44 protein-coding genes (1 of these 44 cut by a window edge) are annotated in these 57,671 nt (G+C 69.7%); 13 read left to right on the top strand and 31 right to left on the bottom strand.

The window, feature by feature from the left end:
* The 5 genes from ACT541_RS10185 to ACT541_RS10165 form a co-directional block, all read left to right on the top strand.
* Positions 1-367, top strand: the 3' portion of a protein-coding gene (locus ACT541_RS10185) for a BA14K family protein (RefSeq protein ID WP_476136485.1). The gene continues 74 nt to the left of window position 1, outside the view; only the last 367 of its 441 coding nucleotides appear in the window; its start codon lies beyond the left edge, outside the window; it ends in the stop codon at positions 365-367.
* Between the two features lie 315 nt (positions 368-682).
* Entirely contained in the window at positions 683-2,206 is a 1,524-nt protein-coding gene (locus ACT541_RS10180; protein ID WP_476136484.1) for an OpgD/OpgG family glucan biosynthesis protein, read from the top strand.
* A gap of 28 nt (positions 2,207-2,234) precedes the next feature.
* Positions 2,235-4,520: a glucans biosynthesis glucosyltransferase MdoH gene (gene mdoH / locus ACT541_RS10175; protein WP_476136482.1), complete on the top strand. Its 2,286-nt coding sequence runs from the start codon at positions 2,235-2,237 to the stop codon at positions 4,518-4,520.
* A 96-nt stretch (positions 4,521-4,616) separates the two neighbouring features.
* Positions 4,617-5,084 (top strand): hypothetical protein, encoded by a 468-nt coding sequence (locus ACT541_RS10170; RefSeq protein ID WP_476136480.1) that lies wholly within the window; start codon positions 4,617-4,619, stop codon positions 5,082-5,084.
* A 290-nt stretch (positions 5,085-5,374) separates the two neighbouring features.
* Positions 5,375-5,965, top strand: a complete 591-nt coding sequence (locus tag ACT541_RS10165) for an acetate uptake transporter (protein WP_476136478.1) — start codon at positions 5,375-5,377, stop codon at positions 5,963-5,965.
* A gap of 95 nt (positions 5,966-6,060) precedes the next feature.
* Here the strand turns inward: ACT541_RS10165 and tgt are convergent, their stop codons facing one another.
* From tgt to ACT541_RS10130, 7 genes are all read right to left on the bottom strand, one after another.
* Positions 6,061-7,209 carry a tRNA guanosine(34) transglycosylase Tgt gene (gene tgt / locus ACT541_RS10160; RefSeq protein ID WP_476136476.1) on the bottom strand — a complete coding sequence of 383 codons (1,149 nt, stop codon included), beginning with the start codon at positions 7,207-7,209 and terminating at the stop codon, positions 6,061-6,063.
* A complete protein-coding gene (gene queA, locus ACT541_RS10155; protein ID WP_476136474.1) occupies positions 7,206-8,288 on the bottom strand; it encodes a tRNA preQ1(34) S-adenosylmethionine ribosyltransferase-isomerase QueA in 1,083 nt (360 codons plus the stop codon). The genes tgt and queA overlap by 4 nt, the downstream gene beginning before the upstream one ends.
* A gap of 41 nt (positions 8,289-8,329) precedes the next feature.
* A complete protein-coding gene (locus ACT541_RS10150) occupies positions 8,330-8,530 on the bottom strand; it encodes a BrnA antitoxin family protein (protein ID WP_476136472.1) in 201 nt (66 codons plus the stop codon).
* 22 nt (positions 8,531-8,552) lie between these two features.
* Positions 8,553-8,843, bottom strand: coding sequence for a BrnT family toxin (locus ACT541_RS10145; protein ID WP_476136471.1), 291 nt, complete (start codon positions 8,841-8,843; stop codon positions 8,553-8,555).
* A 169-nt stretch (positions 8,844-9,012) separates the two neighbouring features.
* Positions 9,013-9,489 carry a peptidylprolyl isomerase gene (locus ACT541_RS10140; RefSeq protein WP_476136469.1) on the bottom strand — a complete coding sequence of 159 codons (477 nt, stop codon included), beginning with the start codon at positions 9,487-9,489 and terminating at the stop codon, positions 9,013-9,015.
* Positions 9,490-9,603: 114 nt separating this feature from the next.
* Positions 9,604-9,966 carry a TfoX/Sxy family protein gene (locus ACT541_RS10135; RefSeq protein ID WP_476136467.1) on the bottom strand — a complete coding sequence of 121 codons (363 nt, stop codon included), beginning with the start codon at positions 9,964-9,966 and terminating at the stop codon, positions 9,604-9,606.
* A gap of 4 nt (positions 9,967-9,970) precedes the next feature.
* Positions 9,971-10,609 (bottom strand): LysE family translocator, encoded by a 639-nt coding sequence (locus tag ACT541_RS10130; RefSeq protein ID WP_476136465.1) that lies wholly within the window; start codon positions 10,607-10,609, stop codon positions 9,971-9,973.
* A 262-nt stretch (positions 10,610-10,871) separates the two neighbouring features.
* Here ACT541_RS10130 and ACT541_RS10125 point away from each other — a divergent pair, with 262 nt between their 5' ends.
* A complete protein-coding gene (locus tag ACT541_RS10125; RefSeq protein WP_476136464.1) occupies positions 10,872-12,959 on the top strand; it encodes a methyl-accepting chemotaxis protein in 2,088 nt (695 codons plus the stop codon).
* A gap of 256 nt (positions 12,960-13,215) precedes the next feature.
* Here ACT541_RS10125 and tenA read toward each other — a convergent pair whose 3' ends face one another.
* The 11 genes from tenA to ACT541_RS10070 form a co-directional block, all read right to left on the bottom strand.
* Complete coding sequence (tenA, locus tag ACT541_RS10120) at positions 13,216-13,878, bottom strand: thiaminase II (RefSeq protein ID WP_476136462.1); 663 nt, start codon at positions 13,876-13,878, stop codon at positions 13,216-13,218.
* Positions 13,878-14,240 (bottom strand): HesB/IscA family protein, encoded by a 363-nt coding sequence (locus tag ACT541_RS10115; protein WP_476136461.1) that lies wholly within the window; start codon positions 14,238-14,240, stop codon positions 13,878-13,880. The genes tenA and ACT541_RS10115 overlap by 1 nt, the downstream gene beginning before the upstream one ends.
* A 14-nt stretch (positions 14,241-14,254) precedes the next feature.
* Entirely contained in the window at positions 14,255-14,641 is a 387-nt protein-coding gene (locus ACT541_RS10110; protein WP_476136460.1) for an SUF system Fe-S cluster assembly protein, read from the bottom strand.
* 11 nt (positions 14,642-14,652) lie between these two features.
* Positions 14,653-15,888 carry a cysteine desulfurase gene (locus tag ACT541_RS10105; protein WP_476136458.1) on the bottom strand — a complete coding sequence of 412 codons (1,236 nt, stop codon included), beginning with the start codon at positions 15,886-15,888 and terminating at the stop codon, positions 14,653-14,655.
* Positions 15,885-17,222, bottom strand: coding sequence for a Fe-S cluster assembly protein SufD (gene sufD / locus ACT541_RS10100; protein ID WP_476136456.1), 1,338 nt, complete (start codon positions 17,220-17,222; stop codon positions 15,885-15,887). The genes ACT541_RS10105 and sufD overlap by 4 nt, the downstream gene beginning before the upstream one ends.
* A 10-nt stretch (positions 17,223-17,232) precedes the next feature.
* A complete protein-coding gene (gene sufC, locus ACT541_RS10095) occupies positions 17,233-17,988 on the bottom strand; it encodes a Fe-S cluster assembly ATPase SufC (protein WP_476136454.1) in 756 nt (251 codons plus the stop codon).
* A 65-nt stretch (positions 17,989-18,053) separates the two neighbouring features.
* Positions 18,054-19,523, bottom strand: a complete 1,470-nt coding sequence (gene sufB, locus ACT541_RS10090) for a Fe-S cluster assembly protein SufB (protein ID WP_476136453.1) — start codon at positions 19,521-19,523, stop codon at positions 18,054-18,056.
* 132 nt (positions 19,524-19,655) lie between these two features.
* On the bottom strand, positions 19,656-20,813 hold the full coding sequence (locus ACT541_RS10085; RefSeq protein WP_476136452.1) for a cysteine desulfurase family protein: 1,158 nt from the start codon (positions 20,811-20,813) through the stop codon (positions 19,656-19,658).
* Between the two features lie 93 nt (positions 20,814-20,906).
* Positions 20,907-21,164 carry a PilZ domain-containing protein gene (locus ACT541_RS10080; RefSeq protein WP_476136450.1) on the bottom strand — a complete coding sequence of 86 codons (258 nt, stop codon included), beginning with the start codon at positions 21,162-21,164 and terminating at the stop codon, positions 20,907-20,909.
* Between the two features lie 105 nt (positions 21,165-21,269).
* Positions 21,270-21,527, bottom strand: a complete 258-nt coding sequence (locus tag ACT541_RS10075) for a PilZ domain-containing protein (RefSeq protein ID WP_476136449.1) — start codon at positions 21,525-21,527, stop codon at positions 21,270-21,272.
* Between the two features lie 113 nt (positions 21,528-21,640).
* Positions 21,641-23,260, bottom strand: coding sequence for an FMN-binding glutamate synthase family protein (locus ACT541_RS10070; protein ID WP_476136447.1), 1,620 nt, complete (start codon positions 23,258-23,260; stop codon positions 21,641-21,643).
* Positions 23,261-23,445: 185 nt separating this feature from the next.
* Here ACT541_RS10070 and ACT541_RS10065 point away from each other — a divergent pair, with 185 nt between their 5' ends.
* Both ACT541_RS10065 and ACT541_RS10060 read left to right on the top strand, forming a co-directional pair.
* Entirely contained in the window at positions 23,446-24,684 is a 1,239-nt protein-coding gene (locus tag ACT541_RS10065) for an exonuclease SbcCD subunit D (protein ID WP_476136445.1), read from the top strand.
* Positions 24,685-24,687: 3 nt separating this feature from the next.
* A complete protein-coding gene (locus tag ACT541_RS10060) occupies positions 24,688-28,431 on the top strand; it encodes an AAA family ATPase (RefSeq protein ID WP_476136444.1) in 3,744 nt (1,247 codons plus the stop codon).
* A gap of 209 nt (positions 28,432-28,640) precedes the next feature.
* Here ACT541_RS10060 and bla read toward each other — a convergent pair whose 3' ends face one another.
* The 3 genes from bla to ACT541_RS10045 form a co-directional block, all read right to left on the bottom strand.
* The gene (bla, locus tag ACT541_RS10055) at positions 28,641-29,510 is read right to left on the bottom strand and encodes a class A beta-lactamase (protein WP_476136442.1); all 870 of its coding nucleotides are present in this window, start codon (positions 29,508-29,510) and stop codon (positions 28,641-28,643) included.
* Between the two features lie 71 nt (positions 29,511-29,581).
* Positions 29,582-32,056, bottom strand: coding sequence for a penicillin-binding protein 1A (locus ACT541_RS10050; RefSeq protein WP_476136440.1), 2,475 nt, complete (start codon positions 32,054-32,056; stop codon positions 29,582-29,584).
* A 296-nt stretch (positions 32,057-32,352) separates the two neighbouring features.
* Positions 32,353-33,330, bottom strand: coding sequence for an N-acetylmuramoyl-L-alanine amidase family protein (locus tag ACT541_RS10045; RefSeq protein WP_476136438.1), 978 nt, complete (start codon positions 33,328-33,330; stop codon positions 32,353-32,355).
* A gap of 832 nt (positions 33,331-34,162) precedes the next feature.
* Here ACT541_RS10045 and ACT541_RS10040 point away from each other — a divergent pair.
* From ACT541_RS10040 to dapB, 3 genes are all read left to right on the top strand, one after another.
* Positions 34,163-36,790, top strand: a complete 2,628-nt coding sequence (locus ACT541_RS10040; RefSeq protein ID WP_476136436.1) for an Rne/Rng family ribonuclease — start codon at positions 34,163-34,165, stop codon at positions 36,788-36,790.
* A 204-nt stretch (positions 36,791-36,994) separates the two neighbouring features.
* On the top strand, positions 36,995-37,651 hold the full coding sequence (locus ACT541_RS10035) for an alpha/beta hydrolase (RefSeq protein WP_476136435.1): 657 nt from the start codon (positions 36,995-36,997) through the stop codon (positions 37,649-37,651).
* Positions 37,652-37,758: 107 nt separating this feature from the next.
* Entirely contained in the window at positions 37,759-38,565 is an 807-nt protein-coding gene (gene dapB, locus ACT541_RS10030; RefSeq protein ID WP_476136434.1) for a 4-hydroxy-tetrahydrodipicolinate reductase, read from the top strand.
* A 199-nt stretch (positions 38,566-38,764) separates the two neighbouring features.
* Here dapB and ACT541_RS10025 read toward each other — a convergent pair whose 3' ends face one another.
* Positions 38,765-39,103, bottom strand: a complete 339-nt coding sequence (locus tag ACT541_RS10025) for a hypothetical protein (RefSeq protein ID WP_476136432.1) — start codon at positions 39,101-39,103, stop codon at positions 38,765-38,767.
* 5 nt (positions 39,104-39,108) lie between these two features.
* Positions 39,109-40,224, bottom strand: a complete 1,116-nt coding sequence (locus ACT541_RS10020) for an anhydro-N-acetylmuramic acid kinase (RefSeq protein ID WP_476136430.1) — start codon at positions 40,222-40,224, stop codon at positions 39,109-39,111.
* A gap of 111 nt (positions 40,225-40,335) precedes the next feature.
* Between ACT541_RS10020 and tyrS the strand changes: the two genes are divergently transcribed.
* On the top strand, positions 40,336-41,583 hold the full coding sequence (gene tyrS, locus ACT541_RS10015; RefSeq protein ID WP_476136428.1) for a tyrosine--tRNA ligase: 1,248 nt from the start codon (positions 40,336-40,338) through the stop codon (positions 41,581-41,583).
* 3 nt (positions 41,584-41,586) lie between these two features.
* Here the strand turns inward: tyrS and ACT541_RS10010 are convergent, their stop codons facing one another.
* A complete protein-coding gene (locus ACT541_RS10010; protein WP_476136426.1) occupies positions 41,587-42,405 on the bottom strand; it encodes a molybdate ABC transporter substrate-binding protein in 819 nt (272 codons plus the stop codon).
* A 359-nt stretch (positions 42,406-42,764) separates the two neighbouring features.
* On the opposite strand from ACT541_RS10010, the gene ACT541_RS10005 reads away from it, so the two are divergent.
* On the top strand, positions 42,765-43,334 hold the full coding sequence (locus tag ACT541_RS10005) for a DUF2087 domain-containing protein (RefSeq protein WP_476136424.1): 570 nt from the start codon (positions 42,765-42,767) through the stop codon (positions 43,332-43,334).
* Positions 43,335-43,377: 43 nt separating this feature from the next.
* Here ACT541_RS10005 and ACT541_RS10000 read toward each other — a convergent pair whose 3' ends face one another.
* From ACT541_RS10000 to ACT541_RS09970, 7 genes are all read right to left on the bottom strand, one after another.
* Positions 43,378-43,587: a TOBE domain-containing protein gene (locus tag ACT541_RS10000; protein ID WP_476136422.1), complete on the bottom strand. Its 210-nt coding sequence runs from the start codon at positions 43,585-43,587 to the stop codon at positions 43,378-43,380.
* 141 nt (positions 43,588-43,728) lie between these two features.
* On the bottom strand, positions 43,729-47,949 hold the full coding sequence (gene glgX, locus ACT541_RS09995) for a glycogen debranching protein GlgX (protein ID WP_476136421.1): 4,221 nt from the start codon (positions 47,947-47,949) through the stop codon (positions 43,729-43,731).
* 51 nt (positions 47,950-48,000) lie between these two features.
* A complete protein-coding gene (glgA, locus tag ACT541_RS09990; protein WP_476136419.1) occupies positions 48,001-49,464 on the bottom strand; it encodes a glycogen synthase GlgA in 1,464 nt (487 codons plus the stop codon).
* Between the two features lie 30 nt (positions 49,465-49,494).
* The gene (glgC, locus tag ACT541_RS09985) at positions 49,495-50,781 is read right to left on the bottom strand and encodes a glucose-1-phosphate adenylyltransferase (RefSeq protein WP_476136418.1); all 1,287 of its coding nucleotides are present in this window, start codon (positions 50,779-50,781) and stop codon (positions 49,495-49,497) included.
* A gap of 55 nt (positions 50,782-50,836) precedes the next feature.
* Entirely contained in the window at positions 50,837-53,050 is a 2,214-nt protein-coding gene (gene glgB / locus ACT541_RS09980) for a 1,4-alpha-glucan branching protein GlgB (protein WP_476136416.1), read from the bottom strand.
* Positions 53,051-53,174: 124 nt separating this feature from the next.
* Positions 53,175-55,652: a glycogen/starch/alpha-glucan phosphorylase gene (locus ACT541_RS09975; RefSeq protein WP_476136414.1), complete on the bottom strand. Its 2,478-nt coding sequence runs from the start codon at positions 55,650-55,652 to the stop codon at positions 53,175-53,177.
* A gap of 172 nt (positions 55,653-55,824) precedes the next feature.
* Positions 55,825-57,393, bottom strand: a complete 1,569-nt coding sequence (locus ACT541_RS09970) for an acetyl-CoA hydrolase/transferase family protein (RefSeq protein ID WP_476136412.1) — start codon at positions 57,391-57,393, stop codon at positions 55,825-55,827.
* Positions 57,394-57,671: the final 278 nt, after the last annotated feature.

Genomic DNA, 57,671 nt, shown 5'->3' with positions numbered 1-57,671 from the left:
GCAATCCCGCTTCCCGGCCACCCAGAGCACCGGCAACCTCGACTGGCGCCGGCAACAGGGCGGCCCCGGCCCGCAATACGGCAACCGCCACTACGGCGGCCCCCCGCGCCACTACAACGGTGGACCGCGCTACTACGGCGGCGGCCCCCGCTACTACGGCGGCGGCCCGCGCTACTATCACCATGACGACGACGGCGGTGCCGCGTTGGCGGCCGGCATCGTCGGTCTGGCGGCCGGCGCCATGATCGCCGGAGCCGCATCCGGCAACGGCCACGTCGCACGCTGCTCGCGCACCTACCGGTCGTACGATCCGCGTTCGGACACCTTCGTCGACCGCTACGGCAACACCCGCCGCTGCCGCCTGTGACACGGCGAAGCCGGCATCCTGCACGGTGTCGGCCCATGGACGGCGCGCCCTCCGGCGCGCCGTTCGCGCGTCCGGCGTCGATCGACCGCTCGGATGCGTCGCGGAGGCCTCGCCCGACTTCTCCGGCATCGTCGCCGCCCGGCGTCCGGAACCACCGAGAAGTCATTGACCCGTCGACATGATGAGCTATGGTCGACCGTCCCTCCGGAAGGTCGGGCGTGTTCGGCGACACCCTCGCCGCTCGCGCGCCGGGTCACGATCGCCGAAGGCCTCCCGCCGTAATTTCGACCGCTTTCGGGCCGACGGAACGCGTCCATGGATCGTCGTGATTTCTTGATCTCCTCGCTCGTCTCGGCTGCCGCCGTCGCGTTCGCCGCTCCCACCACGGCCGCCGACGGCGCGCCGGCGACGCCGGAGCCGCGTGCCTTCGACTGGGGCACGCTGAAGGACGAGGCGCGCGCGCTCGCCGCCAAGCCGCAGGTGGTCGCCAAGAGCCGCGTCCCCCAGCCCTTCGCCCAGCTCCCCTTCGAGCAGTATCGCGAGATCCGCTGGAAGCGCGATCTGCAGATCTGGCGCAACGAGAATCGCGGCTACGCCGTCGAGCCGCTGCCGGCCGGTTCGGTCTACGACCTCGGCGTCGACGTCTATCTGATCGACAACGGCCAGGCACTGCCGATCGCCTTCGACCGCGACAGCTTCGACTGGGGCCGCGTCGCCCCGCCGGACGAGGGCGTCACCCTGCCCTTCTCCGGCGTCAAGCTGCACCGCCCGGCCGACGGCGACCGCTGGCCCGAGTTCGCGGTCTTCCAGGGCGCGAGCTATTTCAAGGCGACGACGCTCGACCTGCGCTACGGCCTGACCGCGCGCGGTCTCGCCATCAACACCGCCTCGCCCGACGGCGAGGAGTTCCCCGCCTTCACCCGCTTCTGGGTCGAGAAGCCGGAGGAGAACGCCCAGTCGATCCGCATCTACGCGCTGCTCGAGAGCCGCTCGGTGACCGGAGCCTGGCGCGTCACGCTGCGTCGCGGTGCCGAGACCGCCTCCGACGTCGAAATGACGCTCTATCCGCGCGTCGATCTCGATCACGTCGGCCTCGGCGCGCTCAATTCGATGTTCCTCTACGGCTCGATCGGCCGCCCGCGTCAGGACGACATCCGTCCGGCGGTGCATCTCTCCGACGGCCTCGCGGTGCGCACCGGCGCCGGCGAACGCCTGTGGCGACCGCTGGCCAACCCGACCGTGCTGCAGATCTCGGCCTTCGGCGACGAGAACCCGCTCGGCTTCGGCCTCGCCCAGCGCGCCCGCGAGTTCTCCGACTACGAGGACCTCGAGCAGCGCTGGGAGATGCGTCCCTCCGCCTGGGTCGAGCCGATCGGCGACTGGGGCAAGGGCTCGGTCGTACTGGTCGAGATCCCGTCGGAGAGCCAGATCCACGAGAACATCGTCGCCTACTGGCGCCCCGCCGCCAAGCTGAAGGCCGGACAGGAGTTCTCCGCCGCCTATCGCCTGCACTGGCAGGCGAGCGGCCTCGAGCCCTCGGGCCTCGCCCATGTCTATTCCAGCCGCGAGGGTCGCGGCGCGGAGGGCACCCGTCGCCGCTTCGCGATCGACTTCGTCGGCCCGATGCCGCCGGCCGCCGCCATCAAGCCGATGGTCTCCGGCTCCGCAGGACGCATCGTCGCGCCGATGGCGATGCCGTTGCCCGGCGACGAAGGCACCCGCGTGACCTTCGAGCTCGATCCCGGCAACGCGCCGCTCGTCGAGCTGCGCGTCCTGCTGGTCGACGCCGCCAACAAACCCGTCACGGAAACCTGGCTTCATCGCTGGGTCGCCGCCTGATCACCCCCCGGACCGGAACAGCAACGCCGTGACCGTCGACTTCCAATCGCTCGCCCCTTCCGCCCTGCCGCCGCCGGTCCCGCCGGAAGCGCCCATGGCGATGCCGGTGCAGAAGCTCGGCCGCTGGGACGGACCCGACGCCACCCGCGTCGACGGCGCCATTCCGCCGCGGACGGTACTCGCCCGTCTCTTCGTCTTCGGCCTCGGCTTCGTCATCTCCGCCTACGGCGTCAACGAGATGGTGGGCGTCGTCTCGGCCGGCGGCATCGTCGGCCTGGAATGGCCGCTGATCGGCTTCTTCGCGCTGACCTTCTCGTGGATCGCGCTGTCGGCGGCCTCCGGCATCGCCGGCTTCTTCGCCGGCTTCTTCGAGCGCCGCCCGAAGGACCTCGACCGGCCGCTCTCGGTCGTCACCGCGCTCGTGATGCCGGTCTACAACGAGAGCCCGGCCAACACGATCGGCGCCCTCGAGGCGATGGCCGAGGAGATCATCGAACGCGGCGCGGGCGCCAATTTCGAGATCTTCGTCTGCTCCGACACCACCGACCAGACCGTATGGGTCGAGGAGGAACTGGCGATCGACCGCCTGCGCCGCCGTCTCGGGTCGCGCATGGCGGTGTGGTATCGCCGCCGCCACAAGAACGTCGCCCGCAAGGCCGGCAACATCCAGGACTTCGTCACCCGCTGGGGCGGCCGCTACGAGCACATGCTGGTGCTCGACGCCGACAGTCTGATGATGGGCGAGACCATCGTCACCCTCGCCCGGCTGATGGAGGACGATCCCAAGGCCGGCATCATCCAGACCCTGCCGGTGATCGTGAACCGCAACACGCTGTTCGCCCGTCTCCAGCAGTTCGCCGGTACGATCTACGGCCCCGTCATCGCCCGCGGCCTCGCCGTCTGGCACGGCCGCGACGGCAACTACTGGGGCCACAACGCGATCATCCGCACCAGGGCCTTCGCCGAGGCCTGCGGTCTGCCGGACCTGCCCGGCCGCAAGCCCTTCGGCGGCCACATCATGAGCCACGACTTCGTCGAGGCGGCCCTCATCCGCCGCGGCGGCTGGGGCGTCTACATGGTGCCGTGGCTGTCGGGTTCCTACGAAGAGAGCCCGCCGTCGCTGCTCGACGTCGCCATGCGCGACCGCCGCTGGGCGCAGGGCAACCTGCAGCACATGGCGCTGCTCGGCACCGTCGGCCTGCGCTGGCCCTCGCGCGTCCACTTCGCCACCGGCATCATGAGCTACCTCGCCTCGCCGATCTGGCTGATGCTGCTGATGGTCGGCCTCGCCCTCGCCCTCCAGGCGAAGTTCATCCGGCCGGAATATTTCTCCAAGGAATTCTCGCTCTATCCCGCCTGGCCGCGGTTCGACTCGGAACGCGCGCTCGATCTCTTCCTCGTCACCATGGGCGTGCTGCTGCTGCCCAAGGTGCTGGGCGTGATCGAGTCGATCTTCCGCTCGCGCATCCGCCGCCGTTCGGGCGGAGCGATCGCCATCGTCTTCGGCACCCTCCTCGAGACGCTGATCTCGGCGCTGGTCGCTCCGGTGATGATGCTGCTCCAGTCGCGCCATGTCGCCGAGATCCTGCTCGGCCGCGACTCGGGCTGGAAGACCCAGCGCCGCGACGACGGCGGCATTCCGCTCGCCGAGGTCATCCGCCATCACTGGCAGCACGCCATGATCGGCGTCTTCATGACGCTCGCCGCCTATGTCATCTCGCCCGCCATCCTCGCCTGGATGTCGCCGACGGTGATCGGCCTGATGCTCGCCGTGCCGCTGTCCTGGGCGTCCGGCTCGCTCGCCGCCGGCCTCGCGCTGAAGAAGATCCATCTCCTCCTCATCCCGGAAGAGACCGACCCGCCGGCCATCCTCGAACGCGCCCGCCTCGCCAAGGAACGCGCCGCCGCCGAGCTGCCCGAGGTCGAGGACGGCCTGACCACCGTGGTCGAGAACCCGCACGCCCGCGCCGTCCACGCCCACATGCATCTGCCGGTGCCGTTGCGTGCCCGTGGCAAGCCCGAGCTCGAGCCGGTGATGGCCGCCGCCAAGATCGCCGAGGCGACCCATTTCGCCGAGGTTCTCGCCTGGCTCGGGCCGAAGGAGCGCATGGCGGTGCTCTCCGAGCCGCATCTGATCAAGTCGATCGACCATCTGATCGTCGAGCCCGAGCCGGCCCCCGATCTCGTGGCGATCGAGGAACGGCGCATCGAGCCCTTTCCGTCCGAGGTCCCGCCCAACGCCCACGACGCCGTCCGTCCCGACGACCTCGCCGTCTTCGAGGCCGCCAACGACGGCGTGAAGCCCTCCGCCTGACGCACCCGACGGCGGGGGCCCCGCCCCCGTCGCCGCGGCACGGCTCTCGTGGCACACTGCCGGCCGACTCGGAACCGAACCGACAGGAGAACGCCCATGGGCCGCACCACCCGTCTCTGCCTCTCGGCGCTCGCGGGCCTCGTCGCCGGCGCGACCGCGGCGCTCGCCGCCGATGCCCCGCCGAAGTTCGACGTCGCGCTGAAACTGTCGCCGGCCGCGCTGAAGAAGCTCGCCGGCATGGGCGAACAGGTCACCGTCGCCGCCATGTACTCGGGCGAGCCGACCAGGGCCGGCGAGAAGAAGGCGATCGAGGGCGAGATCAACCTCGGCGAGGAGAACGTCACCCGCAAGCCGGCCGCCACCGTGACCTATTCCTTCGTCGGCAAGGGCTTCAAGACGGCCGACCTCAAGTGGGTCAAACCCGGCACCGCCCGGATGCTGATCAACGTCTATTCCGCCCGCATGGTCGCCGACGACAATCTGCTCGAATGCGAACTCTGGAACAGCACCCTGGACACCATTCCGAAGCCGCTCGACATCGCCTGCCGGCTGATCGACGAGTGAGCCGGCACGGTCGGCGCGCGGCCATCACCGCCGCCGCCGCGCCTTGCCATGCGCTTGCGACATATCGACACCATAGCGGTATGCAACTTTCGTATAACTCGATTAGATCGAGCGTTTTCAAAGACTTGAGCCGTGTTCGGAGCGAACTGGTCATCGCCCGGGCCTTCCCTTAGGAAGGGCCGACGGCTCGGCACGAGCGGACGGCGCGCCCATGTCCGTCCTTCGACCGCCCACCCGGAGGGGCGGTGCGCCCCCGAGCCGTCGCCGAGCAACGACCAATGGATCCGGACATGAGCGCCGCGCACGACAACGACACGACCGCCAATCCCGCCCCCCTCGGGCTGATGGGCTTCGGCATGACCACCATGCTGCTGAACTTCCACAATGCCGGGCTCTATCCGCTCGACACGATGATCCTGGCGATGGGCATCTTCTACGGCGGCTTCGCCCAGATCATCGCCGGCGTCATGGAATGGCGGAAGGGAAACACCTTCGCCGCCACCGCCTTCACCAGCTACGGCATGTTCTGGCTGTCGCTGGTCGGCCTGATCGTGCTGGAACACGCGCCGATCGGCATCGCCGGCCCGGCCAAGGCCACCGCCATGCCGGCCTTCCTCGGCATGTGGGGCGTCTTCACCGCCGTCCTCTTCGTCGGCACCCTGCGCCTCAACCGCGCCCTGCAGGTGGTGTTCGGCTCGCTGACCGTGCTCTTCGCCCTGCTCGCGCTCGCCGACGCGACCGGCAACGAGGCGCTGACGCACGTCGCCGGCTTCGAGGGCCTCTTCTGCGGCGCCGCGGCGATCTACACCGGCCTCGCCCAGGTGCTGAACGAGGTCTGGGGCCGCACCGTCTGCCCGCTCGGCACCGTCGCCCACGCCTGAGCGACGACGCCCGCCGAAACGACGCCCAACCACCAAAACGCAAAGGCCCCGGAGCGATCCGGGGCCTTTTCTCGTTCGACCGATGCTTCGCCCGATCATACCGGATCGATGTCGCCCGCTGCCCAGCCGGCGATGGTCTCGGCCTTCCAGTCGGCGAAGCGCCCGGCCTCGATGGCGTCGCGCGCGCCCTGCATCAGCGTCTGGTAATAGGCGAGGTTGATCCGGGTCAGCAGCATGGCGCCGAGCGCCTCGCCGGTCCTGACGAGATGATGCAGATAGGCCCGCGACCACTCGCGCGCCGCCGGCTCCGGGCTCTCCGCATCGATCGGCCGGGGATCGTCGGCATGGCGGGCGTTCTTGAGGTTCACCCGCCCCCGCGCGGTGAAGACCTGACCGTGACGGCCGGCCCGCGTCGGCATCACGCAGTCGAACATGTCGATGCCGCGCGCCACCGCCTCGACGATGTCGTGCGGCGTGCCGACGCCCATCAGATAGCGCGGCTTGTCGGCCGGCAAGAGCGGCGCCGTCGCCTCGATCACCCGCAGCATCACCTCCTGCGGCTCGCCGACCGCGAGGCCGCCGAGCGCATAGCCGTGGAAGTCGATCGCCGTCAGCCCGGCGGCGGAACGCGCGCGCAGCTCCAGATCGTCGCCACCCTGGACGATGCCGAAGATGCCGTGGCCGCGCTTGCCGAAGAACGCCGACTTGGACCGCTCGGCCCAACGCAGGCTGAGCTCCATGGCGCGTTCCATGTCCGGCCGCGTCGTCGGCAGCTTGACGCATTCGTCGAGCTGCATCTGGATGTTGGAGCCGAGCAGCCCCTGGATCTCGATCGAGCGCTCCGGCGTCAGCTCGTATTTCGCCCCGTCGATGTGGGAGGAGAAGGTCACGCCCTTCTCGGTGATCTTCCTGAGCTGGGCGAGCGACATGACCTGGAAGCCGCCGGAATCCGTCAGGATCGGATGCGGCCAGTTCATGAACTCGTGCAAGCCCCCGAGGCGGGCCACCCGTTCCGCCCCCGGGCGCAGCATCAGGTGATAGGTGTTGCCGAGGATGATGTCGGCGCCGAGCGCGCGCACCTGATCGGGATACATGCACTTGACCGTCGCCTGCGTGCCGACCGGCATGAAGGCGGGCGTGCGGATCTCGCCATGGGCGGTCGCGACCGTGCCGCGGCGCGCCATGCCGTCGGTCGTGTGCAGGGTGAAGCCGAAGGCCGGCGTCGTATCGGAGGTCTCGGTCATGGCCTGTCCGGGAAGAGCAGCGAGGCATCGCCGTAGGAATAGAAGCGATAGCGGCAAGCGATCGCATGCGCATAGGCCGCCTTCATCCGCTCGAGCCCGGAAAAGGCCGAGACCAGCATGAAGAGCGTCGAGCGCGGCAGGTGGAAGTTGGTCATCAGGGCGTCGATCGAGCGCACGACCCGCCCCGGCGTGATGAAGATGTCGGTGGCGCCGGAAAAAGCCGCGAGCCGGCCGGCCTCGTCGCAGGCGCTCTCGAGGATGCGCAGTGAGGTCGTCCCCACCGCCACGATCCGCCCGCCGCGGGCGCGCACGGCGTTGAGCCGATCCGCCGTCTCGGCCGAGAGCACGCCGCTCTCGAAATGCATGACGTGGTCGGCCGTGTCGTCGACCTTCACCGGCAGGAATGTCCCTGCCCCTACGTGAAGCGTGACGAAATGGCGTTCGACACCCATGGCATCGAGGCGATTCATCATCTCCGGCGTGAAGTGCAGTCCGGCGGTCGGCGCCGCGACGGCGCCGTCCTCGCGGGCGTAGATCGTCTGATAGTCGGTCGCATCGCGCGCGTCGGCCGCCCGCTTGGCGCCGATGTAGGGCGGCAGCGGCATGGAGCCGACGGCGTGAATGGCGATGTCGAGATCCGGGCCGGAGAGATCGAAGGCGAGATCGACGATGCCGTCGTCGCCCTTGGCGGTCACGCGCGCCCAGACCTCGCCGAGGAAACAGGCCCGCCCCGCCTCGCCGAAGAGGACGCGGTCGCCCGGCTTCAGCCGCTTGCCCGGCCGGGCGAAGGCACGCCAATGGGCGGCGCCCTTGCGCTCGATCAGATTGAAGGTGACGGCGGTGCGGGCTTCGTCGCGGACGCGAATGCCGTGGAGCTCGGCCGGGATCACCTTGGTGTCGTTGAAGACGAGGGCATCGCCGGGGCGGAGCCAGTCGGTGAGATCACCGACGGTCGCGTCGGTGAACTCGGGCGTCTCGCCCGGCCTGACCACGAGCAGCCGCGCGCTCTCGCGCGGCGACGCGGGACGCAGGGCGATGTTGTCGGCCGGGAGTTCGAAATCGAAGAGATCGACGCGCATGGGGGGCTTCTTAGCCCGAATGGCGGGGCGAACGCCAGCCTTCAGCCGATTTCCGGATGGCTCGCCAGCCATTCCTTCAACGCCGCATCGATCCGCGTCTGCCATCCCTTGCCGGTGGCCCGGAACCGCGCCACGACGTCGGGCGACAGACGGATGTTGATCGATGCCTTGGGATTGTCGGCCCTCGGCCTCCCGCGCCGCACGACGCGTTCGCCGACGAGCAGGTCGGCCGCGTCGAACATGTCTTCCGTCCACTCCGGCGCGTCATCGGGGTCGATCCACGCGGCGGAGGACGTCTTCGAACCGGGCACGTTCGCGGTCATTGGCATGCCTCATCGAGATGATGCGACGACCACCGTCGCGGGCGGTCCACACCAGCGAAACCATCCGTTCGCCGAGGAACCCGAAGGTCAACATCCGCTCTTCGCCGTAGTCGAAGCGGCGATCGGGCAGATCGAAGTGCAGCCCGGCGAAGACCGCCGCCGCGTCGGCGAAATCCAAACCGCGCTCGGCGATCGTCCGTTCGCGCTTGGCCGGATCCCACGTGAGTTCCATCGGACACGCCTCCGAGGAAAGCACCGTTTCGATTTTTTGTCACTACAAAAATCAATCCGCCCATTATGCAACCCGTAGCACGAACACACAACCCGTGAGAGAAACGAAACGGGCGGCCGGAGCACCCTGCTCCGACCGCCCGCGATCGACGTCGTCGATGTCGGACCACTCAGCCCGCGATGTCGGCCATCACCTTGACCGAGATCATCTTGTCGGGGTTCTTGACCGGCTCGCCGCGCTTGATCTTGTCGACGTTCTCCATGCCTTCCACGACCTTGCCCCACACCGTGTACTGACGGTCGAGGAAGCGGGCGTCGTCGAAGCAGATGAAGAACTGCGAATTGGCCGAGTTCGGGTTCATGGCGCGGGCCATCGAGGCGGTGCCGCGGACGTGGGGTTCGGCGTTGAACTCCTGCTTCAGGTCCGGGTACTTGGAGCCGCCGGTGCCGGTGCCGTGCGGGCAGCCGGTCTGGGCCATGAAGCCCTCGATGACGCGGTGGAAGACGATGCCGTCGTAGAAGCCCTCGCGCGCCAGCTTCTTGATGTGGTCGACGTGGCCCGGCGCCAGGTCCGGACGCATGGCGATCACGACCTTGCCCTGGGTGGTTTCGATGACGAGGGTGTTTTCCGGATCGAGCGCGCTCATGGGATCTCTTTCGTCTGTAGTGAACGGTTCGGGAGCCGCGTTCGTATCCCGAAGGTCTCCCGCCTTATCGACCGAAACGGCCGCCGAGGCAACGCGGGAATGAGGCGGGCGCGTTCACGCCTTCTTGGGCCGGCGCGCCTTCGGTGCCGGCTTGGCCGCCGCCGCCCGTCGCGCCGCAGCGATGGCGCCGCGCACCCAGTCGGCGAAGACGTCGGGGTCGTCGAACACCTCTTCGGGCGCCCGCGCATAGGACATCACCGTCGTGCGGCCCGTCTTGGTCGTGTAGGAGAAGCGCGGCAGGCCGCGTTCGTCGAAGGCCGGACCGTTCACGTCGTCGACCTTGAAGAACAGCTGTTCGTCGATCACCAGCGCGAAGGCGAGCCCCTCGTGCCAGAGGCACAACCCGCCGAACATCGCCTTCATGGTGACGCCGCCGAGCGGCCGGCAGAGATCGCGATAGAATTCGACGTCGCTCACGGCCTCACCCCCGCATCCAGCCGACGAAGTCGACGAAGGCCGGCCACAGCGACAGGACGAGCAGCATGCCCATCGTCCAGTTGAAGAGACGCAGCCGCCGCGGCTCGTGCAGGAACCGGGCGATGATCGTCCCGAAGGCCGCCCATGTCGAGGCCGAACCGATGCCGGTGACGAGGAACACGGCGGCCAGCACCAGCGCCCCCGCGGTCGGCGTCAGCCCCTCCGGCACGTAGACCGACACGCCCGACACCGCCATGATCCAGCCCTTGACGTTGACCCACTGGAACGCCGCCGCCTGGATGAATCCGAAGGGCTTCGCCGTCGAGGCGACGACGCCGATGCCGCGCTCGACCGGCTGGAAGGCGATCTTGGCCGAGAGCCACAGCAGATAGACCACGCCGACGATCTCGATCGCCACGTGCAGCCACGGCTGGGTCCTGAAGACGAAGCCGAGGCCGAGCGCCACCAGCGCCGTCATCACCGGAAAGCCGATCGCCACGCCGAGGATGTGCGGCATGGTGCGGCGGAAACCGAAGTTCACCCCCGAGGCGAGCAACATCACGTTGTTCGGCCCCGGCGTGAAGGCGCCGATGCAGGCGAAGACGAAGAGCGCGACGAGCTGGTCGAGAAACGGGATCGGCATGGGCCTCGGTTCGATTCGAGGGGGAGCCGCGATCCTACCCGCGACCGCGCCGCGGTTCACCCCCCGAGACGCACGCGCGGCAATCACAGATGACGTAACGCAACATGCCGCTCACTCCGGCAACTGTACCTAGCCGTCGAACTTTGCTCGAGAAATGCTTCATGCACCGCAGCATTCGGCTGCCGACATCTCGGTTCATAGAGATTCCTTAACCTTCCCCAGCTACCGCTGGTAGCGCTATCACGCCAACGGGGGCGCCGAGATGAACTTATCGATCCGCACGATGCTTCGCGTCTCGACCGGAATTCTGGTGCTGACCCTGCTCTTCCTGCTCGGCGACAACGCACGCGCGATGTGGCAGCGCTCGGCGGCGACGCAGCGCACCGTGGTCGCGGCGGAGGTGACGGAACACCTCTTCACCGCCCTGCACAATCTGCGCGTCGACCGGTCGAGCACCGCCCGCGACCTGCGCAAGGACCAGCCCTCCGCCGCCTCGACCCAGCAGGCCCTCGCCGCCCGTGCCGCCGAACTCGCCGCGCTCGGGCGCTCGGTCGCGACCCTGACGGCGATCGGCACCGACGAGACGACCGCCGCCGCGCGGGCGCTCGCCGCGGACGCCGAGCGCCTCGCCGCGCTCCATGCCGAGGCCGAGGCGGCGATCCGCCGGCCGAAGGCCGAGCGCCGCGCCGGTCTCCTCGACGAGTTCCTGAAGACCACCAATGGGCTGGTCGACCGGCTCGAGGCGACGTCGCGCTCGATCGGCATCGGTGTCAAACTCGCCGACCCGATGATCGACAAGCTGCTCGACGTCAAGCAACTGGTCTGGCAGACCCGCGCCGCGGTCGGCGAGGCCTCCGCCATGGTCTCCGGCGGCGTCGCCGGCCTCGCCCTCGCCCCCGACTTCCGCCAGGGCTTCGCCGGCCAGATGGCCCGCGCCGAGGCGTCGTGGTCGGCGGCGCGCGATCTGGTCGCCGGCCTCGACATGCCGCCGGTCTTCCATGCCGCCGTCGAACGCGCCGAGCGCGAGTATTTCGCCAAGGACGTGCTGACCCGCCAGGCCGAGACCGCCGAGGCGCTCGCCGCCGGCCGCAGGGTCGACTTCGACAGCGCCGGCTGGAGCAACTTCATGGTGCCGCGTCAGGCGGCGGTGCTCGGCGTCGCCGAGGCAGCGCTCGCCGTCGCCCGCACCCGCGCGACCGAAGAACACGCCCACGCCCGTCTCGCGCTGATCGTCGACGTCGCCCTGCTCGTCGGCGCCGCGATCGCCTCGCTCGCCTTCCTGGTGATGGTCGACCGCCGTGTCGTCGCGCCGCTGAAGACCATCGGTGATCGCATGATGACGATGGCCGACGGCGATCTGGCGGTCGAGGTGCCCTATGTCGAGCGCGGCGACGAGATCGGCGCGCTCGGCCGCACCCTCGCCGTCTTCAAGGACAAGCTCGGCGAGGCCGAGGCCCTGCGCCGCGCCGAGGCCGACCGCGACCGTCGGGCGACCGCTCAGCGCCGCGCCGACCGCAATGCCCTCGCCGATCGCTTCCAGACGACCGTCGGCAGCATCGTCGGCGGCGTCGCCAGCGCCGCGACCGAGCTGCGCGCCTCGGCCGAGACCATGACGAGCGCCACCGCGGCGACGGCCGAGCGCTCGACCACCGTCGCCAGCGCCGCCGAAGAGGCGACCGCCAACGTCTCCTCCGTCGCCTCCGCGACCGAGGAACTGTCGTCGTCGGTCGGCGAGATCTCGCGGCGGGTGGATCACTCCGCCGAGATCGCCACCCGCGCCGTCGCCGAGGCGGATGCCACCAACCGGCGCATCGTCGGTCTCGCCGATGCCGCCCAGCACATCGGCTCGGTGGTCGGCCTGATCGCCCAGATCGCCGGCCAGACCAACCTCCTCGCGCTCAACGCGACGATCGAGGCGGCGCGGGCCGGCGAGGCCGGCAAGGGCTTCGCCGTGGTCGCGGCGGAGGTGAAGCAGCTCGCCGACCAGACCGCCAAGGCGACCGCCGACATCTCGGCCCAGGTCGACGCCATCCGCGTCGCCACCGGCCAGACCGCCGACGCCATCGCCGGCATCGGCGACACCATCCGCACCATGAACGAGATCACCGCCGACATCGCCGGCGCCGTCGGCGGCCAGGGCGAGGCGGCGCGCGAGATCGCCCGCTCGGTGCAGGAGGCGGCACAGGGCACGGCGATGGTTTCGAGCAACATCGAGGACGTGAACGTCGCACTGGCCCAGTCCGACGAGGCCTCGCGCCAGGTGCTCGACGCCGCGGTCGAGCTCAGCCGTCAGTCGGAGGCGCTGCGCCGCGAGATCGACGACTTCGTCGCCGGCATCCGCGCCGCCTGATCGGGCCTTGCAGAAACGACGGGAGGGCGGTCCGCGAGGGCCGCCCTTCGCGCGTTGTGACGAACGCTCGAGGTCTGACCCTTAGCCCCTGTTCGGCTTCACCCTGAGGTGCCCGACACAGTCGGGCCTCGAAGGGCGAAGTCGTCGACGGGCGTTGCCTCTCGGCCCTTCGCCCTTCGAGGCTCGCTTCGCTCGCACCTCAGGGTGAAGAGCCTCTGCTCCAGACCGAAGGGATCGAAGCCTCATACGTCCGACGTCAGGCGCCCTCGAGCCCCATCGACCAGAAGTCGGCCTCGAGCAGCGAAGCCGTGGCGAAGATCTCGGCGAGATCGTCGAAGCGCGCGGGGGTGAGCGAACGCTCCGCCAGCCGGTCGAGATGGGCGCGCGCCGCCGCCGCGATCTCCAGATAGGCCCCGCCGGCATATTCGGCGATCCATTCGGCGTAGGGGTTGGCGGCATCGAGCGCCCCCGGCCGCATCGCGAGTGTCTTGGCGATCTCGGCGTAGCCGACGACGCAGGGGGCGAGCGCCACGTGCAGATCGAGGAGATCGCCGCGCAGCCCGGTGTCGATCACCCAGCGGGTATAGGCGACGGTGGCGCGATGCTCCGGCGTGGTGTCGAGCACCGAGAGCGGAATGCCGCGCGCCTCGCAGAGCCGCACGTGCAGCCCCATCTCGGTGTCGAGCAGCCCCTTCAGCCCCGCGAAGGAGGCGCGCATCTCGGCGAGATCGCGCCCCTTGAAGACGGCGAGCGCATAGGCGCGGGCGAACTGGATCAGGAACAGCCAGTCCTGCACCAGATAGGTGCGGAAGGCCGCCTCCGGCAGCTCGCCCGAGCCGAGCCCGTGGACGAAGGGATGGTCGACATAGGCGCGCCACGCCTCGGGACGGGCGGCGACGAGGCGGTCGAAGAGATCCATCAGGCCTTCGCCGGCTCGATCGAGACCGATTCGCCGCAGCCGCAGGCCGAGATCTGGTTCGGGTTCTCGAACACGAAGGTCGAGGCCATCTTGTCGGTCTTGAAGTCGACCGTGGTGCCGAGCAGATAGAGCGTCGCCGCCGGATCGACGAAGACGGTGACGCCGTCGACCTCGACCACGTCGTCCTTGGGATCGGCCGCCGCGACCATCTCGAACTTGTAGGTCATGCCGGCGCAGCCGCCCTTGTCGAGACCGAGGCGGAGGCCGGCGAGCGGCGTCGACGAATTGGCGATGATCGCGCGCACGCGGTCGACCGCGGCGGGCGTCAGCTTCACGACGGGCATGTCGCCGAAGAGACCCATGGGAGTGCTCCTTCTCAATACATGTCGAGCGCGATGCGCGCCTCGTCGGACATGCGTTCCTGCGTCCATGGCGGATCGAAGACCATGCTGACGCTGACTTCGTTGATGCCGGCGACGGAGCGGATGGCGTTCTGCACCCAGTCCGGCATCTCTCCCGCCACCGGACAGCCCGGCGCGGTCAGCGTCATGTCGACCTTGACGTTGCGATCGTCGTCGATGTCGACCTTGTAGATCAGGCCGAGCTCGTAGATGTCGGCCGGGATCTCGGGATCGTAGACCGTCTTCAGCGCGGAGATGATGTCCTGCGTCAGACGCTCCAGTTCCTCGGGCGGAATGGCCGAGCCCCCCGAGGTTGCGACCTGGGCGGGACCTTCGGAAAACGCCGGTGCCGTGGCTTCCATTGTCGAACTCCTCAGGCGAAGAAGGCTTGCGCCTTGACGATGCCCTCGACCAGCCGGTCGACCTCGTCGCGCGTGTTGTACATGGCGAAGGACGCCCGGCAGGTGGAGGTCACCCCGTAACGCTTCAGCAGCGGCTGGGCGCAGTGCGTGCCCGCGCGCACCGCGATGCCGTAGCGATCGAGGATCGTCGCCACGTCGTGGGCATGCGCCCCCGCCACCTCGAAGGCGACGATCGCCCCCTTGCCCGGCGCATTGCCGAAGATCCGCACCGAGTTGAGTTCGCCGAGCCGGGCATGGGCATAGGCGCCGATGTCGGCCTCGTGGGCGGCGATCGCCTCGCGGCCCACCTTCATCATGTAGGCGAGCGCGGCGCCGAGCCCGGCCGCCTCGACGATCGGCGGCGTACCCGCCTCGAAGCGATGCGGCGGCTCGCCGTAGGTGACGGTGTCTTCCGTCACCTCGCGGATCATCTCGCCGCCGCCGAGGAAGGGCGGCATGCGCGACAAGAGTTCGTGGCGGCCCCACAGCGCGCCGATGCCGGTCGGGCCGTAGAGCTTGTGGCCGGTGATGGCGTAGAAGTCGCAGCCGAGCGCCTTGACGTCGACCGGCATGTGGACCGCGCCCTGCGACCCGTCGACCACCACCCGGATGCCGCGCTCGTGGGCGATGCGGCTCACCTCGGCGATCGGCACCACCGTGCCGGTTACGTTCGACATGTGGGTGAGCGAGACGATCTTGGTGCGCGGCGTCAGCAGCTTCTCGAACTCGTCGAGGAGGAACGAGCCGTCCTCGGCGATCGGCGCCCACTTCAGCACGACGCCCTTGCGCTCGCGCAGGAAATGCCAGGGCACGATGTTGGCGTGATGCTCGAGGATCGAGATCACCACCTCGTCGCCGGCGACGAGGTCCTGCCCGAGCGACGAGGCGACGAGGTTCAGCGCCTCGGTCGACGACTTGGTGAAGACGATCTCGTCGAGCGACGGCGCGCCGAGGAAGTCGCGCACGATCTCGCGCGCCCCCTCGTAGGCTTCGGTCGCGGCATTGGCGAGGTGATGCAGGCCGCGATGCACGTTGGCATAGCGATGCTCCATCACGTCGACCATCTCGTCGATCACCGCCCGCGGCTTCTGCGCCGAGGCGCCGCTGTCGAGATAGACGAGCGGATGCCCGAAGACCTGCGTCTCGAGGATCGGGAAGTCGCGGCGGATCGCTGCGACGTCGTAGGGCTTGGTCATGGGAGCGTTCATGCGGCCTTCCCCCCGCGCGCGTCGATCCAGGCCTCGAGCTCGCCCTCGATCGCCTCGCGGACGGCCTCGGGCCCGATCGCGTCCGTCACCTCGCCGAGGAAGGCGCGGATGAGGAGCTTCTCGGTCTCGGCCGCCGGAATGCCGCGGCTCATCAGATAGAATTTCAGATCGTCGGACAGATCGGCGACCGTCGCACCGTGGGCGCAGGCGACGTCGTCGGCGAAGATCTCGAGTTCCGGCTTGGCCGAGGCCTCGGCGCGGTCGGAGAGCAGCACCGCATGCGCCCCCATCCGTCCGTCGGTGCCCTGCGCCGCCTTCTCGACCGAGATCCGGCCCTGGAAGACCGACTTGGCCTCGTCGTCGATCGCCGCCTTGTAGAGTTCGCGGCTGACCGAATTGGGCGCCGCATGCGTCACGGCGAGCGTGGCATCGGCATGTGCCCTGCCCTTCGCCAGCGTCGCGCCGCGGGTGGTGAAGTCGACGTTCGCCCCGAGCCGGGCGAAGATTTGGGTGCGGGCGAGCTTCGCCCCGAGCGTCACCAGCGAATGGTCGACCTTGCCGCCGTCGGCGACGTCGACGACCAGCGTCGACAGCCGCGCCGCGGCGTCGCCCTCGCGCTGATGATCGACCCAGGTCACGTCCGCCCCCGCGCCGACCGTCAGTTCGACGAGCGCATGGGCATGGATCTCGACCCCGTCCGGGCTCTCGTGGCTCTCGATCACGGTGAGGGACGCGCCCTCGCCGACCGAGACCGCGTGGCGGACGAAGGCGGAGACCGAGATCCCACGCGAAACATGGCGGATCGCCAGCGGCCGGGCGGCCTTGGCACCTTCCGCGACGCGCACCACCAGACCGTCGGTGTAGAAGGCGGAGGCCAGCGCCACCATCGGATCGGCATCGGCCTCGCGTTCCGCCGAGATCCGGCGGCCGAGTTCGACGAGCGCGCCGTCGCCCTTCGCCAGTCCTTCGGCGATGGTCGTGACGCTCACGCCCTCGCCGAGACCGGAGAGGTCGGAGAGATCGGCGGCGAACCAGCCGTCGACGAAGACGGCGCGCGCCGCCTCGAGGCCGGCGAAGACGTCGGCCGCGACCGCGACCTTGCCCGTCGGCCGCTCGGCAGGCAGCGGCGCCGCGGTCAGCAGCGTGCGCAGGTCGGTGAAGTGATAGGGCTCGATCCGCCGATGCGGCAGCCCCTTCGCCTCGAAACGGGCGAAGGCGGCGGCGCGCGGCGCGAAATCGCCGGGCAGATCGCCCGAACGGTCGGCGAAGGCGGCGCCGAGATCGACCTCCGCCTTGGTCCGGCGCCGCTCGGGAACGATGGTGACGTTGTTCATCACCGCCTCCTCACGCCGCTTCTTCGGCGAAGTCGGCATAGCCCTTCGCCTCGAGTTGCAACGCCAGTTCCGGCCCGCCGGTCTTGACGATCCGGCCCTTGGAGAGGACGTGGACGATGTCCGGGCGGATATGGTCGAGCAGGCGCTGGTAGTGGGTGATGACGACGAAGCCGCGCTCGGGCGAGCGCAGCGCGTTGACGCCCTCGGAGACGACCTTCAGCGCGTCGATGTCGAGGCCGGAGTCGGTCTCGTCGAGGATCGCGAGCTTCGGCTGGAGGATCGCCATCTGCAGGATCTCGTTGCGCTTCTTCTCGCCGCCGGAGAAGCCGACGTTGACCGGGCGCTTGAGCATGTCCTGGGTGATCTTGAGCTTGCCGGCTTCCGCGCGGACGAGCCGCATGAAGTCGGGCGTCGAGATCTCGTCCTCGCCGCGCTGCTTGCGCTGGGCGTTGAGAGCGGCCTTGAGGAACGTCATGTTGCCGACGCCGGGGATCTCGACCGGATACTGGAAGGCGAGGAAGAGGCCGTTGGCCGCCCGCGCCGCCGGGTCCATGTCGAGCAGGTCGACGCCGTCGAGCGTCGCGGTGCCGTCCGTCACGCGGTAGCCGGGCTTGCCGGCGAGCACATGGGAGAGCGTCGACTTGCCGGCGCCGTTCGGCCCCATGATGGCATGCACTTCGCCCGGCTTCACCGTGAGGTTCAGCCCGCGCAGGATCTCGCGGCCGTCGGCCTCGATCTCGGCATGGAGGTTCTTGATTTCGAGCATTGGTCCGTTCCCCTCGGGGAGGCGCGGCGACCGCGCCGGAATGGAATGGTGCGGAAGGGCGGCGATCAGCCGACCGAGCCCTCGAGGCTGACGCCGATCAGCTTCTGCGCCTCGACGGCGAACTCCATCGGGAGTTGCTGCAGCACGTCGCGGACGAAGCCGTTGACGATCAGCGCCACCGCCTCCTCGGCCGGCAGGCCGCGCGAGATGCAGTAGAACAGCTGGTCGTCGGAGATCTTCGAGGTGGTCGCCTCGTGCTCGACCTTGGCGCGCGGGTTGCCGCTCTCGAGATAGGGCACGGTATGGGCACCGCAGTCGTGGCCGATCAGCAGGCTGTCGCAGTTGGTGAAGGAGCGTGCGCCCTCCGCCCTGCGGTTGACCTTGACCTGGCCGCGATAGGTGTTCTGCGAGTGGCCCGCCGAGATGCCCTTGGAGATGATCCGCGAGGTGGTGTTCTTGCCCAGATGAATCATCTTGGTGCCCGAATCCACCTGCTGATGGCCGTTCGACACCGCGATCGAGTAGAACTCGCCCTTGCTGTCGTCACCGCGCAGGATGCAGCTCGGATATTTCCAGGTGATCGCCGAGCCGGTCTCGACCTGCGTCCACGAGATCTTCGAACGATCGCCACGGCAGTCGCCGCGCTTGGTCACGAAGTTGTAGATGCCGCCGCGGCCGTCCTTGTCGCCGGGGTACCAGTTCTGGACGGTCGAGTATTTGATCTCGGCGTCCTCGTGGGCGATCAGTTCGACGACCGCCGCATGGAGCTGGTTCTCGTCGCGCTGCGGCGCGGTGCAGCCCTCGAGATAGCTCACGTAGGAGCCCTTCTCGGCGATGATCAGCGTGCGCTCGAACTGGCCGGTCTTCTTCTCGTTGATGCGGAAGTAGGTCGACAGTTCCATCGGGCAGCGCACCCCTTCCGGGATCCACACGAAGGACCCGTCGGAAAAGACCGCCGAATTCAGCGTCGCATAGTAGTTGTCGGAGACCGGGACGACGGTGCCGAGATACTTCTTCACGAGCTCGGGATGCTCGCGCATCGCCTCGGAGATCGAGCAGAAGATGATCCCGTGCTTGGCCAGCTCCTCGCGGAAGGTGGTCACCACCGAGACGCTGTCGAACACCGCGTCGACGGCCACCCGCGCGCCCTCGACGCCGGCGAGAACCGCCTGCTCCTTCAAGGGGATGCCGAGCTTTTCGTAAGTCCGCAGCAGCTCCGGATCGACCTCGTCCAGGCTCTTCGGCCCCGACGCGGTCTTCGGCGCGGCGTAGTAGTAGAGATCCTGGAAGTCGATCTTGGGATAGGAGACGCGCGCCCAGGTCGGCTCTTCCATGGTCAGCCAACGGCGATAGGCCGCGAGCCGCCATTCGAGCATCCACTCGGGTTCGTTCTTCTTGGCGGAGATGAACCGGACGGTGTCTTCGGACAGGCCCTTGGGGGCCATGTCGGACTCGATCGCGGTCTCGAAACCGTACTTGTATTGGTCGACGTCGATCGCCCGGACCTGGTCGACCGTTTCTTTCACTGCAGCCATGTCGTTCTCTCTTCGCGGCGCGGGTTCAAGGCCCGCGGGTTCGAGAATCCGTATTCCAACCGAGGAAGTGGTGCGGTGCACCCTCCACGGCAAGGCTTTCGAGCAGGACGCATCGTTCGACGTGTCCGTCCTTCAGCCCTTGGCGAGCCGCCCCATCACCCGCCGCCAGACCTCGACGAAACGGTCGACGTCGTCGACGCTCGTCTCGGTGCCCAGCGACACGCGGAGGGCGGAACGGGCGAGATCCGCGTCGAGCCCCATGGCTTCCACCACGTGGCTCGGGCCGACCTTGCCCGAGGAGCAGGCCGAGCCGGCCGAAATGGCGACGCCTTCGAGATCGAAGGCGATGACCGCCGTCTCCGCCGAGACGCCCGCCTGCGCCACCATGGTGGTGTTGCAGAGCCGCGGCGCGCCCGCTCCCAGAACTTTCACATTGGAAGAATGAGAAAGCAACCGCTCTTCGAGCCGTTCCCGCAGGGTCTGCATTCCTCCGATGGTAGAAATACGGGACCGAGCGACCTCCGCGGCGACGCCGAAGGCGACGATGCCGGGCACGTTCTGCGTGCCGGCCCGCCGGTTCCCCTCCTGCCCGCCGCCCGGGATCAGTGCCGCCGGCACGACCTCCGGGTTCCGCAGCACCAGCGCGCCACATCCGGGCAGACCACCGATCTTGTGGGCCGAGAGCGACATGAGGTCGACGTCGAGCCCCGGCACGTCGAGCGCCAGCCGCCCCGCCGCCTGCACGGCGTCGCAGTGGACGATCGCCCCGTGGGCGCGCGCGATCCGCGCGATTTCCGCGATCGGCTGGATCACCCCGGTCTCGGAATTGGCGAGCTGCACCGAGACCATCGCCCGCTCACCGGCGGCAGCGATCGCCGCGAGTCGGACCTCGAGCACGTCGAGCCGGAGCAGCCCCTCGCCGTCGACGCCGATCCGCTCGACCCGGTCGGCGGCAAAGCGCCCGCCCGACAGCACCGACGGATGTTCCGTCGCGCCGATCAGCAGGCGATCGATCCGCACGTCGGTCGAGCCGATTCTGAGCGCGGGCGACAGCGCGAAGACGTTCGCCTCGGTCGCCCCCGAGGTGAAGACGACGCCGGCCGGCGCGGCACCGGCGAGCGAGGCGACCGCGCGACGCGCCGCTTCCACCCGCATCCGCGCGGCGCGGCCCTCGGTGTGGACGGACGAGGCGTTGCCGCCCGCCCGCGCCGCCGCGACCGCCGCCTCGAGGGCGTCGGGCAGCACCGGGGCGCCGGCATTGTGGTCGAGAAAGAGACGGGGCGAGGGCATGGGCATCGCGAAAGACGAGAAAGGGCGCCCGATCGTCGGATCGGTCGCCCCTGATTGACACATCCGGCGGCGCCCCGCAAAGGGCGTCGGGCATCACTCGAAGCTGGTGCCCATCTCCTTGCCGCGTACCCAGACCTTCTGCGCCGTCATCTTGCGGCCGCGGTCGAGGAGACGCAGCTCGAACTGGCTCGGCACGACGGCGTTGTCGCCGAACTCGAGCTTGGCGCCCTTCGAGGTGATGTTGCGCACGGTACAGTCCATCGACGATTTGCCGCCGGCGAAGACGACGCTGCCGCGCAACAGTCCCCGACGGCGCGCCTCGCTGCGGCGTTCGACGAATTCTTCCGACATGGAATGCTCCGATGCTGCGAAGACACGACAATTCGAAGAAAAAGCATACGCTCCCTCCGAATTCCCGCCAGCGGAACCTCCAAACGCGGTGAAGGATGTCTCAACTCACTCGAAGGCGACGCCGACGTCGCCGCTGCGCGCCCAGACGAAGCGCGCCCGCCGCTTGTCGCCGCGCTCCTTGAGGCGCAGTTCGAACATGGTCGGCAGGATGGTCGGCCCGTCGAAACGCAGCAGCGCCCCGCCGTCGGACCAGCCCCGGACCTGACAGTCCATCGACTTCCATCCGCCGCCGAAGACGACGAGCCCGCTGAGCAGCGTCCGTCGTCTCTGGTGGCTGCGGCGTTCGAAACGAACGACGTTCATGGTCGCAATCCCTTCTCGCGTCGATCTGCAATCTCAGGGAGAGTGATAGACGACCACACCGACAACCGAAAGCTGTCGGTGAATTGTTCGTTAATATGACGGTTGACCCTTGGTCACGGCTGGAAGCGGTCCGCCCGCGCCATCGCCCAGGCGTCGCGGAAGCGGCGATCGTCGGTGCCGGCGAGCAGTTCGCCGTGGCCGAGCGCCGGATAGAGCGCGTCGAAACCGACCGATTCCTGCGCCGAGATCCGCCGCGAGAAATGCGCCGGACCGAAGCGGCCGGGATGGTCGAGACCGGCCGCCCCCGTCAGTTCGGCGAGCGCATGCAGCGTCGAGGCATGGAAATTCGCCACCCGCTTGCGCTTGTCGGCCACCACCAGGGCGCGCGAGCGGGTCGGGTCCTGGGTGGCGACGCCGACCGGGCAGCGGTCGGTGTGGCAGCTCTGCGACTGGATGCAGCCGACCGCGAACATGAAGGCGCGCGCCGCGTTGCACCAGTCGGCGCCGAGCGCCATCGTCCGGGCGACGTCGAAGGCGGTGACGACCTTGCCCGACGCCCCGATCCGGATCGCCCCCCTGAGCCCCGCGCCGACCAGCGCGTTGTGGACGAAGTCGAGCCCGTCGCGCAGCGGCATGCCGAGATGGTCCATGAACTCCATCGGCGCCGCGCCGGTGCCGCCCTCCTTGCCGTCGACGACGATGAAGTCGGGCAGGATGCCGGTCTCGACCATCGCCTTGACCACGCCGAGGAACTCCCACGGATGGCCGACGCAGAGCTTGAAGCCGACCGGCTTGCCGCCCGAGAGCTGGCGCAGCGAGGCGACGAACTCGAGCAGCCCGATCGGCGTCGAGAAGGCCGAATGCGCCGACGGCGAGACGCAGTCCTCGCCCTCGCGCACCCCGCGCGTCGTCGCGATCTCGGTCGAGACCTTGGCCGCCGGCAGCACGCCGCCGTGGCCGGGCTTGGCGCCCTGCGACAGCTTCACCTCGATCATCTTCACCTGCGGATCGGCCGCCGTCTCGGCGAAACGCTCCGGCGAGAAGGACCCGTCGCGGTTGCGCGCGCCGAAATAGCCCGAGCCGAGTTCCCAGACGAGATCGCCGCCGTTGACCCGGTGATGGGGCGAGATGCCGCCCTCGCCTGTGTCGTGGTGGAAGCCGCCGTCCTTCGCCCCGCCGTTCAGCGCCATGATGGCGTTGGCCGACAGCGCGCCGAAGCTCATCGCCGAGATGGCGAAGACCGAGGCCGAATAGGGCTGCGAACACGACGGCCCGCCGATGTCGATGCGCAGCGCCTTCGGATCGACGCTGCGCGGGGCGAACGAATGGCGCATCCACTCGTAGCCCTCGGCATAGACGTCGTGCTGGGTGCCGAAGGGGCGCTTGTCGAGCTCGCTCTTGGCGCGCTGATAGACGACGGCGCGGCGATCGCGCGAGAACGGCATGCCGTTCTTCTCGTCCTCGAAGAAATACTGCCGCATCTCCGGCCGCATCTCCTCGAGCAGGAAGCGCAGATGCGCCGAGATCGGATAGTTGCGCAGCACCGCGTGGCGGGTCTGGATCAGGTCGCGGATGCCGAGGATCGACAGACCGGCGAAGAGCGCGAGCGGCAGGCCGATCAGCCAGTGGTCGGCCGGATGGGCGACATAGAGGCCGAAGAAGAGCGCCGTCAGCGCCAGCGCCAGCGTCAACGCGACGTAGCGCGGCGAAAGGGCCAGTCCGAGATACCGCATCGCCTGCCTCCCGAGGATCGATCCGCCAATTGCGCCCGCGCCCCGCATCACTGCGATGACGGTCGATCGGATCGATTCGCCCGTCGCAGTCTGCGCCGCGCTCGAGCCCTCGTCACGCCGGGTGCGCAGCTCCCGCCAACGGGTTAGTCTCGATCCGTCGCCAGTCACCAGAATCGGAGCCGTCCGTGATCCGTCTCCTCCACACCGCCGATTGGCACCTCGGCCAGACGCTGATGGGCTGGTCGCGTGAGGAGGAACACGCCCGCGCGCTGGCGAGCCTCGTCGACATCGCCGAGGCCCGCGCGATCGACGCGCTGATCGTCGCCGGCGACGTCTTCGACACCCAGAACCCGAGCGAACGCGCCGAAGCCCTGCTCTTCCGCACGCTCGTGGAGCTGCGCCGCCGCCTGCCCCGCGTCGCCGTGGTGATCGTCGCCGGCAACCACGACCCCGCCGGCCGCATCGAGGCGCCGCGCCCGCTTCTCGCCGAACTCGGCGTCCATGTCGTCGGCCGCGTCCGCCGCCGCGACGAGGCCTTCGATCTCGACCGCCATCTGGTGTCGCTCGCCCCCGCCGACGGCGGCCCGACGGTCCATGTCCTCGCCCTGCCCCATCTCGGGCCCGCCAGCCTGCCGCCCTTCGACCGCCGCGACGAGCGGCCCGGCTCGCCGATCGTCCGCGCCGTGCGCACGCTGCACGCCGAGGCGATCGCCGCCGCCCGCGCCCGGGTGGGCGATGCCCCCCTCGTCGTCACCGGCCACCTGACACTCGCCGGCGGCCTCGAATCGGAGGGCGCCGAGCGCCGCATCCTGATCGGCGGCGAACATGCCGTGCCGGTCGATCTCTTCCCCGCCGACCTCGCCTATGTCGCCCTCGGCCATCTCCACAAACCGCAGGCGATCGGCCGAGAAAACGTCCGGTATTCCGGCTCGCTCTTCCCGCTCTCCGCCACCGAGCGCGGCTATGCCCACGGCGTCTCGCTCGTCGAGATCGATGCGGAGGCCACGCGGGTCGAGCATGTCGCGATCCCGCGGCCCCTGCCCTTCCTGCGCCTGCCCGACCGCGGCGCCATGGCGCTCGGCAATCTCGACGGCGCGCTCACCGCCCTCGGCCTCGATCCCGAGACCCCGGTCGAGCTGCGCCCCTTCGTCCAGGCGGTGATCCGCCTCGACGGCCCCGCCCCCGACCTCAAGGCCGAACTCGACCGCATCGCCGCCGCCCATCCGGTCCGCCTGATCGGCCATCAGGTCGAACGGCCGACCGTCGAAGAGGCCCCCGTCGCGCCGATGCTCGATCTCTCCGAGATCGCCCCGGCCGATCTCTTCGCCGCCGCCTTTCGCCGCGCCCACGGCTGCGATCCCGAGGCCCGTCACGTCGAGGCCTTCGATCGGCTCGTCGGCCGCGTCGAGAACGAGGAGGTGTGAGACATGCGCATCCTCGCCCTGCGCGGCCACAACCTCGCCAGCCTCGCCGAACCCTTCGAGATCGACCTCGAGGCCGAGCCGCTGGCCGGTGCCGGCCTCTTCGCCATCACCGGCGAGACCGGGTCCGGCAAGTCGACGCTGCTCGACGCGCTCTGCCTCGCCCTCTACGGCGACTTCCCGCGCATCGCCGAGGGCTCCGACCAGACGCTGCCCGACGTCGGCGTCGAGACCATCAAGGCCAAGGACCCGCGCAATATCCTGCGCCGCGGCGCGGCGCGCGGCTCGGCCGAGGTCGACTTCGTCGGTCTCGACGGCGCCCGCTATCGCGCGACATGGTCGGTCAACCGCGCCCGCGGCCGCGCCGACGGCCGGCTGCAGGCGGCGACGCGGCTCCTGGTCCGGCTCGCGCCCGACGGCGCGGCGGCCGAGCCGATCGCCGAGAAGACCGCCGTCACCGCCGCGGTCGAGGGGCTGACCGACCTCACCTTCGACCAGTTCCGCCGCACCGTCGTGCTGGCGCAGGGCGAATTCGACGCCTTCCTCGCCGCCAACGAGGCCGAACGGGCCGATCTGCTCGAGAAGATCACCGGCACCGAGATCTACGCCCGCCTATCGCGCGAAGCCTTCGACGTCGCCAAGGCGGCGCGCGAGGCGGTGGAACGCGCCCGCGAACGTCTCGCCGCCGTCGGTGTGCTCGAACCCGCCGTCCGCGAGGAGAAACGCGCCCGCCGCGACGCCATCCTCGTCGAACTGGCCACCCTCGACACCCGCCTCGCCGCCGCCAATGCCGCGCTCGCCCTGCACGACCGCCGCGACGCCGCCCGCACCGCCGCGGCCGAAGCCGACGCCCGGGCGGCCGGCGCCACCGCCGAGATCGAGGCGACGCGGGCCGAGCGCATGCGGCTCTCGGCGATCGGCCGCGCCGCGACGCTGCGCCCGGTCTTCGATCGTCTCGCCGCCGCCCGTCGTGCCGAGGCCCGCGCCGTCGAGGCGCTCGACGAGGCGCGCAAGCGGCTCGAGGTGGCGACCCCCGTCTACGGCGAGGCGCGCGCCGCCCGTGACGCCGCCAATGCCGCCGTCCGCGCCGTGGTCGAGGAGATCGAGGCGCTGAAACCGGCCTGGACCGCCGCCGCGGCCCTCGACGAACGCATCCTCGGCGCCGCCCGCGCCGTGACCGAGGCCGAGACCCCGGCGGAGGCCGTCCGCACCGAACGCGACGAGGCCGCCGCCCGCATGGCCGATCTCGCCGCCCGCCGCGCCGACGTCGTCGGGCGGCTCGCGACCCTGCGCGCCGAGGCCGAGCGTCGCCCGGCGGTCGCGGCGCTCGTCGATGCCTTCGACGCCGTCGACGAGCGCCTCGTCGAACGCGCCTCCGTCCGCACCCGCCGGCTCGACGCCGAGACCCGCCGGGACCGAGCGATCGCCGACGCCGCCGCCGCGGCCGAAGCCCTCGCCGCCCTCGACGCCGCCGCGTCCGCCCGCCGGGAGGAACGCGCGACGCTCGAGGCCGAGACGGTGCGTCTGCGCGACGCCCTCGCCGACCTGCGCATGGAAGAGACCGCCGCCCGCGACGCCGGCCTCGCGAGGCTCGCGGGCGAAGTCGCAGCCCTCCTGCCCCTCGCCCGCGAGGCTGCGGCTGCGACCGCCCTCGCCGATCGCCTCGCCGGCGAGGCCGAGGCCGCCCGTACCGAGGCCGAAGCCGCAGCCGTCGCCCTGCCGCCCCTCGTCGGCGAACGCGAGACCATCCAGCGCCGGCTCGCCGAGGGCGAGGCCGCCCGCCGCCTCGCCGATGCGCTCGACGACGCCCATGCGGCGGCGCTGCGCGAGACGCTGGTCGAGGGCGCTCCCTGCCCGGTCTGCGGCGCCACCGACCATCCGATCCTGACCGATCCGTCCGTCCGCGCCGCGCTCGAGGCGCTGCGCACCGAGCGCCGCGGGCTGGAAGAACGGCTCGCCGCCCTCGACGGCACCATCGCCGATCTCGATCGCCGCCGTTCCGCCGCCGAGACCCGCCGCGACACGCTCGCCGCCCATCTCGCCGACGCTCGCGCCCGCAGCGACGCCGCCGCCTCGGCGCTCGCCGCGGCGGAAGCCCGCATCGCCGTGCTCCGCCCCGAAGACGGCCTCGATCCCGGCCCAGAGGCCGGCTCGGAGGCGCGTTGGACCACCTTCGCCGCACGGATCGACGCCGCCCGCGCGCCGCTCGCCGAGGCCCGCGCCCGCGCCGACGCCACCCGTCTGGCGCTCGACGCCGCCGGCACCCGCCTCGCCGCCCTCGACCGCACCCGCGACGCCGAGGCCCCCGAACGCGCTCGCCTCGCCGAGGCCGCCGCCGACGCCGAACGCCGCCGGGCGGTGGCCGAGGCGACGATCGCCGATGCCGCCCACCGCATCGCCGAGATCGACGCCCGCCTCGCCCTCCATCTCGAGCCCCTCGACCTCGGCCCGGCCGATCTCGACGCCCGCGGCGACGCCATCCGCCGTCGGCTGCACGAGGTCACCGTCACCCGCCGCGCCGCCGCGGCGGAAGCCGCGCGCCTCGCCGAAGAGGAACAGGGGCTGGAGCGCGACGCGCTGGTCGCCGCCGCCGGTCTCGAGCGGACCGAACGGGCGCTCGCCACCGCCGAGGCGACGCTCGCCGCCGCCCGCGCCCAGCATGCGCGCTATCTCGCCGAACGCACCGTCCTGCTCGACGGCGTACCGACCGCCGTCCACCGCGAGGAGCGCGACCGCCGCCGCGCCGAGGCCGAGGCCGCGCGCGACCGCGCCGTCGCAGCCCTGGACGCCGCCCGCCGCGAACACGACGAGGCGATCACCCGCGTCGCCGAACGCAAGGACGTGCTGATCGGCCTCGAGGACGAGAGTTCGCAGGCCGCGACCATCCGCGACCACGCGCTCGCCGCCGCCGATCTCGACCTCGCCGAGACCGCGACGCTGCTCGCCGTGCCCGCCGACGAGGTCGAGACGCTCGCCGCCCGTCTGCGCACCGTCGACGAGGCCGCCCGCGCCGCCGCGGCGGAGGCCGCCGCCCGCCGCCGCGATCTCTTCGCCCTCGAGGCCGAAGCCGCCGAGACCGCCGACCGCACCGTCGCCGCCGCCGATCTCGCCGCCGCCCGCGCCCTCGGCGAGGCGCTCAACCGCGAGCTCGGCGCCCTGGGCGAGGCGCTCGCCGCCGACGACGAGGCCCGCCGCCGCGCCGGCGACATCGAGACCGAGATCGTGCAACTGACCGACGAGGCGGCGATCCACGCCGCCGTCGAAGCCGCCATCGGCTCGGCCGACGGGGCGAAGTTCCGCCGCTTCGCTCAAGGGATCACGCTCGACCGGCTGGCGGCGCTGGCCGATCGCCATCTGGCGACGCTCGCGCCGCGCTACCGCCTGCAACGCACCGAAGGGCTGGGCCTCGCCATCGTCGACCGCGACATGGGCGACGAGACCCGCTCCACCCGCTCGCTGTCGGGCGGCGAGCGCTTCCTCGCCTCGCTGGCGCTGGCGCTGGCCCTGTCGGGGCTGGAGGGACGGCGCGGCTTCGTCGACACGCTCTTCGTCGACGAGGGCTTCGGCTCGCTCGACGCCGCCACGCTCGACGTCGCCATCGACGCGCTGGAGAGCCTGCAGAGCGAGGGTCGCCGGGTCGGCGTGATCAGCCACGTGCCGGCGCTGCAACGTCGCGTGCCGGTGCAGATCCGCATCCGCCGCGCCGGCCTCGGCCGCTCCCGCGTCGAGATCGACGACGGGCGGGGGTGAGGCGCCGCCGAAGGGACGAGACGCCGGCTCATAGCCCCCTGTTCGGCTTCACCCTGAGGTGCCCGACCGTGAGGTCGGGCCTCGAAGGGCGAAGCCTCGACGGGCGGTGCCACTCGACCCTTCGCCCTTCGAGGCCCGGCTGCGCCGGGCACCTCAGGATGAAGGGCCTCCGCAAGAAGCCGAAAGGTCGAAGGATCGGATCGTCGATCTCACCCCATCACGCGGGCGATCGCCGCCCCGATCTCGGCGATGGCGGCGTTGCGGGCGGCCATGTCGACCTTGGTCTCGGCGAAATAGAGCGCGATCGTCAGCGCCGGCCCCTTCGGCCGCTCGACCACGGCGATGATGCCGCGGGTGCCGTTGTTGCCGGAGCCGGTCTTGTCGGCGATCACCCAGTCCTTCGGCATGCCGGCGCGGAACAGGCCGTCGGCCACCCGGTCGCCGCGCATCCAGCCGAGGAGCCGCGCCCGTGAGGCCGGTGAGAGCACGTCGCCGAAGGCGAGCCGCTCCAGCGTCGCCGCCATGGCGGAAGGCGTGGTGGTGTCGCGCGGATCGCCCGGCGCCGCCTCGTTCAGCGTCGGTTCGTTGCGGTCGAGCCGGGTGACGTCGTCGCCCGTGCCGCGCAGGAAGGCGGTCAGCCCGGCCGGTCCGCCGATCGCGTCGAGGACGAGATTGGCCGCCGTGTTGTCCGACCAGGCGATCGCCGCCTCGCAGAGTTCGCCGAGCGGCATGCCGCCCGGGCCGGTCCGCTTCTCGGTGACCGGCGACCATTCGATCAGGTCGCCGCGGCCGATGACGACGCGGCGATCGAGGCTCTCCTCGCCGCGGTCGACCCGCGCCAGCAGGGCCGCGGCGGCCGAGGCCTTGAAGGTCGAGCACATGGCGAAGCGATCGCCGCCGCGGAGCGCGCGGATCTCGCGGCCCTCGGCGCGGATGGAAAGACCGACCCGGCCGCCGACCCGCGCGGCGACCGTCGCCAGCGTCTCGTCGAGCGCGTCGCCCGCCGATGCCGGTCGCGCGATGCCGAGCGCCGCCGCCCCGCCGATCAGCCCGAGCATCGTCCGTCGCGTCGCCCTCATGGCGCATCTCCTGGTCTGGAAAGGATGGAAGACGGCGAAACGGCGCCCCTTGGGCGCCGTCCGTCCGTCGATCAGTAGAGGCCGCCCTGCTGCAGGCCGCGTTCCTGTTCGGGCGTGACCTTGTTGGCCTTGCCGAACTCCTCGGTGTCGTAGCCGATGACCGAGTAGGTGTCGGGCGGCGCCGTGCCCGGCTTGAAGGCTTCCATGATCGTGTCGGTGTCGCCGGGCGACGCCTTCATGCCGGAATGGCGGCTGACCGCGATGAAGCGGATGCCGGCCGGCACGCGGAAGGGCACCGGCGGCTTGTCCTTGAGCGCCTCCGAGAAGAGCTCGCGCACCACCGGTGCCGCCGTGTGGCCGCCCGAGATGCCCCGGCCCATCGGCCGCGGCTTGTCGTAGCCGAGGTAGACGCCCGCCACGAGATCCGGCGTGAAGCCGACGAACCAGACGTCCTTTTCCTCGTTGGTGGTACCGGTCTTGCCGGCGACCGGACGCTTGAGGTCGGAGAGGACGGTCGCGGTGCCGCGCTGGACGACGCCTTCCATGATCGAGGTGATCTGGTAGGCCGTCATCGGGTCGAGCACCTGCTCGCGCTCGTCGATCAGCTCCGGCTCGGACTGGTCGGCCCACTTGGGCGCGTCGCAGCTCTCGCAGATGCGCTTGTCGTGTTTGAAGATCGTCTTGCCCCAGCGGTCCTGGATGCGGTCGATGAAGCTCGCCGTCACCTTGCGGCCGCCGTTGGCGATGGTCGCGTAGGCCGCGGTCAGACGCAGCACGGTCGTCTCGCCGGCGCCCAGCGACATCGGCAGATAGGCGCCGAGGTCCTCGTAGATGCCGAAGCGCTTGGCGTATTCGACCACCAGCGGCATGCCCATGTCCTTGGCCAGGCGCACCGTCATGGTGTTGCGCGACTGCTCGATGCCGACGCGCAGGGTCGAGGGGCCGTAGAACTTCTGGGAATAGTTCTCGGGCTTCCACACCGGCTGACCGCCGCCGGGATTGATCTCGATCGGACCGTCGAGCACCAGCGACGACGGCGTGTAGCCGTTGTCGAGCGCGGCGGCATAGACGAAGGGCTTGAACGACGAGCCGGGCTGACGCCAGGCCTGGGTCGCGCGATTGAACTCGCTCTCGGCGAAGGAGAAGCCGCCGGTGACCGCGAGGACGCGGCCGGTGTGCGGGTCCATCACCACCATCGCGCCGGAGATCTCCGGCACCTGACGCAGGCGATGGATCGACCGATCGGCCGTACCGCCGGCGACCTTCTCGACATAGACGACGTCGCCGACCGCGACGACGCCGGCCATGCCGCGGCCGATCGCCGAGGTGCGCTTGGCGCCCTCCGCCCAACGGCTCGCCCACTTGGCCTGATCGAGCGGCACCACGGCGCGTTCGCGTTCGGTCGAGATCTCGCCGGCCGGCAGACGCCGCGGCTGCAGACCGACGACGGCCTCCTGATCGGCGACCGACAGAACCACGCCGAGCCGCCATTCCGGCACGTCCGCCAGCGCCTTGACCTCGGCCAGCGCCGGCCCCCAGTCGCCCGACCACGTCAGCCGCGACACCGGCCCGCGCCAGCCGGCGCTCTGGTCGTAGGCGAGCAGACCGTGCATCAGCGCCTTGCGGGCATACTGCTGGACCTTCGGATCGAGCGAGGTGCGCACCGACAGGCCGCCCTGATAGAGGCCGCGCTCGCCGTAGCGCTCGATCAGCTGGCGGCGGACTTCTTCGGCGAAATAGTCGGCGCCGAAGATGTGCGGGCCGGTGGTGCGCTGCACCACCTTCAGCGGATCCTTCTTGGCCTTGTCGCCCTGCTCGGCGGTGATGAAGCCGTTGGAGACCATCTGGCCGATCACCCAGTTGCGACGCTCGATCGCGCGATCGGCGTGGCGGAAGGGGTGATAGTTGTTCGGACCCTTCGGCAGCGCCGCCAGATAGGCCGCCTCCGCGATGGTCAGCTCGTGCACCGACTTGTCGAAATAGAGGAGCGACGCCGCCGCGACGCCGTAGGCGCCGATGCCCAGATAGATCTGGTTCATGTAGAGCTCGAGGATCTCCTCCTTGGTGTAGGCGGCCTCGATGCGGACGGCGAGAATGGCTTCCTTGATCTTGCGTTCGAAGGTCTGCTCGTTGGAGAGCAGGAAGTTCTTGGCGACCTGCTGGGTGATGGTCGAGGCGCCCTGCGGCCGGCGGCCGGCGAGCTTGTTCTGGACCGTCACGATGGCGGCGCGGACGATGCCTTCGGGATCGAGACCGGTGTGCTCGTAGAAGTTCTTGTCCTCGGCGGACAGGAACGCGTTCTTGAGCATCTGCGGGATCGCCTGGCTCGGCAGGAACAGTCGGCGCTCGGAGGCGTATTCGGCCACCAGCTCGCCGTTGCCGGCGTGCACGCGGCTCATCACCGGCGGCTCGTAGTTCTTGAGCGCGGTGTAGTCCGGCAGATCGGAGGAGGCGTGCTTGTAGGCGAGATAGACGCCCGCCGCGATCGCCAGGACGGCGACCGTGCCGATGCCGAACAGATAGCCCAAGAACCGCAGAAGGAACATGCCGCCCGATCTTCCCAGAATGCTGCGGCGCCCGACGCCGCGTTCGACCTCGCCGGCGGACGTGGCCCGCGCGCTCCCTACTCGAAGGAGGCGCCGGACATCGTCGCCACGGGCGCGGAGGCCTCCCGCCCGAGAGGGTCGGCAACCGCCGCCCTCGCCCGGATCTGCTCGTCCTGTCAGCACCGCCGCACACGCCGGACGAGGCACGGAGACCAGTCCGCGTGCTTTAGGACGACGCACTTTCTTTTTCAAGTGAGGCGAAGCTTAGGCGCCGGGCCGATCGGCGACGTTTTTCCTCAGCGTGTTCCGTCCGCCGCATGGGTCGAACCCGGCGGTCCGCGCCCGGCGAAGAAGCGGTCGATCGCCGCGACCAGCGACTTGGCGGTCTGCTCGCGCCAGGCGGGCGAGGTCATCAGCGCCTCGTCCTCCTTGTTGGTGAGGAAGCCGATCTCCACCAGCACCGACGGCACGTCGTGGGCCCGCAGCACCTTGAGGCTCGCCTGCCGATGCGCCGCCCCCTTCACCAGCCGGCCGTTGCGGCGGTATTCCTCGAGGATGTCGCGAGCGACGAGCTGGCTGAAACGCTTGGTCTCGCGCAGCGTCAGATCGGCGAGGATGTCGCCGACCGCATCCTCGGTCTCCGGCGCGACGTGACCGGCGACCGCATCGGCGGCGTTCTCCTTGGCGGCGAGTGCCGCCGCCTGGGCGTCGGAGGCCTTCTCGGCCAGCGTATAGATGGTCGCCCCGCGCACGCTCGCGTCGAATTCGGCGTCGCAGTGGACCGAGACCAGCAGGTCGGCCTTCGCCTCGCGCGCGATCGCCACGCGCCGGGCGAGCGGAACGAAGACGTCGGTCGTCCGCGTCGTGCGCACCTCGTAGCGCCCGGTCGCCTCCAGCGCCTTGATCAGAACCTTGGCCATGTCGAGCACCACGGTCTTCTCGAGCATGCCGGTCGCCGGCGAGTGGGTGCCGCCGTCGGCGCCGCCGTGACCGGCGTCGACCACCACCACCGGTCGGGCGACGGCGGGCGGAGGGCCGACCTCGCGCAGCGAGGGCACGGCGCCACGGTCGCCCTTGGCGGCGGCCCGGTCACCGGCGGCGACCACCGTACCGGTGGTCTCGGCGGCGTCGGAACCGTGCCGGCCGAACAGGTCGAAGGCGCCGAAGCCGATGAGCACCGCCCCGACCGCCATCGCGAGCCAGGGCCCGCGCCGCGCGCGGCGATCGCGCGGAGACGGCGACGCCGCCGCTTGTTCGCTGTCGGAACGGATCAAGAAGGTCTCCCTCGGCGAGCCACGCGCCGGTCTTCAGGATAAACCATCGCGCGCGCCCGGTTAACCCGCCGTTGACGCTTCCCGGATCGGTCGATCTGACGAGACCGCCCGACACGCACGCGACTTGCAAACAACGGGTCGCACCCGTAAGTATGGGCGCGAGGAATTCGTTCTGCCGACGAATCTTTCGGTGCCCAGCGCCGCGGGTCCGTTCGGCGGTACGGTTCGTCCGTTTTCGTCGATCGCCCCGATTTCCGCGGCGCGACGGAGGGTTCGGCCCCCGGGTCCGTCTCGCGTTTCACCGGGACGAGCGACGGGATCGTCCGATGCGCGGCGCGTATGGCCCGATCGGACCCGAGCGACGGACGGATCGTCTCGCAGGCGCCCCCGGCGCGGTGCGGGAAGACGTTCCGGAACACGGGGACGCGTCGACGACACGAGGACGGTCGTCGGGCAAGCCGTGTTCAGGCCTCGCGCCACGCCTCACGGCGGTCGTCTCGGGTTTCGTCGTGTTTCGCGATTTCGCCCGGATGTTCCGCTCCCGATCGATGGTCTCCATCCGATCGCAACGAGACCCGATCGCCGGTTCGCCGGCCGATCGTGACAACAAGACGGGTCGAACGAACGGCCATGCCGACGACGACGGGACGGAAGACGATGACGGAGCGGACGGCGGATCGCCGGACGCTTTCGTGTCTCCGCCCGCTCGAGACCGCCGCGCCCGGATCGTTCGCCCCCTCCTCGCCCCTCTTCTTCCCACGTTCCGCTCGCGGCCGCGCCGCCTGCCTCCTCGGGCAGGCCGTGCATGGTCCGGGCGTGGAGTTTTCGCCTCATGGCCAACAAGATGCTCATCGACGCCACCCACCCGGAGGAAACCCGGGTCGTGGTGGTTCGCGGCAGCCGAGTCGAGGAATTCGACTTCGAGTCCGCCAACCGTAAGCAGCTGCGCGGCAACATCTATCTCGCGAAGGTGACGCGCGTGGAGCCGTCGCTCCAGGCCGCCTTCGTCGACTACGGCGGCAATCGGCACGGCTTCCTCGCCTTCTCCGAGATCCATCCCGACTACTACCAGATCCCGACGGCCGACCGCCTCGCCCTCCTCGAGGAGGAGGCGCGGATGCACGCCGACGCCGAGCGCGAGGAGAACCGTCCGCGCCGCAAGCCGAGGCCGAAGGCCAAGGCCGAGAGCGAAGGCGTCGAGGGCGAGGAGATCTCCGAGGCCGGCGACGCCGGTGGCGAGAACGGCGAGGAAGAGACCGTCGAGAGCGTCGGCTCCGAGGACGCGCTCGAGGAACTGCCCGAGCGTCGCCCGCAGCAGCGCCTGCGCCGCCAGTACAAGATCCAGGAAGTGATCAAGCGCCGTCAGGTGCTGCTCGTCCAGGTCGTCAAGGAGGAGCGCGGCAACAAGGGTGCGGCGCTGACCACCTATCTGTCGCTCGCCGGCCGCTATTCGGTGCTGATGCCCAACACCGCGCGCGGTGGCGGCATCTCCCGCAAGATCACCCAGCCGACCGACCGCAAGCGCCTGAAGACCATCGCCCAGGAGCTCGAGGTTCCGGAGGGCATGGGCGTCATCGTCCGCACCGCCGGTGCGGCGCGCACCAAGGCCGAGATCAAGCGCGACTTCGAATATCTCCTGCGCCTGTGGGAGAACGTCCGCGAACTGACCCTCAAGTCGACCGCGCCGAAGCTGGTCTACGAGGAAGGGTCGCTGATCAAGCGCTCGATCCGCGACCTCTACAACAAGGACATCGACGAAGTCCTGGTCGCCGGCGACGACGGCTATCGCGAGGCCAAGGACTTCATGCGCATGCTCATGCCGAGCCATGCCAAGAACGTCCAGGCCTACCGCGAGCCGACCCCGGTCTTCACCCGTTTCGCGGTGGAGAGCCAGCTCGACGCGATGTTCTCGCCGCAGGTCACCCTGCGTTCGGGCGGCTACATCGTCATCAACCCGACCGAAGCGCTGGTCTCGATCGACGTGAACTCGGGCAAGTCGACCCGTGAGCACAACATCGAGGACACCGCGCTCGCCACCAACCTCGAGGCGGCCGAAGAGGTCGCCCGTCAGCTCCGCCTGCGCGATCTCGCAGGTCTCATCGTGATCGACTTCATCGACATGGAGGAGAACCGCAACAACCGTGCGGTCGAGCGTCGTCTCAAGGACTGCCTGAAGAACGATCGCGCCCGCATCCAGGTCGGCCGCATCTCGCACTTCGGCCTGATGGAGATGAGCCGCCAGCGCATCCGCACCGGCGTGCTCGAGAGCTCGATGGTGCTCTGCCCGCACTGCGGCGGCACCGGCATGGTGCGTTCGACCGAATCGGTCGCGCTCCACGTCCTGCGCTCGCTCGAAGAGGCGCTGCTGCGCAACGTGACGCACGACCTGATCGTGCGCACCCGCACCGCGGTCGCCCTCTACATCCTCAACAACAAGCGCCGGCACCTCGCCGACCTCGAGAACCGCTTCGGCCTCGAGATCACCGTGCTCGCCGACGATCACGCCTCCCAGGCCGGCCACCTCTTCGTGGTCGAGAAGGGCGATCCCGTCGTCCCGCGCGCCGACCGTCCCGAACTCGTCTCCGCGCCCGTCGCGATCGAGGAGCCGGAAGACGACGTCGTCGAGGAGATCGACGAGGAGGAGACCGAGGGCGAGACCGAGACCGAAGCCCGTCGCGAAGAACGCGGCGAGCGTCGTGAGGCGCGCGGCGAGGACGAGAACGGCGGTCGCCGTCGTCGTCGCCGTCGGCGTCGCGGTCGGGGCCGTCCGGAAGACGGTGGTCGCGAAGGCGGCGAGGCCGGCGACGGCTTCGAGAACGGCTCGGACGAGGGTGACGACGTCGGCAACGACGACGAAGGCGCCGAGGGCAACGACGGCGTCGAGAACGCCGGCAACGAGGCCGGCGGCGAGGAGGCTCCGCGCCGCCGTCGCCGTCGCGGTCGTCGCGGCGGTCGTCGCAACCGCGCCGAGGGCGGCGAGGGCAACGAGGGCGGCAACGACGCCGAGACCGAGAACGGCTCGGAAGGCTCGTATGACGATGCCGAGGACGTGGTCGATGCCGCCAGCGGCGACGACGTCCTGGTGATCGATCGCGAGACGCTCGTCGCCGAGATCGAGGCGATCGAGGCCGCCGCGGCCGAGTCGCCGGCCGAAGTCGTCGTCGAGATCCCGGCCGAGGAACCCGTCGCGAAGCCGAAGCGGGCCCGCGCGCCGCGCAAGACGGCCAAGGCCAAGGCCGCCGAGGCGGAAGCCGCCGCGGCCGCCGAAGCCGCGGCTGCCGAGGCCGCCGCCGCTCCGGTCGTCGAGCCCGAGGTCGTGACCCCGGTCGAGACCACCGACGACACCTCCGCCCCGGCGGAAGAGGTCGTCGAGGAGGCGCCCGCCAAGCCGACGCTGGTTTCGACCGAGTTGCCGCCCGACGCGCCGCGCAAGTCCGGCTGGTGGTCGAAGCGCGGCTGACGCGCCGACGCGAGAGAGATCGAAGGGCCGGGAGCGATCCCGGCCCTTTTTCCGTCGCCCGGCGAGACCTTCGGGCGAAACGCACGGAATTTCTTGAAATCCGCGCGCTGTTCGTGCCAACAGTGGCCCACCCCAGCCGGGTAGCGCCCGGCCCCGCGCAGATCCGGGTCGCCCCCGGCAGAACCAATCAGGACGCAGAGCACCATGCCCGAGGTGATCTTCAACGGACCGGCCGGCCGCATCGAAGGCCGTTTCCAGCCCGCGAAGCAGCGCAACGCCCCGATCGCCCTCATTCTTCATCCCCACCCGCAGTTCGGCGGGACGATGAACAATCAGATCACCTATCAGCTCTTCTACATGTTCGCGAAGCGCGGCTTCGCCGTACTGCGCTTCAACTTCCGCGGCGTCGGCCGCTCGCAGGGCGCCTTCGACCACGGCGCCGGCGAACTGTCGGATGCCGCCGCGGCGCTCGACTGGGTGCAGACGATCCACCCGGACGCCCGTTCGTGCTGGATCGCCGGCTTCTCCTTCGGCGCCTGGATCGGCATGCAGCTCTTGATGCGCCGGCCGGAGATCGAGGGCTTCATCTCGATCGCGCCGCAGCCCAACCTCTACGACTTCTCGTTCCTGGCGCCCTGCCCGTCCTCCGGCCTGATCATCCACGGCGACGTCGACAAGGTCGTGCCGCTGAAGGACGTCCAGGCCCTCGTCGACAAGCTCAAGACCCAGAAGGGCATCGTCGTCGACCAGCGCGTCATCGAAGGGGCGAACCACTTCTTCGAGAACAAGGCCGACGAGCTGCTGCGCAACTGCGAGGACTACGTCGACATGCGCCTCGCCATGTCGGCCGACACGGTCTGACCGCGATCGATCGAATGCATTGAACGAACGGCCGGTCCCGAATTCGCTGGACCGGCCGTTTTCGTCTTCCCTATCCTCGCGCTCGAACCGTCACGCGAGGAGATTCCATGTCGCTCCGCATCGTCGTCGCCGGCGCCACCGGATGGGTCGGCGCCGCTCTCGTCAGGGCCATCGCCGCCTCCCCCGATCTCGAACTCGTCGGCGCCGTCGCCCGCTCCCACGCCGGCGAGGACGCCGGTACCGCCGCCGGCATCTCGCCCCTCGGCGTGCCGCTGGCCGCGACGCTCGACGAAGCGCTCGCCGCCCCCTCCGACGTGGTGATCGACTACACCAAGCCCCATGTCGTCGCCACCCACGCCCGTACGGCGCTTTCCGCCGGCCGCCGCGTGGTGATCGGCACCTCGGGGCTGGGCTCCGCCGACTATGCCGAGATCGACGCCGTCGCCCGCGCCAAGGGTCTCGGCGTCGTCGCCGCCGGCAACTTCTCGATCACCGCGACGCTCTTGCGCAAGTTCGCGCTCGAGGCGGCGAAATGGGTCGCCGACGTCGAGATCATCGACTACGCCTCGGCCAAGAAGCCCGACACGCCCTCGGGCACGGGCCGCGAACTGGCCGAGAGCCTCTCCGCCGTCCGCCGTCCGGCGACGTCGAAGCCGGTCGAGGAGCTTTCGGGCCTCAATGCGACCCGCGGCGCGACCATCGCCGAGCCGACGCCGATCCAGGTCCATTCGGTCCGCATGCCGTCCTACGTGCTCGCCTGCGAGGCGATCTTCGGCGCCCCCGACGAGCGCCTGGTGATCCGCCACGACGCGGGCTCTTCGCCCGACCCTTACGTCGCGGGCACGCTGCTCGCCGCCCGCCGGGTGATGGGCCTCGAAGGCCTGGTGCGCGGCCTCGACGGGTTGCTCGACTGATAGACATCGCGGGAGGTTTGGACACCGCTCGTGGTTCGGCTTCACCCTGAGGTGCTCGACCGCAAGGTCGAGCCTCGAAGGGCGAAGCCACGACGAGCCGTGCCACTCGGCCCTTCGCCCTTCGAGGCCCGACTTCGTCGGGCACCTCAGGATGAAGGGCCTCTGCTTCCGGAACCCACTGGCGAGAACCTCGCGAAACTCACCGCTCCAGCCGCTCGACGACCGGTGCCCGCGCCGCCGCGAGGCGCGCCGCGCGCGCCTTCCGCCCCGCCGCCCGCGCGCCGCGGCGGGCGAAGGAGAGGACGACGATCCCCGCCACCGCCACCCAACCGGCATAGGCGGCGAGGAACGGCCGATCGGCGACGACGTCGTAGGCGGTGAGCCCGGAATGGCCGAGGAGCATCACCGCGCCCCCGGTCTTCAACCCCCACATCACCCGCGCCCCCTCGGCGACGAGGCCGAAGCCGATCGCCCCGATCAGCTTCGGCCGCCGTTCGGCGAGTGCGTTCAGCCGGCGAAAGATCGCGCCCGGTCCCATGGCTCTCACCCCACCGCCAGTACGCCGCCGCAGGTCGGACGCGGCACGCCGGTGGTGCCGGGGAACGACAGCGGCAGGCGCAGGAGATGGCGCACGGCGAGATGGGCGAAGGCCTGCGCCTCCATGAAGTCGGTCGACCAGCCGACGTCGGCCGCCGTCACCACCTCGGCGTTGGTCGCCCGGCCGAGCATGGCGAGCATCGTCGGATTGTGCGCCCCGCCGCCCGCCACGATCACCGTCTTCGGCGCCTCGGGCAGGATCGCCAGCCCCTTGGCGATCGCCCGCGCCGTCAGCGCCGTCAGCGTCGCCGCGCCGTCGGCGGGCGTGAGGCCCGCGACCGACTGGGCGGTGAAGGCATTGCGGTCGAGCGACTTCGGCGCCGGCAGCGCGAAGAACGGATGGGCGAGAAGGCCTGCGAGCCGCCCCTCGTCGACCTTTCCGGTCGCGGCGAGCCGCCCGTCATCGTCCATCGCCCGGCCGGTGCAGGCGAGCAGCCAGTCGTCGAGCGCCGCGTTGCCCGGGCCGCAGTCGAAGGCGACGAGGCCGGCCGGGTCGTCGCCCGCCGGCACGTGGGTGAGGTTGGCGACGCCGCCGATGTTGAGCACGACCAGCGGGCGCGGCAGATCGGTCGCCGCGGCGAGCGCGGCATGCCAGATCGGCACCAGCGGCGCCCCCTCGCCGCCCGCCGCGACGTCCGCCGCGCGGAAGTCGTAGACGACGGGAATGCCGATCGCCCGCGCCAGCGCCAGTCCGTCGCCGAGCTGCACCGTCAGCCGCCGATCGGGCGCGTGGAACACCGTCTGGCCGTGATAGCCGACGACGTCGACGTCCGCGGGCGAGAGCCCGTTGGTTTCGAGGAAGGCGCGGACCGCATCGGCATGGGCGGCATCGACGATTCGCTCCGCCGTCTCGAGCGCCTCCGGCCGCGCCGACCGATCGCCGATCGACGCGCCCGCCACGACCGCGGCGCGGATCGTCGCGCGCTCCCGGTCGTCGTAGGGCCGGAACAGCGTCGGCCCGAAGTCGTGGACGCGTCGGCCGTCGCTGCGGATCGCCGCCACGTCGACGCCGTCCATGGACGTTCCGCTCATCAGGCCGATCGCCAGCCGCACCGCGTTCATTTCGCCTCCGATGTCGACGCCGCCGCACCCCTCGGGGGGTGCCTTCTCGCGCGCGAGATGCTATGAGCCCCCGACGCGCACCGTCGCGACGTACTCAGGGTTTCGCCGATCATGACCGCATTCAAGTCCGATTTTCTCCGCGTGCTCTCCGAGCGTGGCTTCATCCACCAGATCTCCGATCCGGAAGGTCTGGACGCCGCCTTCGCGAAGGGTCCGGTGACGGCCTATATCGGCTTCGATGCGACCGCGCCCTCGCTGCACGCCGGTTCGCTGATCCAGATCATGATGCTGCACTGGATGCAGGAGACCGGCCACCGTCCGATCGCCCTGATGGGCGGCGGCACGACGATGCTCGGCGATCCGTCCTTCAAGGACGAGGCGCGCAAGCTCCTCTCGGTCGAGGACATCGACAGCAATCTCGAGGGCATCAAGCGCATCTTCTCGAAGTTCCTCGACTTCGACGGCGGCCGCGCCCTGATGATCAACAACGCCGACTGGCTGCGCCACCTCAACTACGTCGAGTTCCTGCGCGACGTCGGCCGCCACTTCTCGGTCAACAAGATGCTGAGCTTCGACTCGGTCAAGCTCCGTCTCGACCGCGAACAGTCGCTGAGCTTCCTCGAGTTCAACTACATGATCCTGCAGGGCTACGACTTCGTCGAGCTCTACCGCCGCACCGGCTGCATCCTGCAGATGGGCGGCTCGGATCAGTGGGGCAACATCGTCAACGGCATCGACCTCGGCCACAAGATGGAGCGGACGCAGTTCTTCGCCCTCACCTCGCCGCTCTTGACGACCTCGTCGGGCGGCAAGATGGGCAAGACCGCCAACGGCGCGATCTGGCTCGAGGCCGACCTGCTGAGCCCCTACGACTACTGGCAGTACTGGCGCAACACCGAGGACGCCGACGTCGAGCGCTTCCTCAAGCTCTACACCAAGCTGCCGATCGACGAGATCGCCCGTCTCGCAGCCCTCGGCGGCTCCGAGATCAACGACGCCAAGAAGATCCTGGCGACCGAGGCGACCGCCCTCGTCCACGGCCGTGCCGCGGCCGACGCCGCCGCCGAGACCGCGCGCAAGACCTTCGAGGAGGGCGCGCTGGCCGCCTCGCTGCCGACCGTGGAGATCGCCTCGGCCGAACTCGCCGAGGGCCTCGGCGTGCTCGCGGCCTTCGTCAGGGTCGGCCTCGCGGCGTCGAACGGCGAAGCCCGTCGTGCCGTCCAGGGCGGCGCCCTGCGCGTCAACGACGTCGCCGTCGCCGACGACAAGATGCGCCTCACCCCCGCCGATCTGACCGGCGAGGGCGTGATCAAGCTGTCCCAGGGCAAGAAGAAGCACGTGCTCCTCAAGCCCGTCTGAGCCTCACGGTTTCGTCGCGGCCGGCAGGGTCGGCACGGCGAAACCGGCCTCGGCCAGGATCGTCTGCCCCTCGGGCGACAACAGCCACAGCGCGAAGCGATGGGCCGCGACCGACGCGCCCGGCGCCACCGAAAGCCCGTAGTCGGCCCGGACCGCGAGGCTCGCCGGCAGCGCGTAGGCCTGCGCCTCCGGCACTTCCTTGGCGATCGCCTTGCGATTGGTGCAATAGGCGAGGAACAGGTCGGCCTGCCCGCTCGACAGCACCCAGGCATAGACGTTGCGCCCGGCCGGCGGCTGCGCCGAGGTCGGCCCGCCGGTCAGCTGCAGCGCCTTCGCCTCCAGCGCCGCCTTGGCGCCGGGCTTCACGGCTTCCGCCTTGGCGAAGACCTGGAGCGCATAGTCGCCCGCCGGATCGGCCTTCGGCGTCGAGGTGCCGAGTTTGACGGCCGGATCGAGCATGCGCTCGACCAGATCGCCGCCGTCCGCCGCGACGCCGGCCTTCGGCATGGCGAAGGCGCAGAGTTCGTTGCGGGCGAAGAGCACCACCGGCCCCATCTTGCCCGAGGCGGCGAGCGCCTGCGGATGTTCCATGTTGGCCGAGGTGAAGACGTCGATCTTGGCGCCCGCCTCGATCTCCTTCTGCAACACCCCCGAGGGGCCCCAGGTCTGTTCGACGCGGATGCCGGTCGCCTTGGTGAAGGCGGCGGCGGCCTGGGTCAGCGCGGTCTTGAGGCTGCCGGCGGAGGCATGGGCGATCGTCTCCTCGGCGGCGACGGGGCCGGCGAGAAGGACGGCGAGCAGAAAAGGCGTGATGCGGTTCATCGACGAGGCCCTCGACGAGGAGCGGTCCCTCGTGGGAATCGGGAGGCCGCTTCCTTGTGTTTCGATGGACGCAACGTAGCCCCGTTTCGCGCGCCTCTCATCCGCACTTTCGCCGAGCGTCGCGAAACCGGCCGAAAGAAGGAAGGCGTCCGCGGAGCACTCCGGCCCCTTGCCACGCCGCCGTCGCGGGTGTATCCGCCTCTCACGGTCGGCAGAACCGAGGCGTCGCCGCCCCGCGAGGGGCTAGCTGAACCTGCCGCTTCATCGCAAGCAGATCCGACACGTCTCCTCGTGCCGCATCGACAAGGGCGACCATCGAAGTCCTTCGGGACGCGCGGCACATCGCACGAGGAAGAGCGATGTCCAGAACACCCCTGCCCTATGGCGTCGACGACGTCTCCGCCCTCGCCCGCGCACTCGCCGGCGAGCTCTCGACCCATGCCGAGGCCCATGCCGCCCCGCCCGGTCATCAAGAGCTGCTGAACATGCTGGCGCGCGCCGCCGAGTACCGCAACTGGCAGCACTTCAAGGCCCAGAGCGAGGCGCTCGCCGATCTCGCCGCCCGCGTCGCCCCGACGCCGCCGCCGGTCGACCTGAAACGGCTCGCCAAGATCGCCGGCTATTTCGACGATCGCGGTCGCCTGATCCGCTGGCCGGGCAAGGCCAACCACCGCGTCGACTGTCTGTGGGTGATGTGGTCGCGGCTGCCGGCGCGCGTCTCGATGCACGAGCGCGAGGTCAGCGAACGCCTCGGCGCCGAACATCTCTTCGGCGACCACGCGCTGCTGCGCCGCGAACTGGTCGACGGCGGCTGGATGCGGCGAACGCAGGACGGCCGCGACTATCGCCGGCTCGAACGCTCGCCACCGCCGGACGCCGAACAGCTGATCCGGCTGTTGAGTGAACGATCCCGCCACACCGCGGCGTGACCGAGAAGCCGGGCGGGTCTCGCCCGCCCGGCATTCCTGCCGATCAGTCGACGGCGATCATCACGTCGGACGACTTCACGATCGCCACGACCTTCTTGCCGACCTCGAGGCCGAGTTCGGCCGCCGACTCGTTGGTGATCGCCGAGGTGACGAGGTTGCCGCCGCCGATGTCGACGGTGACGTGGGCGGTGGTGGCGCCGAGCTTGACCGACACGACGGTACCGGAAAGCTGGTTGCGGGCAGAAATCTTCATGTCGATGGGTCTCCGAGAGCCGGTGGTGGGATCCGGCGTCGACCGACCATAGCGCGTGCGCACCGAAGGCGTCGTGTAAATTCTATGCACGACGCCGAGATCGACGGCAGCCGATGGCATCGACCGCCGGCGCGCGCGCCCTCAGGGCCGCCGCGCCGACCGATCGGCGAGCGTCGCCACGACCGCCTTCGCCCGTGCCGTTTCGAGCAGGTCCTCGACCCCGACCGACAGGCGCCGCCGCCAGTTCGGCCGCTCGCGGTCGGTGCCCGGCAGGTTGAGACGCTCGACCTCGCCGGAGAGATCGTCGGCCTGGACCAGCGCCAGCATCGACCGGCCGCTCGCCGCATAGGCATGGATCGCCGCGACGAGATCATCCGTGAGCGCCTCCGGCAGCAGTGCCTCGGCATCGCCCGCCGCGATGGTGCCGGCGGCGATCAGCGTGTCGACGAGGATGCGCTTCTCCCGCGCCCGCGCCTCGCGGGCCCGCACCGCGTCCTCGGCCGTCGTACGTCCGAGACGCAGGTCCTCGGCGATGTCCTCGCCCCGCCACCAGCCCTCGAGCGTGGTGAGATCGTGCGAGCCGACGACCGCGGTACCCATCGCCGGATAGGCATGCGGCGAGCGGAAGCCCTCGCCCTCGCGTTCGAACCACAGCACCTGATAGGACAGCACCTTCGCCTCGGCCATCCGCTCGCGGAAGCCCCAGGGCACGGTGCCGAGATCCTCGCCGACGACGACGCATTCCGCCCGCCGACTCTCGAGCGCCAGCTGCCCGAGCATGTCCTCGAAGGGCTGGTCGACATAGGCGCCTTCCGAGCCGCGCGCGCCGTCCGGCACGACGAAGAGCCGGCGCAGGCCGAGCACGTGGTCGATGCGCAGCGCCCCGGCATGGGCCATGTTGGCGCGGATCAGTTCGGCGAAGGGCGCGTGGCCGAGGCGCGCGCTCTCGATCGGGTTGAGCGGCGGCAACGACCAGACCTGACCGTCGGCGGCGAAGGGATCGGGCGGCGCACCGACCGAGACGCGGTGCATCAGCCGCCGCCCGGCGCCCCAGGCCTCGGCCCCGTCCGGGGCGCAGCCGACCGCCAGATCGCGATAGAAGCCGAGCGTCAGCCCGGACGCGCGCGCCTCGGCGGCGGCCGCCGCCAATTGCCGATCGGCGAGCCACTGCAGCACCATCGAATGACGGATCGCCCGGCCGTGACGGACGACGAAGGCATCGATGCCCGGCGCGTCGCAGGTCGCAAGATCGGCCGGGAAACCCGACGAGGTCGCCGCCCCGTGCACCGCCGCGATCGCCTCGAAGGTCGCGAAATTCGTCAGCGTCGTGCCACCGCGCGCGGCGAAACGCGCGAACTCCACCTTGAGCGGATGGCTCTCGTCGAGCCCTTCGAAGGCGGAGAAGGCGGCGCGCAGCACCCTGGCCTTGACCTCCCAGACCGCCGTCCAGTCGACATGGGGCTGTCCCGAGAGCCGCCCGCCCTCGAGCACCGCCCGCGGCATCTCGGCGGCGACCGCCGAGAGCAACGGCTCGGGCAGCCGCGTCGGGTCGACATAGACGGGATCGAGGAAGCGCCGGTCGGAGGGCGAATAGGGGCTCGCCCGCTCGCGATCGCCGGGGAAGAGCGCATGCAGCGGGTTGAGCCCGATGGTCGAGGCGCCGCGCGCGCCCGCCTCGCGTGCCAGCCGTCCGAGCGTGGTGAAGTCGCCGACGCCGAGATCGCCGTCGTGGCGGAAGGTGTAGAGATGCCCCGACAGGCCCCAGATCCGCCGTCCCTCGCCGCCCTGCGGCAGGTGGCAGGTGGCCGGCGCCACGGTGAGGCGGCAGGCGACCTCGCGGCCGGCGAGCCGCAGCCGGTGGCGGCCGAAGGGCAGCTCCGGCAACGTCACGATGCGGCGCGGCATCCGCCGCTCGTCGGCGAAGGCCACCGTCTCGGTCCGCCCCTCGCCCGGCTCGATCGTCACGGAGCGTCGCGTGCCGTCCTCGAGTTCGAGCTCGAGCCTGAGCCGCCCGCCCGACAGCGCCTCGTCGCCACCGATGGCGATCTCGCGCGGACGTCCCTCGAACAGCGTCGCCGCGAGCGGCAGGGCGCGCATCGATGTCTCGGCCGCGAGCCGCTCGAGGCTCTCCTGCGCATCGCCGAGGGTGGCCGCGGGAAGGCCCATCGAGGCGAGGATCGACCGCTTGGTGTCGTCACCGACCTTGACGTTGCGGCCCGAGAGATCCCACCAGTCCGGCGTGATGCCGGCGGAGCGGGCGAGAAGATCGAGCGTGCGCGGATCGACCGGCCGTGAGCGGTGCTCGTCGGGGGCTTCCTCCTCGACGAAGATCGTCACCGAGCGGCCGTCGATCGCGAACTTGGGGCTCGCCAGCGGTTCGCGGTCGGGATGGGCGCTGTCGATCACCAGGCGCCAGCGCATGCCGGGCCGCGCCGGTGGCGCCACCAGCACCGTCGGGCGCGGATCGACGTTGTGGGCGACCATCACCCGGTCGACGCCGTCTCGCGCCGGCGCGGCCAGAACCGCGATGAGGCGAAAGTTCTCCGGGTCGTGCCAGTCGTCGACCGCGAAGCCGCTGCCGTCGAAGCGGCGCCATTCGACGTCGAGGACGCCCGACGTGCCGATCGGCCGGCCGCTCGGTGCGCGGTCGTCGGTGAAGGCGGGATGCGCCAGCCGCAGGCGCACCAGCGCGCCGACATAGTCGATCAGCCGCTGGTCGGCACCGTCCCAGTCGAACCAGGAGAGCGCGTTGTCCTGGGCATAGGCGTTGTTGTTGCCCTTCTGGCTGCGACCGGCCTCGTCGCCCATCGACAGCATCGGCACGCCGCGCGCCGTCATCAGCGTGGCGAGGAGCGCCCGCACGTCGCGCCCGCGCGCCGCGACGACGCGGGGATCGTCGCTCGCCCCCTCGACGCCGTGGTTCCAGGAATTGTTGGCGTCGGTGCCGTCGCGGTTGCCCTCGCCGTTCGCCTCGTTGTGCTTGTGGGCATGGGAGACGAGGTCGGCGAGCGTGAAGCCGTCGTGGGCGGTGACGAAGTTGACGCCGTCGGAGGTCCGTCGCCGCCGTCCGCCGAAGATGTCGGTCGAACCGGAGAGCCGCGTCGCCATCTCGCCGACCATGCCGCGATCACCGCGCCAGAAGCGGCGGACGGCATCGCGAAACCTGTCGTTCCACTCCGGCCAACCGGCCGGAAACCCGCCGACCTGATAGCCGCCCGGCCCGATGTCCCAGGGCTCGGCGACATGCATCAGCCGCGACAGGATCGGATCCGACCGGAGCACCGAGAGGAACGGCGCGTCACGGTCGAAGCCCGCCGGCCGTCGTCCGAGCGCGGTGGCGAGATCGTAGCGGAAGCCGTCGAAACCGCCGGCCAGCGCCGCATGACGCAGCGCCCCGATGCCCAGCGACAGGACGGGAAAGCGCGTCAGCTCGAGCCCGTTGCCGCAGCCGGAATCGTCGATGTAGCGCGAGAGATCGTCCGGCCTCAGGCGGTAATGGAGTGCGTTGTCGATGCCGCGCAGCGACACCGTCGGCCCGAGATGGTCGCTCTCGCCGGTGTGGTTCAGCACGACGTCGAGGATGACGGCGATGCCGGCGGCATGCAGCGCATCGACGGCGGCGCGAATTTCGCTCCAGCCGCCCGGCGCGAAGCGCGGATCGGGCGCGAAGGGCACGATCGGATTGTAGTTCCAGTAGTTCGTCAGCCCGAGCGGCCCGAGATGGCGCTCGTCGAGACCCGCCCAGATCGGCATGATCTCGACCACGTTGACGCCGAGGCGGACGAAATGCTCGACCACCGCGGGATGGCCGAGCGCCGCGAAGGTGCCGCGGATCGCCTCCGGCACCTCCGGATGCAGCGCCGTCAGGCCCTTGACGTGGCACTCGTAGATCACCCGGTCCTTCGGCGCGATCGTCGGCCGCTCGACCGGCAACGGCGCGGGCGCGGCCTCGACGATCCCCTTGGGGACGAAGGCGGCGCTGTCGACATGGTCCTCGGCCGCGCCGTGGATGCGGGCGTCGAAGAGCTCCGGCACGAGGCGGAACGGCCGATCGAGCCGCCGGGCGAAGGGATCGACGAGGAGCTTGTGCGGATTGAAGCGATGGCCGCGATCGGGCGCCCAGGGGCCGGTGACGCGCAGCCCGTAGCGGGCGCCGGGCGCGATGCCGGGAACGAAGCCGTGGAAGACGTCGTCGGTGCGCTCGGTCAGGCGATGACGGGCGATCTCGACGTCGGCCTCGTCGAAGAAGCAGACGTCGACCGCCGTCGCGTTCACCGAGGCGACCGCCACGCGCACGCCACCTTCGACCGGGACGACGCCCAGCGGCTCCGCCCCTCCCGGTACGGCCCGTCCTGCCGGCATTCCTCACTCCCCCGCCGAACGCGCCCCTCGCGTTCCCGCCTCGCGCGCCGGTCAGCCCCTCTCGGCGACCAGCTCGCGATAGAGTTTGGCATAACGCGCCGCCGATCGTCTCCACGAGACGTCGGTGCGCATCGCATTCTTCACCAGTCTCTTCCAGACGTCGCTCTCGGCGTGGAGGCCCGCCGCCCGCTCGATCGAGGCGCGGAACATCTCGGCCGAGGGCGGCGTGAAGACGACGCCGGTGCCCGCTCCCGCCTCGAGCGCCATCTCGTTGGCGTCGACGATCGTGTCGGCGAGACCGCCGACCCGCGTGACGATCGGGATCGCGCCGTAGCGCAGCGCGCAGAGTTGGGTGAGGCCGCAGGGCTCGAAACGCGACGGCACCAGCAGTGCGTCGGCACCCGCCTGGACGAGATGGGCGAGGTTCTCGTCGTAGCCGATCACCACGCCGACGCGGCCGGGATGGGCACTCGCGGCCTGGCGGAAGCCGTCGACCAACTCGCGGTCGCCCGATCCGAGCAGAACCAGCTGGCCACCGACCGAGAGGATCGTCTCGATCCCCTCGAGCACCATGTCGAGGCCCTTCTGCCAGGAGAGCCGCGACACCACGCCGAAGACCATCGCCTTCCTGTCGACCTTGAGGCCGAAGCGCCGCTGCAGCGCCGCCTTGTTCGGCCGCCGCGCCGACGGCGTCGCCGCGTCGTAGCGGGCAGCGAGGAAGGGATCGGTCGCCGGATTCCAGACGTCGACGTCGATGCCGTTGAGGATGCCCGAGACGATCGACGAGCGACCGGCGAGCAACCCGCCGAGCCCCATGCCGCCTTCGCCGGTGCGGATCTCCGCGGCATAGGTCGGCGACACCGTCGTCACCCGGTCGGACATCCTGAGCGCCGCCTTGAGGTAGCCGATGGTGTCGTAGTATTCGACGCCCTCCACCCCCCAGGCGTGCGGCGGCAGACCGAGCGGTTCGAGCAGCTCCTGCGGATACTGGCCCTGGAAGGCGAGGTTGTGGACGGTGGCGACCGTGCCCGGCCGCCGCCGTCCGTCGTATTCGAGATAGGCGGGCGTCAGACCCGTCTGCCAGTCGTGGGTATGGACCACGTCCGGCACGAAGCCCTTGACCGCGCCGAGGCCGATGTCGGCACCGATCCGGGCGAGCGCGGCGAAGCGGAACGGATTGTCCGGCCAGTCGACGCCGTCGGCGTCGTGGTAGGGGTTGCCCGGCCGATCGAAGAGATGCGGCGCGTCGAGCACGAAGAGGTCGAGACCGGCGACTCGGGCGGCGAGCACCGTCGCCGGGCCGCCGAACAGCGCCTTCTTCTTGACGACCCTGTCGACCTTCTCCGCCTTCTCGAGCGCCGCCTTGACCGCCGGATAGCCCGGCACCAGCGTGCGCATCTCGACGTCCTCGCCGGCGAGCGCGGCAGGCAACGCCCCCGCCACGTCGGCGAGCCCGCCGGTCTTGATCAGCGGATAGACCTCGGAGACGACCGAGAGAACCTTCGTCGTGCCCATGCGGCGCCCCCCTCTGCCCGGCCTCTCGCGTCAGTCGGCGATGCGGTCGAGCATCGGCTGGGTGATCAGGCAGATGCCCTTCTCGGTGCGGCGGAAGCGCGCCGCGTCGATTTCGGGATCCTCGCCCACGACCAGCCCGTCGGGGATCTTCACGCGCGCGTCGACCACCACGTTGCTCAGCCGGCAACCACGCCCCACGTGCGACTGCGGCAGGATGATCGTGTTCTCGACATGGCTGTAGGAGTTGACCCGGACGCCGGTGAACAGCAGCGAGCGCTTGAGGAAGGCGCCCGAGACGATGCAGCCGCCCGACACCAGCGACGACACCGCCGAACCGCGGCGGCCGTCGATGTCGTGGACGAACTTCGCCGGCGGGGTGATCTCGCCGTAGGTCCAGATCGGCCAGTCGCTGTCGAACAGGTCGAGCTCCGGCACCACGTCGGTGAGGTCGATGTTGGCCTCCCAATAGGCGTCGACCGTGCCGACGTCGCGCCAATAGGGCTCGGCCTCGGAACGCGACTTGACGCAGGACTTCGAGAAGTGGTGCGCCACCGCCTTACCGTGCTTGACGATGTAGGGGATGATGTCCTTGCCGAAGTCGCGGCTGGAATGGGGATCGGCGGCGTCGCGCTCGAGCTGGTCCCACAGGAACTGCGCCTCGAACACGTAGATGCCCATCGAGGCGAGCGCCTTGTCGGGCTTGCCCGGCATCGCCGGCGGGTCCTTGGGCTTCTCGATGAAGGCGATGACGCGGTCGTCCTTGTCGACGTGCATGACGCCGAAGCCGGTCGCCTCTTCGCGGGGAACCTCGAGACAGCCGATCGTCACGTCGGCACCCGCCTCGACGTGCTGCCGCAGCATCTTCTCGTAGTCCATCTTGTAGATGTGGTCGCCCGCCAGGATGATCATGTAGCGGGGATCGGAATCCTTGATGATGTCGAGGTTCTGATAGACCGCGTCGGCGGTACCGGCGTACCACGCCTCCTCCGACACGCGCTGCGACGCCGGCAGGATGTCGAAGGTCTCGTTGCGTTCGGGGCGCAGGAAGTTCCAGCCGCGCTGCAGGTGGCGGATCAGCGAATGCGCCTTGTACTGGGTGGCGACGCCGAAGCGGCGGATGCCGGAGTTCAGCGCGTTGGACAGGGCGAAGTCGATGATGCGCGACTTGCCGCCGAAATAGACCGCCGGCTTGGCGCGGCGATCGGTCAGCTCCATCAGGCGCGAGCCGCGCCCGCCGGCGAGCACGTAGGCCATGGCATGGCGGGAGAGCGGCTCGCGGTCGCCGGTGGCCTTGGGGTTCGGCTTCTTCTCGTTCATTCCGTCCATCCTCCCCTGGCAGGGTCGTGTCGTCTGGCACCCCGTCCTCGCGGGGTCAGTCGCCCAGGTATTCGAAGATCACGGTGGCCAGCGGCGGCACCAGGATCTCGGCATGGGCCGGCATGCCGTGGCTCTCGCCCTCGTCGACGCGGATCTCACCGCCGTTGCCGAGGTTCGAGCCGCCGTAGCAGCCGGCGTTGGTGTTGATCGCCTCGCGCCAGCGCCCCTTGCAGGGGAAGCCGAGACGATAGCCGTCGCGCGGCATCGGCGTGAAGTTGGAGACCACCACCACCGGCGGATCGCCCCATTCGCCGAAACGGGCGAAGGCGAAGACCGACTGGTCGCGGTCCTCGACCACGATCCAGCGGAAGCCCTCCTGCTCGCAGTCGCGCGCATGCAGCGACGGACAGGTGCGATAGGCCTTGTTGAGGTCGCGCATCAGCGCCTGCAACCCGGCGTGCTCGGCCTGTTCGGTCAGATGCCAGTCGAGCCCCTTGTCGTGGTTCCATTCGGCCCATTGGCCGAACTCCTGGCCCATGAACAGCAGCTTCTTGCCCGGGTGCCCCCACATGAAGCCGTAGTAGGCCCGGAGCGCCGCGAACTTCTGCCAATGGTCGCCGCTCATCTTGCCGATCAGCGAACCCTTGCCGTGTACCACCTCGTCGTGGCTGAGCGGCAGGACGAAGTTCTCGGCGAAGGCATAGAGCAGGCCGAAGGTCAGCTGGTCGTGGTGCCAGCGCCGATGGATTGCCTCGCGCGACATGTAGTCGAGCGTGTCGTGCATCCAGCCCATGTTCCACTTGAAGCCGAAGCCGAGACCGCCCGTCGAGGTCGGATGCGACACGCCGGGCCAGGCGGTCGATTCCTCGGCCAGCGTGATGGCGCCGCGACCCTCCGCATAGACCAGCTCGTTGACCCTGCGCAGGAAGGCGACGGCCTCGCGATTGTCGCGCCCGCCGTCCTCGTTGGGCAGCCACTCGCCCTCTTTGCGCGAATAGTCGAGATAGAGCATCGAGGCGACCGCATCCACCCGAAGCCCGTCGATGTGATAGCGCTCGAGCCAGAACAGCGCGTTGGCGCACAGCATCGACACGACTTCCTGCCGGCCGAAGTCGTAGATCGCCGTGTTCCAGTCGGGATGGAAGCCGCGCCGCGGGTCGGCGTGCTCGTAGAGCGGCCCGCCGTCGAACTCGCGCAGCCCGTGCTCGTCGGTCGGGAAATGCGCCGGCACCCAGTCGAGGATGATGCCGAGCCCCGCCTTGTGCGCCTTGTCGACGAAGCGAGCGAAGCCCTCCGGCTCGCCGAAGCGCCGGGTCGGCGCGAAGAGACCGATCGGCTGATAGCCCCACGACCCGTCGAACGGGTGTTCCGAGATCGGCAGCAGTTCCAGGTGGGTGAAGCCGAGATCGACGGCATAGGGGATCAGGCTCTCGGCGAACTCGTCCCAGGTGAGATAGCGCCAGCCGTCCATCCGCGCCCACGAGCCCAGATGCACCTCGTAGATCGACATCGGCCGCCGCCGGTCGTCGCCGGCGCGGCGCTCCATCCATTCGTCGTCGGTCCAGACGAAATTGTCGGTCCGCGCCACCACCGAGGCGGTCGAGGGCCGCATCTCCGAGCCGAAGCCGAGCGGATCGGCCTTGAGCGGCAGGAGGCGCCCGTCGGCGGCGACGATCTCGTACTTGTAGTTGGTGCCGACGCCGACGTCGGGGGCGAAGATCTCCCAGATGCCGCTGTCGATGCGCTTGCGCATCTGGTGACGTCGGCCGTCCCAGGCGTTGAAGTCGCCGACCACCGAGACGCGCGCGGCGTTCGGCGCCCAGACCGCGAAGTTGACGCCGTGGACGCCGCAATGGACGACCACCTGCGCGCCCAGCCGTTCGAACAGGCGGCGATGGGTGCCCTCGACCAGCAGATAGTCGTCGGTCGAACCGAGATAGGCCGGGAAGGAATAGGGATCGCGCAGCGTCCACGACGCCGAGGCGTTCGACGCCTTCAGCCCGTAGTCGCGATCGCCGATCGCCGCCCCCGGCACCAGCCCCTCGAAGAAGCCGCTGTCATGCCGCCGCGTCAGCCGTGCCAGCACCTTGCCGGAAAGGTCCGTCACGTCGAGGAATTCGGCGTGCGGAACGAAGGCGCGGATCACCCGCCCGGCGGGCGTCTCGTGCGGTCCCAGAACCGCGAAGGGATCGCCGTGGCGCCCTGCGACGATCGCGTCGACGTCCGATTGCCGAGCCGTCCAGTTCGCCCCCTTGGTCAGGTCGCTCATCGCGCCTCCTTTCGGCAGGCTCCGGTCCGTGGGCGGCCGAAACCCTGCCTTGTCCCCGATCGCTCCCGGCCGCGTCTACCGGCGGCCTTGCGGTGGGCGGGGACGACGCCCCCACCCGTCCGCCTCAGGCATGCGGCGGATTGACGGGAACGTTCCAGATGTCCTCGGCATATTCGGAGATCGTCCGATCCGACGAGAACCATCCCATGTTGGCGGTGTTGAGCGCCGCCGACCGACGCCACGCCGCCTGATCCCGCCACTTGCGGAACACGGCCCGTTGCGTCGAATAGTAGCTCTCGAAATCCGCCGTCACCAAGAAATAGTCGTGATAGGTCAGAGCGTCGACCAAGGGCTTGTACCGATCGGGTTCGCCCGGAGAGAACACGCCCGAACCGATCGACTCCAGAACTTCCGCCAATATCGGAGACTTGGCGAGCGTCTCACGTGCGTCGATACCCTGAGCGCGCCGCGCCTCGACTTCTTCCGCCGTCAGGCCGAAGATGAAAATGTTGTCGTCACCGACACATTGCTTCATCTCGACGTTGGCGCCATCGAGCGTGCCGATGGTCAACGCGCCATTCAGGCCGAACTTCATGTTGCCGGTGCCGGAAGCCTCCATGCCCGCGGTCGAGATCTGTTCCGACAGATCCGCCGCCGGGATGATACGCTCGGCGAGGCTGACATTGTAGTTGGGCAGGAAAACCACCTTCAACAGGCCACGCAGCGTCGGGTCGGTGTTGACCACCTTGGCGACGTCGTTGGCGAGCTTGATGATCAGCTTGGCCTGGGCATAGGAGGCCGCCGCCTTGCCGGCGAAGATCTTGACCCGCGGGATCCAGTCGCGCGTCGGCTGGGCGCGCATGGCGTCGTACACGGCGATGGTCTCGAGGATGTTGAGCAGCTGGCGCTTGTACTCGTGGATGCGCTTGATCTGCACGTCGAAGAGCGCACGCGGATCGACCTTGACCTCGCAGCGGTCGAGGATCAGGCGGGCGAGCCGCTCCTTGTTGGCGAACTTGACCGCCGCGAACTTCTCCTGGAAGGCGGCATCGCCGGCATGCGCCGCGAGATCCGTCAGCTTCGAGGCGTCGTCGAGGAAGGCCGGTCCGATCGTGTCGCCGATCAGCCTCGTCAGCCCCGGGTTCGACTGATAGAGCCAGCGGCGGAAGGTGATGCCGTTGGTCTTGTTGACGATCCGGTTCGGGTAGGCGTTGTTGAGGTCGCGGAACACCGTGACCTTCATCAGGTCCGAATGCAGCGCCGACACGCCGTTGATCTTGTGGCTGCCGATATAGGCGAGATGGCCCATGCGGACGCGCCGGCTGCCCTGCTCGTCGATGATCGACAGCGCCGAGAGCAGCCCACCGTCGGAATTCTTCTTCTTCATCTCGTCGAGATGCAGCGCGTTGATCAGGTAGATGATCTGCATGTGGCGCGGCAGCAGCCGCTCCATCAGGCCGACCGGCCAGGTCTCGAGCGCTTCCGGCAGCAGCGTGTGGTTGGTGTAGGAGAAGGTCGCCTGGGTCATCTCCCAGGCCTTCGCCCATTCCACCTCGTGGATGTCGACCAGAATGCGCATCATCTCGGCGACGGCGATCGCCGGATGGGTGTCGTTGAGCTGGATCGCCACCTTCTTGGGCAGCGTCGTGATGTCCGCGTGCTGGTTGAGATGGCGCCGCATCAGGTCCTGCAGCGAGGCCGAGGCGAAGAAGAACTCCTGCCGGAGCCGCAGTTCCTGACCCGCCGGCGTCGCGTCCGACGGATAGAGCACCTTGGAGATCGCCTCCGCCTTGACGCGGGCGGCCGCCGCGCCGACGTGGTCGCCGGCGTTGAAGGCGTCGAGCCGCAGCGGATCGGCGGCCTTGGCCGACCACAGGCGCAGCGTGTTCACGTGCTGGCCGCGCCAGCCGACGATCGGCGTGTCGTAGGCGACCGCGAGCACGGTCTCGGCCGGGCGCCACTCGTGACGCACCGTGCCGTCGCGCTCGGTCATCGCCTCGACCCGACCGCCGAAGCCGATCGGATAGGCGACTTCGGGCCGCGCGAATTCCCAGGGGTTGCCCCAGGTCAGCCAGTCTTCCGGATATTCGAGCTGCCAGCCGTCCTTGATCCGCTGGCGGAACAGGCCGTTCTCGTAGCGGATGCCGTAGCCGTAGGCCGCGATCGACAGGGTCGCCAGGCTCTCCATGAAGCAGGCGGCGAGACGGCCGAGGCCGCCGTTGCCGAGCGCGGCGTCCGGCTCGACCTCCTTCAGCAGGTCGAGATCGACGTCGAGGCCGGCGAGCGCCTCGCGCACCGTGTCGATGACCTGGAGATTGCCCATCGCGTCGAACAGCAGACGGCCGATCAGGAACTCGAGAGAGAGGTAATAGACCCGTTTCTCGTCGTCCTGGTAGGTCTGGGTGGTGGAGTGCATCCACTCGTCGACGATCATGTCGCGCACGGCGAGCGTCGTGGCGACGAACCAGTCATGGGTCGAGGCGGCGACGGCATTCTTGCCGACCGCATAGGTGAGTTTCTCGACGATGGCGGCGCGGACGCCGTCGACCGTTGCGGAGGCCCCCTTCGTCCCGGTGCTCGAGTTGCCGACCAGTTCGATCATCGCGTCCGCTCCTTCCCGTTCGCCGAGGAGGTACCGGAATCACACGATCGTCGCGTGTGATTCCGGCGAGGTCCCCCGAGGCATCGATGCCACGTTTCCGATGACGAAAGCAATTACGATGCCTACGGGTTCTTGCGGGTAGCGACCTTCCGCCCTTGCAGGGCTCGCTCGATCAGCTCCAGGCGTCGGCCTGGACGAGGCTCTCGACCTTCCACGCCTCGCGGGCCCGCTGCGCCGCCATCCAGTTCGGCATGAAGGTGAAGGCCTCGTCGAGGATGTGCGGCGTGTGGCGGCCCGGCGAATAGTGCAGCGCCCGGTCGACATATTCCTCCAGCGCCGGCTTGAAGGTCGGATGGGCGCAGTTGGCGATCACGGTCTTGGCCCGGGCCTTCGGCGAGAGGCCGCGCAGGTCGGCGAGACCCTGCTCGGTGACGATCACCTGGACGTCGTGCTCGGTGTGATCGACGTGGGAGACCATCGGCACGATGCAGGAGATCGCCCCGCCCTTCGCCACCGAAGGCGTCATGAAGAACGAAATATAGGCATTGCGCGCGAAGTCGCCCGAGCCGCCGATGCCGTTCATGATCGACGTGCCCATGATGTGGGTCGAGTTGACGTTGCCGTAGATGTCGGCCTCGATCATGCCGTTCATGGCGATGATGCCGAGGCGGCGGATGACCTCCGGATGGTTGGAGATCTCCTGCGGGCGCAGCACGATCCGCTCGCGGTAGAAGTCGATGTTGTCGAGGAACTCCTTCGTCGCCTCCTCCGACAGCGACAGCGCCGTCGCCGAGGCGTGCGTCAGCTTGCCCGACTTGATCAGGTGCAGCATGCCGTCCTGGAGCACTTCGGTGTAGGCCGAGAGATTGTCGAAATGGCCGTGCTCGAGATCGGCCATCACCGCGTTGGCGACGTTGCCGACGCCCGACTGCAGCGGCAGCAGATTGGCCGGCAGGCGCCCCATCTTCACCTCGTGGTCGAGGAAGTCGATGATGTGATGGGCGATCTTCTTCGACGTCGCGTCGGGGGCGGTGAAGGCGGTGTTGCGGTCGTGGGCGTCGGTCTCGACGATCGCCACGATCTTCGACGGATCGACGCGGAAGAACGGCTGGCCGATGCGGTCGTGTGCCGTCACCATCGGGATCGGCTTCCTGTGCGGCGGCCGGTCGGTGCCGTAGTAGATGTCGTGCATGCCGGCGAGCGCCAGGCTCTGCCAGGAATTCACCTCGAGGATGATCTTGTCGGCGCAGTCGAGCCAGGTCTTGTTGTTGCCGATCGACGACGACGGGATCAGCAGCCCGTCCTCGGTGATGCCGGCGACCTCGACCACCGCGACGTCGAGCTTGCCGAGGAAGCCGAACCACACCGTCTGGGCGACGTGCGAGAGGTGGATGTCGATGTACTCCATCTCGCCGGCGTTGATGCGCTTGCGGCAGATCGGATCCGACTGATAGGGCAGCCGCATCTCGATGCCGTCGACCTTGGCGAGCGCGCCGTCGAGTTCCGGCGCCGTCGAGGCACCCGTCCACACCTTGACCTTGAAGGGCCGACCCTGCGCGTGCTCCGCGTCGATCCGCTTGGCCAGTTCGATCGGCACCGCCTTCGGATAGCCCGCGCCGGTGAAGCCGCTCATGCCGACGGTCGCACCGTCCGGGATCAGGGCAGCGGCTTCGGCCGCCGTCATGACCTTGGAGAAGAGACGGGAATCGAGAATCCGGGAAGGCTTGGTCGCAACGTTCATCTCGGGGAGGCCCTTTGGCACCGTCGCCTGATTTCGGCGACGAACCGCCTTCTCCGGCGAACCGACGGCAATCGGTCGGCCGGTCACGGCGATCCATGGTTCGGCAGGTTCATCTCGGACGGATCGCCCCGATCCGCCCGGAACATGCTCGCGACCGAAGCCCAGCGCTCTCTCTCGCCCTTGCCCTGCGACGAACGAGCCGCGTCTTTCGATCTCGTCGATTGAAATAACGAGCAACAGCCCCGGCTCGAACCCATACGAAAGCATTTGAAAGCAGT

The sequence above is a fragment of the Pinisolibacter sp. DMC100 genome (genome assembly GCF_056313705.1).
This window is presented reverse-complemented; position numbering and strand designations above follow the sequence as displayed.

What these genes read in the sequence shown, in the direction of transcription:
- bla (WP_476136442.1), bottom strand. Translation starts at nt 29,510, where the DNA reads ATGAGGGCGACGCGACGGACGATGCTCGGGCTGATCGGCGGGGCGGCG.
- glgX (WP_476136421.1), bottom strand. Translation starts at nt 47,949, where the DNA reads ATGCCGGCAGGACGGGCCGTACCGGGAGGGGCGGAGCCGCTGGGCGTC.
- ACT541_RS10060 (WP_476136444.1), top strand. Translation starts at nt 24,688, where the DNA reads ATGCGCATCCTCGCCCTGCGCGGCCACAACCTCGCCAGCCTCGCCGAA.
- glgB (WP_476136416.1), bottom strand. Translation starts at nt 53,050, where the DNA reads ATGAGCGACCTGACCAAGGGGGCGAACTGGACGGCTCGGCAATCGGAC.
- ACT541_RS10145 (WP_476136471.1), bottom strand. Translation starts at nt 8,843, where the DNA reads ATGGAACTCACGTGGGATCCGGCCAAGCGCGAACGGACGATCGCCGAG.
- ACT541_RS09975 (WP_476136414.1), bottom strand. Translation starts at nt 55,652, where the DNA reads ATGATCGAACTGGTCGGCAACTCGAGCACCGGGACGAAGGGGGCCTCC.
- sufD (WP_476136456.1), bottom strand. Translation starts at nt 17,222, where the DNA reads ATGAACAACGTCACCATCGTTCCCGAGCGGCGCCGGACCAAGGCGGAG.
- sufC (WP_476136454.1), bottom strand. Translation starts at nt 17,988, where the DNA reads ATGCTCGAAATCAAGAACCTCCATGCCGAGATCGAGGCCGACGGCCGC.
- ACT541_RS10075 (WP_476136449.1), bottom strand. Translation starts at nt 21,527, where the DNA reads ATGAACGTCGTTCGTTTCGAACGCCGCAGCCACCAGAGACGACGGACG.
- ACT541_RS09970 (WP_476136412.1), bottom strand. Translation starts at nt 57,393, where the DNA reads ATGAACGTTGCGACCAAGCCTTCCCGGATTCTCGATTCCCGTCTCTTC.
- ACT541_RS10125 (WP_476136464.1), top strand. Translation starts at nt 10,872, where the DNA reads ATGAACTTATCGATCCGCACGATGCTTCGCGTCTCGACCGGAATTCTG.
- tyrS (WP_476136428.1), top strand. Translation starts at nt 40,336, where the DNA reads ATGACCGCATTCAAGTCCGATTTTCTCCGCGTGCTCTCCGAGCGTGGC.
- ACT541_RS10010 (WP_476136426.1), bottom strand. Translation starts at nt 42,405, where the DNA reads ATGAACCGCATCACGCCTTTTCTGCTCGCCGTCCTTCTCGCCGGCCCC.
- glgC (WP_476136418.1), bottom strand. Translation starts at nt 50,781, where the DNA reads ATGAACGAGAAGAAGCCGAACCCCAAGGCCACCGGCGACCGCGAGCCG.
- ACT541_RS10000 (WP_476136422.1), bottom strand. Translation starts at nt 43,587, where the DNA reads ATGAAGATTTCTGCCCGCAACCAGCTTTCCGGTACCGTCGTGTCGGTC.
- ACT541_RS10130 (WP_476136465.1), bottom strand. Translation starts at nt 10,609, where the DNA reads ATGCCGATCCCGTTTCTCGACCAGCTCGTCGCGCTCTTCGTCTTCGCC.
- ACT541_RS10105 (WP_476136458.1), bottom strand. Translation starts at nt 15,888, where the DNA reads ATGAACGCTCCCATGACCAAGCCCTACGACGTCGCAGCGATCCGCCGC.
- ACT541_RS10070 (WP_476136447.1), bottom strand. Translation starts at nt 23,260, where the DNA reads ATGCGGTATCTCGGACTGGCCCTTTCGCCGCGCTACGTCGCGTTGACG.
- sufB (WP_476136453.1), bottom strand. Translation starts at nt 19,523, where the DNA reads ATGGCTGCAGTGAAAGAAACGGTCGACCAGGTCCGGGCGATCGACGTC.
- glgA (WP_476136419.1), bottom strand. Translation starts at nt 49,464, where the DNA reads ATGGGCACGACGAAGGTTCTCTCGGTCGTCTCCGAGGTCTATCCGCTG.
- tgt (WP_476136476.1), bottom strand. Translation starts at nt 7,209, where the DNA reads ATGACCGAGACCTCCGATACGACGCCGGCCTTCGGCTTCACCCTGCAC.
- ACT541_RS10150 (WP_476136472.1), bottom strand. Translation starts at nt 8,530, where the DNA reads ATGTTCGACGCGGCCGACCTGCTCGTCGGCGAACGCGTCGTGCGGCGC.
- ACT541_RS10180 (WP_476136484.1), top strand. Translation starts at nt 683, where the DNA reads ATGGATCGTCGTGATTTCTTGATCTCCTCGCTCGTCTCGGCTGCCGCC.
- ACT541_RS10170 (WP_476136480.1), top strand. Translation starts at nt 4,617, where the DNA reads ATGGGCCGCACCACCCGTCTCTGCCTCTCGGCGCTCGCGGGCCTCGTC.
- ACT541_RS10115 (WP_476136461.1), bottom strand. Translation starts at nt 14,240, where the DNA reads ATGGGTCTCTTCGGCGACATGCCCGTCGTGAAGCTGACGCCCGCCGCG.
- ACT541_RS10110 (WP_476136460.1), bottom strand. Translation starts at nt 14,641, where the DNA reads ATGGAAGCCACGGCACCGGCGTTTTCCGAAGGTCCCGCCCAGGTCGCA.
- ACT541_RS10020 (WP_476136430.1), bottom strand. Translation starts at nt 40,224, where the DNA reads ATGAACGCGGTGCGGCTGGCGATCGGCCTGATGAGCGGAACGTCCATG.
- ACT541_RS10140 (WP_476136469.1), bottom strand. Translation starts at nt 9,489, where the DNA reads ATGAGCGCGCTCGATCCGGAAAACACCCTCGTCATCGAAACCACCCAG.
- ACT541_RS10005 (WP_476136424.1), top strand. Translation starts at nt 42,765, where the DNA reads ATGTCCAGAACACCCCTGCCCTATGGCGTCGACGACGTCTCCGCCCTC.
- ACT541_RS10025 (WP_476136432.1), bottom strand. Translation starts at nt 39,103, where the DNA reads ATGGGACCGGGCGCGATCTTTCGCCGGCTGAACGCACTCGCCGAACGG.
- ACT541_RS10035 (WP_476136435.1), top strand. Translation starts at nt 36,995, where the DNA reads ATGCCCGAGGTGATCTTCAACGGACCGGCCGGCCGCATCGAAGGCCGT.
- ACT541_RS10040 (WP_476136436.1), top strand. Translation starts at nt 34,163, where the DNA reads ATGGCCAACAAGATGCTCATCGACGCCACCCACCCGGAGGAAACCCGG.
- queA (WP_476136474.1), bottom strand. Translation starts at nt 8,288, where the DNA reads ATGCGCGTCGATCTCTTCGATTTCGAACTCCCGGCCGACAACATCGCC.
- ACT541_RS10080 (WP_476136450.1), bottom strand. Translation starts at nt 21,164, where the DNA reads ATGTCGGAAGAATTCGTCGAACGCCGCAGCGAGGCGCGCCGTCGGGGA.
- tenA (WP_476136462.1), bottom strand. Translation starts at nt 13,878, where the DNA reads ATGGATCTCTTCGACCGCCTCGTCGCCGCCCGTCCCGAGGCGTGGCGC.
- ACT541_RS10050 (WP_476136440.1), bottom strand. Translation starts at nt 32,056, where the DNA reads ATGTTCCTTCTGCGGTTCTTGGGCTATCTGTTCGGCATCGGCACGGTC.
- ACT541_RS10165 (WP_476136478.1), top strand. Translation starts at nt 5,375, where the DNA reads ATGAGCGCCGCGCACGACAACGACACGACCGCCAATCCCGCCCCCCTC.
- dapB (WP_476136434.1), top strand. Translation starts at nt 37,759, where the DNA reads ATGTCGCTCCGCATCGTCGTCGCCGGCGCCACCGGATGGGTCGGCGCC.
- ACT541_RS10085 (WP_476136452.1), bottom strand. Translation starts at nt 20,813, where the DNA reads ATGCCCTCGCCCCGTCTCTTTCTCGACCACAATGCCGGCGCCCCGGTG.